Annotated in this window: 48 protein-coding genes (2 of these 48 cut by a window edge); 23 read left to right on the top strand and 25 right to left on the bottom strand. The window is 58.7% G+C overall.

Annotation, left to right across the window (positions count from 1 at the left end):
* On the top strand, positions 1-1,552 hold the 3' portion of the coding sequence (locus tag EDB95_RS11825; RefSeq protein WP_133993832.1) for an outer membrane protein assembly factor BamB family protein. 596 nt of this gene lie to the left of the window's left edge; 1,552 of the gene's 2,148 nt are visible here — the last part of the coding sequence; its start codon lies beyond the left edge, outside the window; it ends in the stop codon at positions 1,550-1,552.
* Positions 1,553-1,626: 74 nt separating this feature from the next.
* Here the strand turns inward: EDB95_RS11825 and ppsA are convergent, their stop codons facing one another.
* The gene (ppsA, locus tag EDB95_RS11820) at positions 1,627-4,056 is read right to left on the bottom strand and encodes a phosphoenolpyruvate synthase (protein WP_211352089.1); all 2,430 of its coding nucleotides are present in this window, start codon (positions 4,054-4,056) and stop codon (positions 1,627-1,629) included.
* Between the two features lie 204 nt (positions 4,057-4,260).
* Here ppsA and EDB95_RS11815 point away from each other — a divergent pair, with 204 nt between their 5' ends.
* Positions 4,261-6,819, top strand: coding sequence for a YfhO family protein (locus EDB95_RS11815; RefSeq protein WP_133993828.1), 2,559 nt, complete (start codon positions 4,261-4,263; stop codon positions 6,817-6,819).
* Here the strand turns inward: EDB95_RS11815 and EDB95_RS11810 are convergent.
* The gene (locus tag EDB95_RS11810) at positions 6,811-7,017 is read right to left on the bottom strand and encodes a hypothetical protein (protein ID WP_133993826.1); all 207 of its coding nucleotides are present in this window, start codon (positions 7,015-7,017) and stop codon (positions 6,811-6,813) included. The genes EDB95_RS11815 and EDB95_RS11810 overlap by 9 nt on opposite strands.
* 82 nt (positions 7,018-7,099) lie before the next feature.
* Here EDB95_RS11810 and EDB95_RS11805 point away from each other — a divergent pair, with 82 nt between their 5' ends.
* From EDB95_RS11805 to EDB95_RS11790, 4 genes are all read left to right on the top strand, one after another.
* Positions 7,100-11,866 (top strand): translocation/assembly module TamB domain-containing protein, encoded by a 4,767-nt coding sequence (locus EDB95_RS11805; protein ID WP_133993824.1) that lies wholly within the window; start codon positions 7,100-7,102, stop codon positions 11,864-11,866.
* A complete protein-coding gene (gene tamL / locus EDB95_RS11800) occupies positions 11,863-14,079 on the top strand; it encodes a translocation and assembly module lipoprotein TamL (RefSeq protein ID WP_133993822.1) in 2,217 nt (738 codons plus the stop codon). The genes EDB95_RS11805 and tamL overlap by 4 nt, the downstream gene beginning before the upstream one ends.
* A gap of 104 nt (positions 14,080-14,183) precedes the next feature.
* On the top strand, positions 14,184-15,419 hold the full coding sequence (locus EDB95_RS11795; RefSeq protein ID WP_133993820.1) for a phenylacetate--CoA ligase family protein: 1,236 nt from the start codon (positions 14,184-14,186) through the stop codon (positions 15,417-15,419).
* Positions 15,416-16,120, top strand: coding sequence for a hypothetical protein (locus tag EDB95_RS11790; RefSeq protein ID WP_133993818.1), 705 nt, complete (start codon positions 15,416-15,418; stop codon positions 16,118-16,120). Before EDB95_RS11795 ends, EDB95_RS11790 begins: the two co-directional genes overlap by 4 nt.
* On the opposite strand, the gene EDB95_RS11785 is transcribed toward EDB95_RS11790, so the two are convergent.
* The 8 genes from EDB95_RS11785 to EDB95_RS11750 all read right to left on the bottom strand — a co-directional run bounded on the left by EDB95_RS11785 (position 16,121) and on the right by EDB95_RS11750 (position 22,330).
* A complete protein-coding gene (locus EDB95_RS11785; RefSeq protein WP_133993816.1) occupies positions 16,121-16,381 on the bottom strand; it encodes a phosphopantetheine-binding protein in 261 nt (86 codons plus the stop codon).
* Positions 16,378-17,631 carry an ABC transporter permease gene (locus EDB95_RS11780; protein WP_133993814.1) on the bottom strand — a complete coding sequence of 418 codons (1,254 nt, stop codon included), beginning with the start codon at positions 17,629-17,631 and terminating at the stop codon, positions 16,378-16,380. Before EDB95_RS11780 ends, EDB95_RS11785 begins: the two co-directional genes overlap by 4 nt.
* Positions 17,624-18,385: an ABC transporter ATP-binding protein gene (locus EDB95_RS11775; protein WP_133993812.1), complete on the bottom strand. Its 762-nt coding sequence runs from the start codon at positions 18,383-18,385 to the stop codon at positions 17,624-17,626. Before EDB95_RS11775 ends, EDB95_RS11780 begins: the two co-directional genes overlap by 8 nt.
* The gene (locus EDB95_RS11770; protein ID WP_133993810.1) at positions 18,382-19,401 is read right to left on the bottom strand and encodes a BtrH N-terminal domain-containing protein; all 1,020 of its coding nucleotides are present in this window, start codon (positions 19,399-19,401) and stop codon (positions 18,382-18,384) included. The genes EDB95_RS11775 and EDB95_RS11770 overlap by 4 nt, the downstream gene beginning before the upstream one ends.
* Positions 19,391-19,798, bottom strand: coding sequence for a hypothetical protein (locus tag EDB95_RS11765; RefSeq protein ID WP_133993808.1), 408 nt, complete (start codon positions 19,796-19,798; stop codon positions 19,391-19,393). Before EDB95_RS11765 ends, EDB95_RS11770 begins: the two co-directional genes overlap by 11 nt.
* Position 19,799: 1 nt before the next feature.
* A complete protein-coding gene (locus EDB95_RS11760; RefSeq protein ID WP_133993806.1) occupies positions 19,800-20,948 on the bottom strand; it encodes a beta-ketoacyl-ACP synthase III in 1,149 nt (382 codons plus the stop codon).
* Positions 20,949-20,955: 7 nt separating this feature from the next.
* Positions 20,956-21,798 (bottom strand): hypothetical protein, encoded by an 843-nt coding sequence (locus EDB95_RS11755; protein WP_133993804.1) that lies wholly within the window; start codon positions 21,796-21,798, stop codon positions 20,956-20,958.
* A 64-nt stretch (positions 21,799-21,862) separates the two neighbouring features.
* Positions 21,863-22,330 carry a hypothetical protein gene (locus EDB95_RS11750; protein ID WP_133993802.1) on the bottom strand — a complete coding sequence of 156 codons (468 nt, stop codon included), beginning with the start codon at positions 22,328-22,330 and terminating at the stop codon, positions 21,863-21,865.
* Positions 22,331-22,440: 110 nt separating this feature from the next.
* Here EDB95_RS11750 and EDB95_RS11745 point away from each other — a divergent pair, with 110 nt between their 5' ends.
* From EDB95_RS11745 to EDB95_RS11725, 5 genes are read left to right on the top strand one after another with little or no spacing between them, the layout of a single operon-like run.
* Complete coding sequence (locus EDB95_RS11745; RefSeq protein ID WP_133993800.1) at positions 22,441-23,244, top strand: SDR family oxidoreductase; 804 nt, start codon at positions 22,441-22,443, stop codon at positions 23,242-23,244.
* 24 nt (positions 23,245-23,268) lie between these two features.
* The gene (locus EDB95_RS11740) at positions 23,269-23,736 is read left to right on the top strand and encodes a 3-hydroxyacyl-ACP dehydratase FabZ family protein (RefSeq protein WP_162852565.1); all 468 of its coding nucleotides are present in this window, start codon (positions 23,269-23,271) and stop codon (positions 23,734-23,736) included.
* Positions 23,733-25,013 (top strand): beta-ketoacyl-[acyl-carrier-protein] synthase family protein, encoded by a 1,281-nt coding sequence (locus tag EDB95_RS11735; RefSeq protein WP_133993798.1) that lies wholly within the window; start codon positions 23,733-23,735, stop codon positions 25,011-25,013. The genes EDB95_RS11740 and EDB95_RS11735 overlap by 4 nt, the downstream gene beginning before the upstream one ends.
* Positions 25,006-25,257, top strand: coding sequence for an acyl carrier protein (locus EDB95_RS11730; RefSeq protein ID WP_133993796.1), 252 nt, complete (start codon positions 25,006-25,008; stop codon positions 25,255-25,257). Before EDB95_RS11735 ends, EDB95_RS11730 begins: the two co-directional genes overlap by 8 nt.
* Positions 25,254-25,829: a 4'-phosphopantetheinyl transferase family protein gene (locus EDB95_RS11725; protein ID WP_133993794.1), complete on the top strand. Its 576-nt coding sequence runs from the start codon at positions 25,254-25,256 to the stop codon at positions 25,827-25,829. Before EDB95_RS11730 ends, EDB95_RS11725 begins: the two co-directional genes overlap by 4 nt.
* Here the strand turns inward: EDB95_RS11725 and EDB95_RS11720 are convergent.
* Both EDB95_RS11720 and EDB95_RS11715 read right to left on the bottom strand, forming a co-directional pair.
* Positions 25,815-26,213 (bottom strand): hypothetical protein, encoded by a 399-nt coding sequence (locus tag EDB95_RS11720; RefSeq protein WP_133993792.1) that lies wholly within the window; start codon positions 26,211-26,213, stop codon positions 25,815-25,817. The genes EDB95_RS11725 and EDB95_RS11720 overlap by 15 nt on opposite strands.
* A gap of 128 nt (positions 26,214-26,341) precedes the next feature.
* Entirely contained in the window at positions 26,342-28,135 is a 1,794-nt protein-coding gene (locus EDB95_RS11715) for an alpha-amylase family glycosyl hydrolase (protein WP_211352088.1), read from the bottom strand.
* A 356-nt stretch (positions 28,136-28,491) separates the two neighbouring features.
* On the opposite strand from EDB95_RS11715, the gene EDB95_RS11710 reads away from it, so the two are divergent.
* Positions 28,492-29,094, top strand: coding sequence for a DUF6515 family protein (locus EDB95_RS11710; protein WP_133993790.1), 603 nt, complete (start codon positions 28,492-28,494; stop codon positions 29,092-29,094).
* A gap of 1 nt (position 29,095) precedes the next feature.
* On the opposite strand, the gene EDB95_RS11705 is transcribed toward EDB95_RS11710, so the two are convergent.
* Positions 29,096-29,755, bottom strand: a complete 660-nt coding sequence (locus tag EDB95_RS11705) for a response regulator (RefSeq protein ID WP_133993788.1) — start codon at positions 29,753-29,755, stop codon at positions 29,096-29,098.
* The gene (locus tag EDB95_RS11700; RefSeq protein WP_162852564.1) at positions 29,752-31,578 is read right to left on the bottom strand and encodes a sensor histidine kinase; all 1,827 of its coding nucleotides are present in this window, start codon (positions 31,576-31,578) and stop codon (positions 29,752-29,754) included. The genes EDB95_RS11705 and EDB95_RS11700 overlap by 4 nt, the downstream gene beginning before the upstream one ends.
* Before the next feature lie 108 nt (positions 31,579-31,686).
* Here EDB95_RS11700 and EDB95_RS11695 point away from each other — a divergent pair, with 108 nt between their 5' ends.
* The 5 genes from EDB95_RS11695 (at position 31,687) to EDB95_RS11675 (ending at position 36,779) form a co-directional block, all read left to right on the top strand.
* Positions 31,687-31,992 (top strand): hypothetical protein, encoded by a 306-nt coding sequence (locus EDB95_RS11695; RefSeq protein ID WP_133993784.1) that lies wholly within the window; start codon positions 31,687-31,689, stop codon positions 31,990-31,992.
* 24 nt (positions 31,993-32,016) lie between these two features.
* Entirely contained in the window at positions 32,017-32,469 is a 453-nt protein-coding gene (locus tag EDB95_RS11690; RefSeq protein WP_133993782.1) for a YhcH/YjgK/YiaL family protein, read from the top strand.
* Positions 32,466-33,614: an alpha/beta hydrolase gene (locus EDB95_RS11685; RefSeq protein ID WP_133993780.1), complete on the top strand. Its 1,149-nt coding sequence runs from the start codon at positions 32,466-32,468 to the stop codon at positions 33,612-33,614. Before EDB95_RS11690 ends, EDB95_RS11685 begins: the two co-directional genes overlap by 4 nt.
* 129 nt (positions 33,615-33,743) lie before the next feature.
* On the top strand, positions 33,744-34,358 hold the full coding sequence (locus EDB95_RS11680; RefSeq protein ID WP_133993778.1) for a GNAT family N-acetyltransferase: 615 nt from the start codon (positions 33,744-33,746) through the stop codon (positions 34,356-34,358).
* A 54-nt stretch (positions 34,359-34,412) separates the two neighbouring features.
* Entirely contained in the window at positions 34,413-36,779 is a 2,367-nt protein-coding gene (locus EDB95_RS11675; protein WP_133993776.1) for an ABC transporter permease, read from the top strand.
* A 16-nt stretch (positions 36,780-36,795) separates the two neighbouring features.
* Here EDB95_RS11675 and EDB95_RS11670 read toward each other — a convergent pair whose 3' ends face one another.
* The 9 genes from EDB95_RS11670 to EDB95_RS27275 all read right to left on the bottom strand — a co-directional run bounded on the left by EDB95_RS11670 (position 36,796) and on the right by EDB95_RS27275 (position 47,674).
* Positions 36,796-37,422: an HAD family hydrolase gene (locus EDB95_RS11670; protein WP_133993774.1), complete on the bottom strand. Its 627-nt coding sequence runs from the start codon at positions 37,420-37,422 to the stop codon at positions 36,796-36,798.
* A 63-nt stretch (positions 37,423-37,485) separates the two neighbouring features.
* Positions 37,486-38,619, bottom strand: a complete 1,134-nt coding sequence (locus EDB95_RS11665) for a glycoside hydrolase family 76 protein (RefSeq protein WP_133993772.1) — start codon at positions 38,617-38,619, stop codon at positions 37,486-37,488.
* A gap of 6 nt (positions 38,620-38,625) precedes the next feature.
* Complete coding sequence (locus EDB95_RS11660) at positions 38,626-39,759, bottom strand: SusE domain-containing protein (protein WP_162852563.1); 1,134 nt, start codon at positions 39,757-39,759, stop codon at positions 38,626-38,628.
* An 11-nt stretch (positions 39,760-39,770) separates the two neighbouring features.
* The gene (locus EDB95_RS11655) at positions 39,771-41,360 is read right to left on the bottom strand and encodes a RagB/SusD family nutrient uptake outer membrane protein (protein ID WP_246073613.1); all 1,590 of its coding nucleotides are present in this window, start codon (positions 41,358-41,360) and stop codon (positions 39,771-39,773) included.
* A 39-nt stretch (positions 41,361-41,399) separates the two neighbouring features.
* Positions 41,400-44,705 (bottom strand): TonB-dependent receptor, encoded by a 3,306-nt coding sequence (locus tag EDB95_RS11650; protein ID WP_211352086.1) that lies wholly within the window; start codon positions 44,703-44,705, stop codon positions 41,400-41,402.
* Positions 44,706-44,896: 191 nt separating this feature from the next.
* On the bottom strand, positions 44,897-46,171 hold the full coding sequence (locus tag EDB95_RS11645; protein ID WP_133993764.1) for a FecR family protein: 1,275 nt from the start codon (positions 46,169-46,171) through the stop codon (positions 44,897-44,899).
* Between the two features lie 113 nt (positions 46,172-46,284).
* Complete coding sequence (locus EDB95_RS11640) at positions 46,285-46,815, bottom strand: RNA polymerase sigma-70 factor (RefSeq protein WP_162852562.1); 531 nt, start codon at positions 46,813-46,815, stop codon at positions 46,285-46,287.
* Between the two features lie 119 nt (positions 46,816-46,934).
* Positions 46,935-47,453 carry a DUF4399 domain-containing protein gene (locus EDB95_RS11635; protein ID WP_211352085.1) on the bottom strand — a complete coding sequence of 173 codons (519 nt, stop codon included), beginning with the start codon at positions 47,451-47,453 and terminating at the stop codon, positions 46,935-46,937.
* 32 nt (positions 47,454-47,485) lie between these two features.
* On the bottom strand, positions 47,486-47,674 hold the full coding sequence (locus EDB95_RS27275; RefSeq protein ID WP_162852561.1) for a hypothetical protein: 189 nt from the start codon (positions 47,672-47,674) through the stop codon (positions 47,486-47,488).
* 85 nt (positions 47,675-47,759) lie between these two features.
* Between EDB95_RS27275 and EDB95_RS11630 the strand changes: the two genes are divergently transcribed.
* The 5 genes from EDB95_RS11630 (at position 47,760) to EDB95_RS11610 (ending at position 53,671) form a co-directional block, all read left to right on the top strand.
* Entirely contained in the window at positions 47,760-48,326 is a 567-nt protein-coding gene (locus EDB95_RS11630) for a TetR/AcrR family transcriptional regulator (RefSeq protein ID WP_133993760.1), read from the top strand.
* Positions 48,323-49,564, top strand: coding sequence for a beta-ketoacyl-ACP synthase II (fabF, locus tag EDB95_RS11625; RefSeq protein ID WP_133993758.1), 1,242 nt, complete (start codon positions 48,323-48,325; stop codon positions 49,562-49,564). The genes EDB95_RS11630 and fabF overlap by 4 nt, the downstream gene beginning before the upstream one ends.
* Before the next feature lie 67 nt (positions 49,565-49,631).
* A complete protein-coding gene (locus EDB95_RS11620) occupies positions 49,632-51,374 on the top strand; it encodes an ABC transporter ATP-binding protein (RefSeq protein WP_133993756.1) in 1,743 nt (580 codons plus the stop codon).
* Positions 51,355-53,124, top strand: coding sequence for an ABC transporter ATP-binding protein (locus EDB95_RS11615; RefSeq protein ID WP_133993754.1), 1,770 nt, complete (start codon positions 51,355-51,357; stop codon positions 53,122-53,124). The genes EDB95_RS11620 and EDB95_RS11615 overlap by 20 nt, the downstream gene beginning before the upstream one ends.
* Before the next feature lie 118 nt (positions 53,125-53,242).
* A complete protein-coding gene (locus tag EDB95_RS11610) occupies positions 53,243-53,671 on the top strand; it encodes a PepSY-like domain-containing protein (RefSeq protein ID WP_162852560.1) in 429 nt (142 codons plus the stop codon).
* A 3-nt stretch (positions 53,672-53,674) separates the two neighbouring features.
* On the opposite strand, the gene EDB95_RS11605 is transcribed toward EDB95_RS11610, so the two are convergent.
* Together EDB95_RS11605 and EDB95_RS11600 are read right to left on the bottom strand one after the other, a co-directional pair.
* Complete coding sequence (locus tag EDB95_RS11605; protein ID WP_133993750.1) at positions 53,675-54,376, bottom strand: LytR/AlgR family response regulator transcription factor; 702 nt, start codon at positions 54,374-54,376, stop codon at positions 53,675-53,677.
* A complete protein-coding gene (locus EDB95_RS11600; RefSeq protein WP_133993748.1) occupies positions 54,351-55,469 on the bottom strand; it encodes a sensor histidine kinase in 1,119 nt (372 codons plus the stop codon). The genes EDB95_RS11605 and EDB95_RS11600 overlap by 26 nt, the downstream gene beginning before the upstream one ends.
* Before the next feature lie 165 nt (positions 55,470-55,634).
* Between EDB95_RS11600 and EDB95_RS11595 the strand changes: the two genes are divergently transcribed.
* Positions 55,635-57,671, top strand: the 5' portion of a protein-coding gene (locus EDB95_RS11595) for an outer membrane beta-barrel family protein (RefSeq protein ID WP_133993746.1). It continues 135 nt past the right edge of the window; the window shows 2,037 of its 2,172 coding nt (coding positions 1-2,037); it begins with the start codon at positions 55,635-55,637; its stop codon lies beyond the right edge, outside the window.

Below are 57,671 nucleotides of genomic sequence, written 5' to 3'. Positions count from 1 at the left end.
GGCGGCGCCGGGATCCATCCGCGCGTACGACGTACATACGGGGGCAAGACGCTGGATCTTTCATACGATCCCCTGGCCGGGCGAGGCAGGATACCATAGCTGGGAGGATTCCACGGCCTGGCGTTACGCTGGCGCCGCCAACACCTGGGCGGGTTTTAGCCTGGACGAAGCCAGGGGTGTCGTCTTCGCTCCCACGGGGTCCGCGAGTTATGACTTTTACGGCGGCAACCGCCGGGGCGAAGACCTTTTTGCCAACTGCGTCCTGGCGCTGGACGCGGCCACGGGGCGGCGCCTGTGGCATTTCCAGACGGTACACCACGACCTGTGGGACCGGGACCTGCCGACGCCCCCTGTGCTGGCCACCCTCCATAAGGATTCCAAACCGGTAGACGCCGTCGTCCAGATCACCAAAAGCGGGTTTATCTTCGTCCTGGACGGAACGACCGGCGCGCCGCTCTACCCGGTCACCGAGACACCGGTGCCCACCCAGAGCGAGTTGGCCGGCGAGCAGCCCTGGCCGACCCAGCCGGTCCCCACCTACGAGCCGCCTTTTACCCGTCAGCAATTGACCATAGACAACCTCAATCCGCTGGTATCCGACACCGCCGACCTCCGGAAGCGCCTCGACAGCTACCACAACGGGCTTTTTCAACCGCCCTCCCGGGAGGGGACGGTGATCTTCCCGGGTTTTGACGGCGGGGGGGAATGGGGCGGGCCCTCTTACGACCCGGCGACCGGAATACTGTATGTCAACGGCAGCGAGATGCCGTGGGTGCTCACAATGGTGCGCGTCGGCAAGGGCCCGGATCCCATATACGGTGAGGCCGCGCGCATGCGCTCCACCAACCTCGAAGCCGGCCAGGCCCTCTACGCCACGCGCTGTATGAGCTGTCATGGACCCGAACGCCAGGGCGGGGGCAACTACCCTTCCCTGCTCCATGCCCCCAAGGACTATACACAGGACCGCTTCTTCCAATTGCTTCGTACGGGCCGCCGGATGATGCCGGCCTTCCCAGACCTGGGTGAGGGCCAGCAAAAAGCCCTGGCCTCCTTTATCTTAGACGACAAAGACCTGCAAACAAGGCCCTATACGGCCCCGCCGGCTCCTCCCCTGTCGGGCTATGATTCCATGCCGTTTACCTCCACCGGTTACAACAAATTCCTTACCCGGGACGGGTATCCGGCGGTGTCTCCGCCCTGGGGTTTTCTCACGGCCATCGACCTGGAACGGGGCCGCGTCCTTTGGAAGGATACGCTGGGGGACGACCCTGCTTTCAAGGCGCGGGGCATCCATACCGGGACCGAGAACTATGGAGGCTCGGTTGTCACCGCCGGGGGGCTGATTTTTATCGCAGCCACCCGGGACGCCAAGTTCAGGGCCTTTAACAAGCGGGACGGCCGGTTGCTTTGGGAAACCGACCTGCCCGCCTGTGGGTTTGCGACCCCCAGCGTGTATTCGATCGACGGCAAGGAGTACGTGGTCATCGCCTGTGGAGGCGGGAAGCTGGGCACCCGGTCGGGGGATGCCTATGTGGCGTACGCACTGCCGTGAGGCGGCGCGGCCCACGAAGGGCGGCGGCGAGCCACGATGCGGCGGCGCGAGCCGCAAAAGGCGGGCGCGGCCCGCTACGCCTCCACCGCCGCCAACTCCATTTCGACGGCCGCAATCGCGTGTATCGTCTTCATCACCGAATCCGGCGTCACCGAAATGCTGTCGATGCCGAGCTCCACGAGGAAGCGCGCAAAGTCGGGGTGGTCGGAGGGACCCTGTCCGCAGATCCCGACCTTTACGCCTTTGCGTTTGGCGGTCTGGATGAGGTGGGTGATGAGGCGTTTGACGGCGGGGTCGCGTTCGTCGTAGATGTCGGCCACGAGGGAGGAATCCCGGTCGAGGCCGAGGGTCAGTTGGGTGAGGTCGTTGGAACCGATGGAAAAGCCGTCGATGTGGTCGGCAAATTCCTCGGCCATCAGTATGTTGGAGGGGATCTCGGCCATGAGGTAGAGCTCCAGCCCCTGGTCCCCTTGCTGTAAGCCGTATTCGGCCATGGTTTCCTTGACCTTCAGGAGTTCGCCGATGGTCCGGCAGAAGGGGATCATCACGATGACGTTGGACAACCCCATTTCTTCCCGGACCTTTTTGATGGCCCGGCATTCCAGGCCGAAGGCCTCTTTATACTCCCCGGAGTAATAACGGGACGCGCCCCTCCAGCCGATCATGGGGTTTTCTTCCTTGGGCTCGAAGTATTTTCCGCCGAGGAGGTTGTAGTACTCATTGCTTTTGAAGTCGGAAAAACGGACGATCACTTTGTAGGGATAAAAGGAGGCCGCTATGCGGGCGATCCCGTAGGCCAGCTTGTTGATAAAAAAGTCGGTCTCGTTGTCAAAGCCCACGATCTTTCCACGGATGATGCGCGACAGTTCGGCGTCCCCGATCTTTTCGTGTTGGAGGAGGGCCAACGGGTGCACCTGTATGTAGTTGTTGATGATAAATTCTTCCCGGGCGAGCCCTACGCCCTTGTGGGGCAGTTGGGCAAACTGGAAGCTCATGCTGGGGGAGGCTACGTTGAGCATGAGGGGGGTGCGGATCGACGGCAGGTCGTCGAGGTCGTATTCTTTGCGCAAGTAGTCGATTTCGCCGGCGTAGACAAACCCGTCCCCGCCTTCGGCACAGCTGATGGTCACGGTCTGCCCGTTGGATAGTACGTCGGTGGCGTTGCCGCAACCGACGATGGCCGGGACGCCCATCTCCCGGGCGACGATGGCGGCGTGACAGGTCCGTCCGCCCTTGTTGGTGACGATGGCGGAGGCGCGTTTCATGACGGGTTCCCAGTCGGGGTCGGTCATGTCGGTCACGAGGACGTCCCCGTCGTGAAACTCGTGCCCTTCGATGACGCGTTTGTCGAGGGAGTAGAGGATGTTTACGTTCCCGGAAGCGATCTTGTCCCCCACCGCAATCCCCTTGGTAAGGATCTTTTCGGTGCGCTGGGGATCGTTGATGCTGTATTCGGTCACCTTACCGGCGTCCTTGCGGGAATGGATCGTTTCGGGTCGCGCCTGTACGATAAAGAGCTCCTTGGTCAGGCCGTCGATCGCCCACTCCACGTCCATCGGCGTCCAGGTATTCCGGAGCCCGGAATAGTATTCTTCTATCTGTACCACCCATTGCGCAAGCAGGAGGGCGGTGCTGTCCTTGAGACAAAAACGCGACTGGAAGCCCTTGTCGGTCGGGATCACCTTGACGCGCTCGTCGGCCGTATCTCCATAGACCATCATCTTGTCCTTGACCCCCATCCGCTTTTCGATGAGCGACGGGAAACCCGCGGCCATGGTCGGTTTGTGGACGATGTATTCGTCCGGGGATATCGCTCCCTGGACCACGAGCTCACCAAGCCCGTAGGAGGCGTTGATCACCACCACGTCCTTGAAACCGGACTCTGTATCGAGGGAAAACGCCACCCCGGAAGCGCCGAGGTCGGACCGTACCATCTTTTGCACCCCAATGGACAAACCCACGGCAAAGTGATCGAACTTAAAGCTGTGGCGGTAGCTGATGGCCCGGTCCGTAAACAGCGACGCGAAACAGTTGCGCACCGCGTCGATGAGGTCTTCGGGTCCCCGCACGTTAAGGTAGGTCTCCTGTTGCCCCGCAAAGCTGGCGTCGGGCAGGTCTTCGGCCGTAGCCGATGACCGGACCGCCACGTCCGTGTTGAGCTGTCCGTAGGTATCGGACAGCGCATAGTAGGCTTCGACGATCTCCTCCCCCAGCTTGACCGGGAAACGTGCATTCCGCATCAGGCTGCGGACCTCCAGGCCCGACCGGCGCAGGGACTCCACGCTTTTGTAGTCGATGGCCCCGATCAATTCACGGATCTTGACCTCCAGCTTGTTCGCCTTGATGAATTCATTGTACGCGTGCACCGTGATCACAAATCCCTTGGGGATCCGGATACCCAGTTTGCTGAGGTTTTGCAGCATTTCACCTAAGGAAGCGTTTTTGCCACCAACGAGATCGATGTCCCCGATCCCGACCTTTTCCAAGAGAATAATGTTTTGCATACGCGGGCGTTTATTTAAGTTCCGAAGATACTTACAAACCATCGTTAGTAGCATAGGAAATTTTGCTTAAACGTTTAGGCCGGGCGTTACAGCGGAATATAACGGGGTAAACGCTTGATATGAAGTTTAAACCATATATTGCACCTGCGGCGTTCCAGGCATTGTTTTTGTTTGCAATCGATTACTGACCCCTTACCGGCTCTTATGCGTGTGATCCCTTTTGATTGGAAGCGTGTGATTCCCCACATCGTTGCCGTAGCCCTTTTTGTATCGATCGCTGTGGTGTATTGCGGGCCCTTGTTTACAGGCAAGGTGCTCAACCAGGCCGACGTCGCCGGTTGGATGGGCAGCGTACACCAGATGCAGCAGTACAAAGCCGCCCACGGCCACTTTCCCCTTTGGAACAACAGTATGTTTGGCGGCATGCCGGGGTACCAGACCGCCCTGGAGTCCCGGAACCTGCTTTCCCTGAGCTGGTTGCATTACTTTTTTACCTTATTTCTGCCGGCACCTGTTTCCTTTTTCTTCCTTCTTTGTATCTCCTTTTATTTCCTCACACAGGTCCTTCGGATCAATCCATGGATCGGAATACTGGCCGCCCTGGCATACGGCTATGCGAGCTTTAGCCCCATCCTCGTGGTGGCGGGCCACGAAACCGAGATCCAGGCGATGGGGTATGCCCCCTTTTTGCTGGGCGCCCTCCTGTTGCTGTACCAGGGACACTACCGATGGGGGACGTTTCTCGTCGCCCTGTTCTCCGGTCTTCTGGTGAGCCGGAACCATCCGCAGATCACCTATTATTTCCTCATTATTGCGGGTGCGCTGACACTGGCATTCGTGGTGCAGACGCTTCGGGCCCGGCGGTACAAACACGTGCTCGTGTGCCTTGCACTGGCGGCTGTGGCGGGCGCACTCGGTGCCCTCACCAACGCCACCAACCTGCTGACGACGTATGAATACAGCCAGGAAACGGCGCGGAGCACGGGGTTGCGGATGGAGGCCAGTCAAGGCGGCAATAGCTTCGACAAAAAAGGCCCCTCCCTCGACTACGCCTTCCAGTGGAGCTACGGCCAGGCTGAAACCATGACCCTGTTGGTGCCCGACGTCTACGGCGGCGCAAGCCAAACCCTGGGCAAGGATTCCCGGCTCGCCCGGGCCCTGGAGCGCGGACACCTGCCGGCCTGGGAATCCGACCAGTTCTTTACCGCCTTTAACGCCTATTGGGGAGACCAGCCGGACACCACGGGCCCGGTCTACCTGGGCGCGATCGTCTGCTTCCTGTTCCTGTTTGCCGCGGTGTATACCCGCAGCCTGCACCGGGTCTGGATCATCCCACTCACGGTGCTGGCTATCCTGATGGCCTGGGGCAAACACTTTGCGCCCTTCAATACGTTTCTTTTCCATCACCTCCCCTTCTACAACAAATTCAGGGCGCCGTCGATGATCCTTTACATCCCGCAACTGACCGTACCGCTCCTGGTCGCCCTGGGGTTGCAGCAGTTGTTTTTTGAAAAGGACCCGTCCCCACGCTCGCAGCGCCGCTTCCACCTGGCCTTGATCCTGACGGGCGCCGTTTTGCTGACGGGTGTCGCCCTTTACCTGGGCCTCGACTATCAAAGCGCCCGGGACATACAGCGCGACCAGTACCTGACCCAGATCAACAAGGTGGACCCGGTCATGGGTAAAAGCTTCCTGCAGGCCGCCACCGAGGACCGCCAGGACCTCTTTGGAAGCGACCTGCTCCGCTCGGCCCTGTTTATCGCGGGGGCGGCGCTTTGCCTGGGGCTGTTTATCCGCCGGCGGGTACGCGCGGACCGCATACGCGAGGGCAGCGAACCCGCGGACCGCGTACGCCCGGGCTTTGCCCTGGCGGGCCTGACCGTGCTGGTCTTTGTGGACCTGCTGCTCGTGGATACCCGCTACCTGGGCTACCACAGTTACCTCGACAAGGAAGAAGCGGCGACCAGCATCAGCCCGACCACCGCCAACCAGGAGATCAGCGCCGACACGGGTTACTACCGGGTACTCAACCTCAGCGAAGGGCTCAACAACGCTTTTCAGGAGTCCGAAACTTCCTATTTCCATAATTCTCTGGGAGGGTATCATCCCGCCAAGCTGGCGCTGATCGAGGACCTGATCACGTACCAATTGTCCAAACAGCCGGTCAACCAGGCTGTCCTGGACATGTTCAATACGAAGTACGTCATTGTGCCGCACCCGCTGTCGCCGGTATCCTTCTCCGAATCGTCCGCACCGGCCCGCGACCCTGTCGTCGTCCGGAATCCCGGTGCGCTGGGGGCCTGCTGGCTGGTACGCCGTCTGCACCCCGTGCCGGGTCCGGCCGAAGCCATGCGTGCGCTGGATCATTTTGATCCCATGGACAGTGCCCTGATCGAAGCCCCGGTCGCCGCACAACCACAGTACACCTCCGGAGACAGCATCCACCTCGTCTCCAACCAAAATGACGATATCTTTTACACCGCATCGGCAAAAGCGCCCGAATTTGCGGTGTTTAGCGAGATCTACTACCCCTTGGGCTGGAAAGCCTATATCGACGGACAGGAAGCCCCCATCCGCAAAGTGGACTATGCCCTCCGCGGGCTGGCCATTCCTCCGGGGCAACACGAGATCCACTTTGCCTTCCGGCCGGTGTCGTTTTATACGGGGGAAAAAATAGCGGCTTTCAGCACCTGGGTGATGCTGCTGCTGTTTGTGGGAACCCTGGCGGGTGAATACAGGCGGCGCAGACGCAACCTACTTTAAAAAAATTTCTTCTCTCGATTGATCCCAGTGGTTCTTGGCCATGTCCTGGTCGCGGGTGCCCCGTTCGAAGTCCCAGAAACGGGCCTCGGGGGAGGAACAGTGATACGTGATTTCGTGATTGTCGTGGTCTGTGGAATAAAGGGGCGCTCCGCAGACTTTACACTTGCTATCTGGGTGTAGCAAATCGATCGAACCCATAAAAAACGGTTTTGCTGCGGCAAAGTTAGGGACGAAATTGCAGGCATTTGTTAAGGGGGTACAAAAGTTGTATCTTCTGCTCATGCCTATGACTTTCAAACACCTGGTGAAGAGGACCTTGCGCGTGATGTTATGGATCCTGTCCGGGGTGCTTACGCTCTTGGTGGTGCTTTTTTTCCTGGTCCAGGTGCCGGCCGTCCAGCAATGGCTCGCCAAAAAGGCCGTCGCTTATCTCCACCGGAAACTGGGCACGGAAGTCCGGCTTGACAGGCTAAGGATTATTTTTCCCAAACAAATCGTACTGGAAGGGCTGTATCTCGGCGATGCGCGCGGAGACACGCTGTTATCGGCCGGGCGCATCCAGGTGGACTTGTCGATGTTGGGTCTTTTGCGCCACCGGATCGACGTCAGCTACCTCGCCCTTGACAGCATCCGGGCCAAGGTCTACCGCTTAAAAGGAGACACTGCCTTCAATTACGATTTTATCCTAAAGGCTTTTGCTTCCACCCCGGGTACGACGCGGACCAGCAGTGGCAAGGGCTTTACCTACACGCTGGGGACCCTGCGGCTGCGCCACATCGACGCCACCTACAACGACGCTTTGGGAGGCCTGGCGACGCACCTCGCGCTGGGCAACCTGGCACTTGCCGCCGGGCGTATCGATCCGGACCAGATGGTCTATGAGGTAAAATACCTCCGGATCGACAGCACGGGTTTTGCTTACGATGACGCACAACCGCGTGCGCAGAAGGGGGTGGACTATCACCACCTGGGGGTTGCGGGGCTGGCGTTGCAGACGGGCGCCGCGGGGTATGGCGCGGGCGCAACCGGGGACGGCGCGGGCACCACCGGGGACGACGCGGGCACCACCGGGGACGGCGCGGGCACCACCGGGGACGGCGCGGGCGCAGCCGGACGCGGCGCAGGCGCAGCACGCGACACGACCGGCATATATGCCGACATCCGGCGACTGGCCTTCAACGAACAGAGTGGGCTGACCCTAAAAAACCTATCGGCGAGGATCACGTACACGACAAAAGAGACGCACATAAAGGACCTGGTGCTCCAAACGGACCGGTCCGTCCTCCGGAACGAAACCGATGCCCGCTATCCGTCGATCGATACCCTCGCCCGTCACCCGGAGCTGCTGTACGTGGATACCCGCATGGATCGGAGCACGATCAGCGCACGCGACCTCTTGTTGTTCGCGCCGGCGCTGGAAGGGGGCGCGCCCGCGGGGGCGGCACCCGCGGGGACGATCCCCGCGGGGACGGCCCCGGCGAAGACGACCCCCGCGGGGACGGCCCCGGCGAGGACGGCCCCCGCGGGGCAGCCCTCCGCGCTGGCCGGTCTGCTCAAAGGCTCCATCTACCTGGACGGACAGATAAGGGGCAGCCTGGACAACCTGGTCACCCCGGGGTTGGAGGTCCGGGGGCTCCGGAAAACAACGGTCCGGCTAAGGGGTACCGTGTCCGGCCTGCCCGATGCCGCCAGGGCGATCTACGACGTCCAGGTCCTTCGACTGGTCACCGATTCGACGGACGTATACACGCTGGTGCCCCGCGGGGCGCTCCACGCCCGCCTCCCGCGGGACGTCTCGGCCACCGGGCGTTTCAAGGGGACGATCCGCGTCTTCCAGGGGCTGGTGGACGCGTCCACTTCCAACGGTGGCGTGAGGGTCGAAGGGACCATGAACCTGAATAACCATGCCTACCAGGCGAAGGTGGCCACCCGTGCGCTGGACGTGGGGTATTTTTTGGGGCAGGAAAAAAACGTGGGCCGGCTGACACTGACCGCCGACGCCCGGGGGCGGGGGTTTTCCTATCCCTCCTTTCAGACGGATGCGCACCTGCGCCTTACGGAGGGCATGATCCGGGGCTATACCTATACCAACCTTGGGCTGGACATTCGTTATGACAACGGCAAGGGCGTCCTTTACTCGGACATCGATGATCCGGCGGTCAAATACGCACTGGATGCGATGGTCGACGGCCCGGCCCTTCACCTTAACGTAAGACTCGACACCATCGATGCCACAGCGCTCCATCTGATAACCGATACCCTCCGGGCCAGCGGGCACCTGCGGGCCGACTTCGCCAGCATTAAACCGGATTCGCTGGAGGGGGCCCTGAACCTTCTGCAGGCGAACGTGTACGATGGCAGCCGCTACCTGCACGCGGACAGCATCGCCCTGGTGGCCCACCACCCGCTGGACCGCCACCCGATGGATAGCCCCCCATTGGACAGCCAGTACCTCCACCTGTATTCCGACGCGGCGGTCCTTGACCTGGACGGGCGGTACCGGCTGACGCAACTACCGGCAGCGCTCGAACAGACCCTCCGTCCGTACTATGCACTCCCGGGGATACGGGACACTACTTTTTCCCCCCAATCCTGGAACCTCGACGTCCTGGTCACGCCGACACCATTATTGCTGACGTTTGTGCCGGACCTTGCCGGGAGCGATACGATAGGATTGCATACGACATTTGACAGCCAAAGACATGACCTGCGGTTGTCGTTGGCAACGCCCGCGTTCCGCTATGGGTCCGATACCGTGAGGCACCTGAAAATAGACGCCGTGACCCGGCCGGAGCATCTGGACTATGAAGTAAATGCCGAACAAGCTATGGTAGGCGGCCAAAGCCTGAAGCTTCCGGTCATCCGCGGACGCGTGGAACACGATGCCCTGTACACCACAGCGCTCTTTCACGATGAAGAGGGCAAGGATTGGTACAGGCTTGCGGCCCGCATGGAAAAGGCCGGAAGCGTGTATTCCCTTTCGCTGAACCCGGACAGCCTCCTCCTCAACCACGAAGTTTGGTCGGTGAGCCCGAACAACCTTATTCGCTATGACTCCACGGGGCTGAACATCCATGACGTTGCGCTGAGCTACAAAGACCAGTCGCTCACGGCCAACAGCCAGGGGCCGGACATACACCTGCGGTTTGACCGCTTCCGCCTGTCCACCCTCACACAATTTACCGGCGGGGATACCGCCCTGGTCAGCGGCATACTGGATGGAGCGGCGGACGTCAACAAACGCGGGGTTTTCACGTCGGACCTTACGGTAAAGGACCTGGCGGTAAAGTCGGATACGCTGGGGAACCTGGGTGTGAACGTCAACAATGAGGTCGCGGCAACTTATGCGGCGGACGTCACGCTTCTGGGACGCGCCACCGACCTGGCGCTGAAGGGGACTTACGATACCGCGGGGAAAATGGACCTCGCCCTGAGCCTAAACGCCTTCGACCTGGCCGCGCTCGAACCCTTTGTCGCCGGTCAGCTGGACGACATCCGCGGGCAGTTGAAGGGAAGGATGCATATCACCGGAACGCCGTCGCGGTTTGTGCCGGACGGGCATCTTCATTTCGATAGCGCGGTGATCACGCCCCACCTGAGCGGGGAACCGCTCCGGCTTTCCCAGGACAACATCGAATTTGACGACACCGGGTTTAACTTCAGTAAGTTTTCGCTGACAGACTCGTCGGGAAACAAGGCCACGCTGGACGGGAACGTGTATACCACGGACTACCGGGCGATGCGGTTTGACCTGACCTGTCACGCGGGGAATTTCCGGCTGCTCAACGCGGCACCGGCAACGGACCGGATGTTTTACGGGAAACTCAACCTGGACGCGGTGGTGAACCTGAAGGGGGATCTGCAGACGCCAAAAATGGACGGGGACATACACATCAACCGGCGGACGGATTTTACCTATATCCTCCCGGAGAATGATCCGGAGGTGGTCAGCAGGGAGGGCGTGGTGCGGTTCGTGAGCCATAACGATACGCTCGTCAAAAAGGAGGAGCTGGCGACCCTGCAGGGCCTCAACATGAGCGCCAACATCGCTACCGACAGCATGGCCCATTTCACCATGATCATCGACCAGCGCAACGGGGATGCGTTAAAGATCAGGGGACGCGCCCACCTGAACTTCGGGCTGGACGAAAGCGGCAAGACCAGCCTTACGGGGGTGTATGAGGTCGATGCAGGGCAGTACAACCTAACGCTGCAACTCCTCAAACGGACCTTTTTGTTACAAAGGGGGAGCACCATCACCTGGACGGGCGACCCAATGTCGGCGCTGATCCACCTGGTGGCCACGTATTCCCTCCGGACCTCGCCCATCGACCTTGTCCAAAATGAAATATCCGGGCGGTCTGCCACGGACATTACCAAGTTCAAACAACGGCTTCCCTTTACCGTGTCGCTTCAGATGACGGGGGAGCTGCTCAAACCGGTCATTACCTTTGACGTGACCTTGCCGTCCAACCTGTCGCTTCAGTGGCCGGATGTGGAGACAAAATTATCGCAGGTCCGGGGGGATCCGTCTGAATTGAACAAACAGGTTTTTGCCTTGCTGCTGCTGGGCCGGTTTGTGGGCGACAATCCGCTGGAAAGCGGCGCGGGGAACACGACCGCGACACAGATGGCCTTCCAGAGCGCGAGCCAGCTCCTGTCGTCCCAGCTCAACCAGCTCGCCGCCAGCCTGGTGAAAGGTGTGGACCTCAACTTCGACCTTAACAACACCCAGGACTATTCCACGGGGCAGGAGCAGAACCAGACGGACCTGGCCGTTACGCTGTCCAAAAGCCTTTTCAACGACCGGGTCAAGGTCAACGTCGGCAGCGACTTCGAGCTGCAGGGGGCCTATCCCAACCAGAACGCCTCCAATATCGCGGGGGATGTGTCGGTCGACTACCAGCTGACCCGGGACGGGCGGTACCGGGTCAGGGCCTATAGGAAGAACCAGTACCAGGTGGTGGTGGAAGGGCAGGTGGTGGAAACGGGGGTGAGCTTTATCCTCACCCTTGACTACAATAAGTTCAGAGAGATCTACAAATGACGAAACAGATTATCCCGGCCGGGCTTCTGCTGCTCCTCGCGTGTGCTTGCAGCAATACCAAAAACCTCTATGAGGGGGGCACCGTCACGATCGAGGGAAAAGCAAACAAATCCCTCAAAACCGACCTGGAAAGCCTGCTCCGCCCCCTCCCCAATGCCAGCTTCCTGGGATGGAAGTACAAGCTTTGGGTCTACAACCTTGCGGGCACCCCCAAAAAGGACAAGGGATTCCGGCACTGGCTCAAATACAAGGTAGGTGAGGCTCCCGTGCTGGCGAGCGCGGCCATTTCCGGGAAGAACCGGGAAATCCTCCAGAACCGGCTCGTCAATAAAGGGTTCTTCTTTGACACGGTGCTCCTGGAAACAAAACCCCACAAAAAAGACCGGTTTATCGCCCGGGTCAGTCAACCCTATACGTACCGGCATATTGTTTACCCACAGGAGGACGACACGCTGGCACGGAGCATCGACCGCCTGGCGAGACGCTCGCTGCTAAAAACGGGAGACACCTACGACCTGGATGTTGTCAAAAACGAACGGACACGGATAGACGACCGGCTCAAACAAAGGGGTTTTTATTACTTCAGCCCCAACTACCTTCAGTTGGACGCGGACACGACGGTGGGCAACCGACAGATCGATGCGACGCTGCGCATCATCCCCTCCACTCCCGCCAAGGCGCGACAGATCTGGCATATCCATGACGTCGTCGTGTTTGCCAATTATGACATCAACACCGACACCAGCGACAAAAAGGACCTGGTGGACTATCACGGCTATAAGATCCTGGACACCGCGCACCTGTTCCGGCCCGTGATGTTTAGCCGGAACCTTGTCTTCAAACCGGGAGACGTGTACAACCGGAACGACCACAATTTGTCGCTGAACCGGCTGATCACGCTGGGGGTCTATAAATTCGTCAAGGCCCGGTTCGTGGAAGCGGATACGGCGGGTCCGGACCAGCTCAATGCTTTTTACTACCTGACGCCCCTCCCCAAAAAATCCCTCCAGTTCCAGGTGACGGGGCTGACGCGTTCGGACAATACCACCGGCGGACAGGTCTCGGTGACCTGGGCGAACAGGAACCTTTTCCGGGGCGCCGAATTGCTGACCGCCACGGTCTCCGCCGGTTTGGACGAACAGTTTTTGGGTGCGGGACAACAGGTCAGCACGCGCACTTTTGGGGCAACCCTGGATCTTTTCGTCCCCCGCTTTATCGCCCCGTTTACCGTAAAGACGAACAGCGCTTTTGTGCCACGGACCAAAATTGGCGTAGGGTACCAGATCTACGACGTGTCCAACGAATACAACCTGGCCTCGGCCCAGGCCAGCTTTGGCTATATCTTCAAAGAAACGCCGGTCAAAGAACACACGCTGAATATTTTTACCGTCAACTTCGTCAATCCCACCCACATCAGCGCTGCCTTCCAGCAGGAGCTGGACACCAACATCACACTGGCACGGAGCATCGAACGCCAGTTTATCATCGGTCCGAACTACAACTTCAATATCAATACCCGGGCCGTTCCCAACCGCCGCCGGAACAATTACTATTTTAACGCCGCGGTGGATGTGTCTGCCAATATCCTCGGACTCGCGACCGGCGCGGATGTCGCAAAGGGCAATGAAATAAAATTGGTGGGCACCCCGTTTTCCCAATACGACCGGTTCGAACTTGACCTGCGTCACTACCTCCGGCTGGGCACGGGCGAGCTGGCTTCCAGGATCACCGGTGGGGTGGGCATTGCCTGGGGCAACAGCACGACCATGCCTTTTATCAAGGAGTTTTTTGCCGGCGGAACCAATGACGTCCGGGCCTTTCATGCGCGGCAGCTGGGGCCGGGTTCGTACCTGGCGCCCGCAAAGACCGGTGTTATCCTGCCCGATCAACCGGGGGACGTCAAGCTGGAGGCCAACGCGGAGTACCGCTTCAAGATTTTTTCCATCCTGAGAGGGGCGCTTTTTGCGGATGCGGGGAATGTATGGACGCTTCGCGCCGACACTGCCCGGCCCGGGTCACAGTTCACCGGGGGATTCGCCCGCCAGATCGCGGTGGGGGTGGGCACGGGATTGCGTTTCGATGTAAAGATCCTCGTGTTGCGGGTGGACCTGGGCGTGCCCGTACGCCAGCCGTGGGATGGGCGGTGGGTCTTCCGCAATGTGGGGGATATTTCGAAGACGGTGTTGAACCTGGCGATCGGGTACCCGTTCTAAGGCGGGCGCCGCGCCGACGGACCAGTGGGCGCCGCCCCCGGCGGACCAAATAAATGCCGTATTTTGCGCACCCCGGCGGCCCGCGGGCCGCCCCATTATCAGCTATGAGCATACCCATCAGCGCGGAACAATCTTCCCAACTCCAGGAACTGTTGGCATACCTGCAGCAGCATTCCCCGTTTTACCGGGAGCTGCTGACAAAGCATGGAACGGACTTCGCCCGCATCCCCGTCACAACAAAGGAAGACCTGCAACAACGGGCGGACGATTTTTTGTGCGTACCCCGGTCAAAGATCATCGAATACACGTCCACCTCGGGCACGCTGGGCAGTCCCGTGATCGTTCCCCTCACGGAAAACGACCTCCTCCGGCTCGCGGACAATGAATACGGATCGTTCCGTTGCGCCGACGGCAGCGCCTCGGACGTCTACCAGTTGATGCTAACCCTGGACCGGCAGTTTATGGCGGGGATGGCGTACTATTCGGGGATCCGGAAACTCGGGGCGGGGATCATCCGGCTGGGTCCGGGTGTGCCCTCCCTGCAATGGGAAACCATCCGGCGGTTGAAGCCCACGGCTATCGTGGCGGTGCCGTCGTTTATCCTGAAGCTCATCCGCTATGCCGAAGAACACCGGATCGACCTGGCCGCCACCAGCGTCCGCAAAGCGATCTGCATAGGCGAGAACATCCGCAACGCCGACTTCACCCTCAACATCATCGGGCGCAAGATCAAGGAAGCCTGGGACATCGACCTATACTCCACCTACGCCTCCACCGAGATGCAAACCGCGTTTACGGAATGCGGTGAGGGACAGGGCGGGCACCTCCAGCCACACCTGCTGATCGCCGAGATCCTGGACGACAACGATCAACCCGTCGGGCCTCGTACACCCGGCGAGCTCACGATCACGACCCTGGGGGTCGAAGCCATGCCCCTGCTCCGCTACAAGACCGGGGATGTGTGTATGTACTTCGAAGAGCCCTGTGCCTGCGGGCGGACCAGCATCCGTCTCAGCCCGATCCTCGGACGACGCAAACAAATGATCAAGTTCAAGGGGACGACCCTTTACCCGCCCGCGCTGTTTGATCTTCTTAACGAGATGGAAGAAGTCGTCGATTTCGTAGTGGAAGTCTATGCGAACGAACTGGGGTTGGACGAGGTCTTGCTCCACGTCCTGCCGGCGGCCGATACGGAGGAGTGCCACGGCAAGATCCGCGCCTATCTCCAGGCGCGTTTGCGCGTCAGCCCGCACGTCCGCTTTGTGGCCGCGCCGGAGTTGCAGAAGATGCAGTTTCCGGAGACGTCGCGGAAAATCGTTAAGTTTATCGATAAACGATGAGATACCTTTTTGTTGCCTTACTTCTGATCTCCTGCGGACGGCGCGAAGGTGTCGTGCGTATCGCGCAATGCCCGTACCGGCCCGGCGATACGGCCGCGGAATGGCCGGCCCATGTACAAAGTGATTATATCTATACGTATTATATAAGCCCGGACAGTATCTTAAGAATGGATGACACCGTCATGGCTACGTACCGAACGGTCGTGACGCAGTCAGTTAAAAACGCCTCGCTGACCACCACCCTTTTTGCAAGGATGCTGCATCCCGCTTATGTAATCGGCAGGACGACCCGGACCGTATATACTTTTCCCATCAGCGACGACACGTTATTGCGCCGGCAATTGCCCCTGGCCGAAGCAACCTTCGAACTCTTTTACAGGGTGACCGACAGCAATGCCCTTGACGTGACTCACCTGGAAAAAACGCCCACGGTAACGATCGCGGGCAAACCCTGCATCAAAGGAGAAGGCATTTCCAAAGACAGCGCCCGGATCACCTTTTTTTTCACAAAGGAAGCGACGGGCATCGAATCCCCGCTGAACCGTTTCGTCAGGGACTTTCCTTACGAGGTCATGAGTATAAAGTTTCCGGTTCCCTGGACCATGCCGGACGGTTCCATGTCGACGGGATCGGTGGTCTTTCAGGTCACGGACATCCGGGACACGACGCTGGATAATGCGCTTTTTACGATAAGAAAGTAGCTATTTCGTCCGGTGCTTCTCGATGTAATCCACCATGGTATTTACATCCACGAGGACCTTGCGCCCCTCTTTGGGGTCGTTGATGGAAATCCCGTATTCCCGGTGCAAGAGCACGATCAGTTCCAGGGAGTCGATGGAATCAAGCCCGAGGCCTTCGCCGAAGAGCGGCTCATCGTCCTTGATGTCCCCGGGTTGGACGGACGTCAGGTTCAAAAAGGATACAATCTGTTCTTTTACGGTTTGTTTCAGCTGATCGCTCATATTAGATTTTTTCGCCGGAGCCCCCACCATGTTATGGCTTGAAGGACGAGGGTTACGGCGGTTAAAGGTATAATATTTACCCAAACATCCCGGAGTTTACCGCCATCCAGGAACAGGCTATAGTAGGCCTCCAGGCACCAATGCAGGGGGGATACGTTCATGAACGCCTTGAGGGCGTCGGGCAAAATAAAACTGGGTACCATCAACCCGCCGATCACCGCCAGGATGATGACGGACACGGCCCCAAAGCCGTTGGATTGTTCCGGGGTGGCGGCAAAAACCCCCACGCAGATGGCGTAGCTGACGGCGCACCAGCCGCACAGCAAAGTGACCACGAAAAGCGCGCCGACGTCTTGCGGCAGGTGCAATGCGGGGAGCGAAAACAAGGGAAACACCCAACGCCCCATCGCAAAAATGAGCGCCGCCTGTACCAGCGTCACCCCCAGGTACGTGAGCTGCTTGGAGAGCAGGGCCACGGCATAGCTGGTCGGCAAGGTCTTGAGGCGGATGAAACTCCCGCTTTCTTTTTCCCTCACCATACTGCCGCCCAGGGACATCACGATAAAGAACATCGCGAACAGCGTCCAGGCGGGCACGTTGTGCTGGGCGGCATTCAAAGGTCCGCGGACGCCGGAGACCACCACCTCTTGCAGCCCCACGGAGCCGTTGAGCAGCGCCCGTTCCAGCGAATCGGGCATGGGCTTGTTGTTGATCGACTGGAAGACCTCCCGGAGGACGAGGCGGCTTTCGAGGGACTGAAGGGCGCCGCTGATGCCGCTGGAGACGGAGCGGCGGATGGCGCCCTGGAGGACGGGGCTTACAAAGATCGAGACGGGAGGGGCTCCCTTGGCGGAAGCGGTGTCGCCTTCCAGGCCGAAAGAGTGCAGGGCCTTGCCCGCGAGGGCATGGGCCGTGGCTTGTAGCGCGTCCGAAAACCGGGCGGGGATCTCGATCCCGACCGTCGCCTCTTTGGCATGCACGTGTCCGGCGACGTCGCCCGCGACAAATTTCGGTTCGAACATTCCTGAGGACGTCAGGGCAGACAAAAACGCGCGGCTCACCGCACCGGTATCCCTATTGCATACGAGCAGCGGCATCTTCCCCGACCCCGTCGCTTCGAAGGCGGCGTTTTGGATGGCAGTGACGATGAGCACGAGCACAAGCGGCATCCCGAACATGAGGAGGATCCCGATCCTGTCCCGGAGCATGATCCGGGCATCTTTTTGTATCGTAGCCCAGAGCCTATACATCGCGATACGCTTTTCCGGTGAGTTCCAGGTAAAGACCCCGGAGGTCTTCTTTTTTATGTTCGGCCAATAAGGTGTGCACCGCCCCTTCGGCGAGAATAGCCCCCTGGTCGATCAGGGCGATGGTCTGGCAAAGCCGTTCCGCCTCGTCGAGCTGGTGGCTCGTATAGACCAGGGTCGTGCCGCGGGTGTTAAGCGTTTCGAGATAGTGCATGATCGCGTACGCCGTTTGTACGTCGACCCCCACGGTGGGTTCGTCGAGGAAAAGAAGGCGTGGTTCGTGGATGACGCCTATGGCGAGGTTCAACCGGCGCTTCATTCCTCCGGAAAATTGACGCGCGGGCTGGTGACGGACGTCTGACAGCCCAAGGACATCCAGTAAATGAGTGGCGCGGCGGCGGGTTTCCCTGGCCGATAACCCGTACCAGGCCCCATAAAATTCGAGGTTTTGCCAGGGGCTGAGTTCCATGTAAAACGAGAAATCCTGGGGCACGAAGCCAAAAAGAGACCGGGTCCCGCGACCGGCCTCCCGGCCGAACAGTTGGATACTGCCTTCTTTATACGAGAGCAGGCCCGTCATCAGGTTCATCAACGTCGTTTTGCCGGCGCCGTTGGGGCCGAAGAGGCCGAAGCGACGGCCCTCGGGGACGCGCAGGGAGAGGCCGGTAAACACCGGGCGTTCCGCGCGAGGATAGCGGAAGTTCAGGCCGCTGATGTCGATGGCGGAGGCGCCAGATGTCACGGAGACGGATGTCATGGGGCCGCCCATTTGATGTTTGCCAACGCCCGAAAAGCCTCTTCCTCTATATCCGCAATCTCCATCAAATAATCCGCCATCTTGTCAAAGTCTTCCTGGCTCCCCAACCGCCCCTTGTAGATCCCCGCCGCCTGGACCGCGGCGGTCCGCCAGAGGTCGCCCGCGCGGGTAAACATGGCCGATATGGACGGGAGCGACGGGTGAGGCGTATACGCCATGGCTTCCTGTAGAAAAGCCGCATACATATAGCGGAAGCCACCGCCGCCGGTACCGATTTCTTCCTGCATCCGGACAAGCTGGGCCAGGTACAGGCCGGCGTCGTGAAGACCGAGCTTGTCCCGCCACTTCCGGATGCGACGCGCCGTATAACGGATGCCGCTTATTCCCGCGATAGGACCGGGGATGTGCAACATCGCAAAAGCATTGTTTTTGATCCCCTTTCGGATCGCCCGTGCGATCTGTTCGTCCGTCACCTGGTGTCCGCCCACGGGATAGTAGAGCTGTCCTTTGGGCGCCAGGGCGCCCTTGGCAAAGCGCACCCTTTCCAATTCATACGCACTCAGGGAGGTCGTCGTTTCCATCACGGGATCGCTGACCAGGTAGCGGTCTTCTTCGCGACCGAACACTACGATATTATGCGCGTTAAAATGGAAGCGATATTCCTTTGGGAAGTAGGTCAGGTAATACACCCCCACCTGGCAACCGACGGGCTGACCGGCGGCAAGCTGCTGATCCAGGGCCCTGGCGGCTTCCTCGCGGCTTCCGAACTTCCGGCGTACCACGGGTATCCCCAGCGCCTTGCACACGCGTTTGAAGATAAGCCCCGGCATGACCCGGAAGGCAATCGCAGGCCCGTTCGAGATCTTGATAAAAGGGATGTAGATATAAAACAAGCCGGCGCCTATGCCCAATGCCAGGGGCTCGGTGATCTTGTCGATGCCGATATGGTGCATCAGCCCCGTCGTCACACCCGTTTCACAGTGCGCCGACTGCAGGTGATGAAATTCAGTCTTCATGAAAGGTCATACTTTTTAGGTCCTCCACGCTGACGGCAAAAGCCTCGGCGTACCGGGTCAGCCGGCGGGGAGACAGACGCGCAAACCCTTTTGCGGTCAGGTCCTTTTTGATGCGCCACTTCCAAAAGCCGGTATACGCAACCAGCGTGGGCATGTCCATGAGGCGCCTTTCCATAAAAAAAAGAAGCGGGCTGGCCTCCCCGGCAAGGACCTTTTCGCGGGCCTTGGCCACGCGTTCTTCGATCTCGTGCCAGGCGGTGTCGAGGGCATCTGTCTTCACCGACCAGCCGGTGCTGAGTTCCGTGACATACTTGCCCTCCTTGTCGGTGGCATAGCATACCTCCCGGGTCATCTTGCCCAGGGCGCCGTTGTCCTGTGGAACGTCTTCCTGTTTCATATTATACGACGGTTAACATCGCGAACATATAAGAGAACCGCGCGCTCTCGGGGACGAGTAACAACAAACGCTCTCCTTTTTTCAATTTGCCTGAGTGCAGCAACTCGTGTACCATGAGGTAAATGGAGGCCGCACCCACGTTCCCCAGCCGGCTCAGGTTCATGAACCATTTCTCGTAGGGAATTCCCCGTCCCAGCACTTCCATCACCTCGAATATTTTAGACTTGAAGAACTCACTGGAGATGTGGGGCAGGAACCAGTCCACGTCGTCCACGGTGAGGCCGCGGCGTTCGAAGATTTCTTTGACCTTGCGGCCGCCCAGGGGTACGATGTTGTCGCTCAGCAAACCGATGTCCTGTTTGACGCTAAACACCGACTCGTGGATCAGTCCTTCCGAATCGTACAGCTTAAAGCCTTTGAAATGGCCTTCCTCGTCCTTTTCGCCCCCCTGGTACATACAGGTATCCATCTCGCCGGCATAAGACACGCCGTCGATCCAATCCAGCCGCAGGCTCAAACCGGTCGCCGCCGGTTTATCTTCCAGCAGGAACGCTCCTGCGCCATCGGACAACATCCAGCGGAGGAACTCTTTCTTAAAAGCGACATACGGGTTTTCGTGAAGATCGATCAAGTGTTGCACCTCTTCCTCGAACACCCCGGAACGCATGACCAGGCTCATCAGTTCCGAACCGGAGCTGACCGCGCGGTGCGCTTCCCCGGAACGGATCGACAGGTAGGCATATTTTAGCGCGTGCATCCCGGCACAGCAATTGCCCGCGGGGGAAATCACCTCGATCGCGCCCAGTTCGGGCAGACAGCCGTGCACCATGACACCATGGGAGGGCATGAGCTGGTCGGGAGAGGACGTACCCGATGTCATGACATCGATCTTGGTCATCCCCGAAGGGTCATCCTTGAACAGGCCCCGGATGGCTTCCGCGGCGAGCTCGGCGTTGGTGTGCGTGGGTTCGCCTCCTTTTTTCAGGGCATAGTAACGGGTCTCGATGCCATTGTTCCGCAAAACGATCTTTCTGGATTTCGACGGCTTGCCGTTGATAAAACCCAGGTAATCCTCCATCTCTTCGCTGGGTACGGGATTATTTGGTAGGAAAATTGACGTGCCGGTAATATATACTGGGCTTAGGGACATGCATTGTTTAGTTTAGATATAGATAATGGTTCTGGGTGGCGGATACTTTCTTATGGAACAAAGGCCTTATGATCAATTGAGTAATTACGTATACCAGCGGCCCCAGCAGGAAAAGGGCGACCATGATGTACCACTTGAACGCGACAAGCCAGGGTTTCCGGTTTTTCCGGCGGACGATGAGGTTGGCCCAGATGCCAAAAATCCGCGCCCCGTTGCGTTCGATAAAAAAGAGGTGCGGTTTTATTTCTACCGCCCCCGCCGCGACCAGGGCGGGTTGCAGCGCTTCCCAGCGATCTTCTTGAAGCGCCGGAACGATCAGGCGCCCATAGTCCTCCATGCGTGCAATATCGGTCTCGGAAACACCCGGAAGCGGAAAAAAGTTCAGGTAGCGTGTTTTCGCCCCACCAAAAAGCCAGTGCATGATGGTGAGCAGGCTCACCAGGTTGGGATGCCGGTCGACAAGCGCGATGTTCCCTACGAGCCGTGCACCTTTTTCTTCCAGCGCCGACCTGAGCCGGATAAATGCGCCTATCCACATGTTCCGGCAACCCGTCACCGTGACGACGGGTGTTCCGTTCAACACGGACTGGAAAGCGGGACTATGCAGTAACGTATTGACCGGTATCGACGGGGAAAGAAACCAGGGCTGGTACCCAAACACAATCAAATCGTAGCGCTCTGCCCCCAAGGAGAACGGCTCCAGGCTGCCAGGCACGCTCAACACGCAGTCCGGCATCAGGCTAAAGAACTGTTGGGAGGTCCAGGGAAAAGGATAATCCGGCCGGGCGCGGAGCACCACCGTGTCCACCGTGACCCCGGCTGCGGAAAGCGGTGCCGTGCACCGAGCCATAATATCACCCAATTGTCCCGTCTGTGAATAATAGATCGCTAAAACTCTTTTTGGCATGGGAAGATTATTGGTTATCCAGCTTCAACACATGGGACTGCTGGCTGTACGCCCTGATCGCGTCTTGTACTACGGAGGTCAATTGCTTGAAATGACGGCTAACATACACATTATCACGGTCCAGGTCCGAATGATAGCCCAGAAAGTGCGGCGCATTTTCCTGGATACAAAGCCTCAAAAAACGAAACTCGACATTGGTGCTGTCCGCCCTGATCGCGGCCTCCAGCTTCTTACCACCGGCTTTGAAGTCGCTCAGCTTGTCTGCTACATTCGAACGTTTCCCTGCCTTGCGCATCAGCAACGCCCCCTCGAAACCCTCTTTCCCCGGAAAGTCGATGCTCCTGATGTTGTCCAACTCCTGGTCGATCTGCTGTAGGTTGCCTTTGGCGAACACTGCGTAATACCCGGCCCGGTCCAGGTCTCCGGAGGTCGTGCCGAGGATAGATAGCAGTATTAGAACTATTCTTAATATCATTCATCAATAGCGCTTGTCGCGGCAGCGGCCTAAATTGTCCGCTTAGGCCGCTGCCGCGACATTTATCGGGCGAATTTACTTAACTTTTCCGTTATTTTGTTGGCCCGAATATGACGTATCAACAACCCTTTACCGATGAGTGGGGCATAATTCTAGGAGGTTCCAGCGGTTTTGGCCTGGCCACGCTGGAGAAGCTGGCGGCATCGGGCATGAACGTGGCCGTTCTTTACAGGGAAACGGCGGCGGCGGACAGGAAGATCAGGGAAAAACTGGATAAACTTTCTACCGAACATCAAGTCGAACTCCTTCCGTATAACACCAACGCCCTTGACGAAGAGAGCAGGCGGGGTTTCATCCGTACTTTTGCCGCCGAAAGAGGCGGCCGTGCGGTCGTAAGGCTGCTGTTGCATTCCATCGCCAGGGGGAATTTAAAACCCCTCGTCACGGGCGATGGGGAAAATGTCCTCTCCCATGAAGACCTGGCGGTGACCACGTACGCCATGTCCACGAGCTTGCTAGACTGGACCAGGGACCTGGTACACGAGGGATTGTTCGTGCCGGAAGGGAGGGTGATCGGTTTGACGAGCGGGGGCGCCCACCGTTACTGGGACGGATACGGCGCGGTGTCGATGGCCAAATCCTCCCTGGAAAGCCTCTCCATCTACATGGCGGTGGAGTTTGCGAAATACGGTTTAAGGACAAACCTCATACAGGCGGGGATTACGGCAACCCCTTCCCTGGAAAGGATACCGGGTAGCGAACAACTGCTCGAACACGCCGCCCGGAGAAATCCGCTGGGACGCATGACCGGCACGGCGGATGTGGCCAACGCTATATACCTGCTCTGTACGAAAGAAGCCGCCTGGATCAACGGCGCGCTTCTGCACGTAGACGGCGGAGAACATTGTCTGTAATTCAACCCATGCCTGTACAACGATATGATGTATAAAGACATCCTGGATCATCTGCCGTATAAATCCACCTTTCGGTTTGTGGACCGGCTGACCTATCTGAGCGAGGACGAAGTGAAGGGCGAATTCACCCTGCGGAAGGACGCCTTTTTTTACGAGGATCATTTCCCGGGGAACCCGGTGACGCCCGGCGTTATCCTGACCGAGATCATGGCCCAGATTGGTTTGGTGACCTTAGGGATATACCTCGTGGTCCGGGGCCAGGGTCCCAGCGGCGCGGACGCCAACCTGTTGTATCCGCTGCTGACCTCCACCGAAGTGTCGTTTCACAAAATGGTCCTGCCCGGCGATACCGTATATGTCCATTCCCAAAAACAATATTTCCGCTTTGGCAAATTGAAATGCATGGTCGTCATGACCGATAGCGAAGGCAGACGCATCGCCGAAGGCATTTTTAGCGGCGTGATCAAGCACGTAAACCAACCCGTCCCATGAAAAAACGACGCGTGGTCGTCACCGGTCTGGGTGTGGTGTCCCCCAACGGGAAGGACGTGCCTTCTTTCCTGGAGGCCATCCGCAGCGGCACCTCCGGTCTCCGGTATATGCCCGAATTCGAACAGCTCAAGTATCTCTGCCAGGTCACCGGCCGGCCTCCCTTCGACTGGGAACACCTCAAGGACTTTATTCCGGAGGTGACCTTTCATGGTCTCCGGGGCATGGGCATCGGGTATGGCCTGCAGGCCGCCGCGGAGGCATGGAACGACGCAGGTCTGATCATGGAGACGGAACAGCCCCGCTGGGACACCGGGATCGTGTTTGGCAACAGCACCGCCGACTCCGCACTGATGGCCAACGTTATGCAAAAGGTCGACGCGCTCGAAGCCAAAAAACTGGGGTCGAGGGTCGTCGAACAAACCATGAACAGCGGCGTGACCGCCTATATCACCGGCCGTCTCGGCCTTGCCAATAAAATCGTGACGAACTCCGCCGCCTGCGCCACGGGTTCGCAGGCCCTCCTCATGGGCTATGAATACATCGCCCATGGCCTGGCCGATCGCATGATCGCCGGGAGCACCGAATACGTGGACACCTATATTTTCGGCGCCTTCGACGCCATGCGCGTCCTGTCGCGGAAGTTCAACCGGGAACCCGAAAAAGCCTCCCGCCCGATGAGCCGGACCGCCGGTGGATTCGTCCCCAGCTCCGGCGCCGGTGCCCTCATCTTAGAGGACATGGACACCGCACTCGCCAGGGGCGCCCGTATCTACGCCGAGTTCAAGGGCGGGGCCACCAATTCAGGGGGACAAAGAGGAGGTGGTTCGATGACCGCCCCCAATGCCGAAGGCGTCGTCCGTTGTATCCGGGAAGCCCTGCGGGCCACCGAAACCGACCCCGCGTCCATCGACCTCATCAGCGGGCACCTTACCGCCACGCTGGGCGACCTCCCCGAGATCCAGAACTGGATTTTGGCGCTTGACAGAAAAGAAACTAATTTTCCGTGGGTGAATTCGCTAAAATCGATGATCGGCCACTGTCTCAGCGCCGCCGGCTCGATCGAATCGGTGGCCACGGTCCTCCAGATCCACCACCAGTTTATTCACCCAACGATCAACCTGGAAGATCCGAACCCCGAGATCGTCAAAAGGATAGACATGGAAAGAATACCGACCACCAGCCTGCCCGCCAGGATCAATACCGTCGCCAAGGCCAACTTTGGTTTTGGAGACGTCAATGCCTGCTTGATATTCACTAAATGGAATGAACATGGATAGACACGCGATCTTAGAAGAATTGAAGAAAGTCCTGGCCCCCTACATCAAAAACAAGGAATTGCTCCAGGATGTCAACGAGAACACCAACCTCATCACCGACCTCAAGATCAATTCGGCGAACCTGGTGGATATCGTCATCGATGCCGAAGCCAAATACAAAATCGAAATAGACGTCGACTCCGCCGAAAAAATGATCACCATCGGCAATTGCATCGACGTCATCCAGGAAAAGATGGCCCAATGAGGAGCATCGGCTATGATATAGTCGACCTTTCCCTCACCGATCCCCACCGCAACGCCCGTCCGCGGTTTTACCAACAGATTCTTGCCCCCGCCGAACGCACCGTTCCGGCTTCCTTGTCCTTTCATCAGTACCTCTGGCTATGCTGGTCGGTCAAGGAAGCGGTGTATAAGTATGCGTGCCGGTGGCAGCCGGGGATGACGTTTTCTCCTACACGGATGGTGCTTTCGTCGCTGGACGCGTCGCTTCATGCGGTTGTGCGTTGGGAGGGGCGTCTTTATCAGACGCGATCTTCCGTTTTTCCGGGGTACATCGTGTCCGTCGCGCACGATGGGGCGCCGGTAAGGTGCGGGTTTGCCCACGTGGGCCCCGCCGAGGATCCCTCTGCGGCCGTTCGCCGGTTGTTACTCTCCGACCTTGGCCCCGGTTGGTCGGTCGAGCGCCGCTACGATGGATGCCCGACGCTCGTAGGGCCGGCGGCCGCCGGAGCAGGGGCTGCGAGCCCCGCTCCGGGGGCGCCCCTCTCCTTCTCCCACCATGGCGCTTACGCCGGCTACGCCCTAGTTGGCAGTTAACGGCCGCCCCCTTCCGTCCGTAAACGGACGATTCCCGTCCGCCGGTACCCCGCTCCAGCTCAGGTCTACCGAAATAACCCCCGGGATCTGTTTCAGGTCCGTTTCCAGGTCCTGCACCTTGTACAACGGCGTCCGGGAGAGCGGGAAAAGCGCATGGATCTCGACCGACTCCATGAGGTCTTTTGTCTCGATGTCCGTCCCAAGGCGGTTCTTGAGCCGGAACACGATGTCTTGTTCCAGGTGGTTGTTCGGGGTGCAAACGATTTTCATCACGATGGCTTTGTTGTCCAGGGAAGCGGAGGCCCTTTCGGTGGGCGTCTCCGTGGTCTTACAACCGCATACGAAGAGGTACGTCAGGAGGCTGACGGCAGCAATCTTGGTCATGGCAATACTTTCTATCTCCGCATCGAAAGCAATGCCAATCTGTTACTCCCACATTGTCAAAGCGTTACGCCTGCCACAATCTACGAAAGTGTTCGTTTTTGATGCAGGTTGTCCGGAAGCGGTCATTGTTACTGCGAAAGAACCAGGACGCTATAGGGCCCGATGGCGAGGCCGCCCGTCACGGCGCCGGCGCCGATGCCCGTCGTTGCGGTCGACCCATGATTCGCAAAATCCGGAGAATAATACGCGGAGTCGCTGTTAAACCGCACCGTCCACTCCCCCGCCCCGGGCAACGGCAGTGTATAGCTGTCATAAGACCGGTTGGCGAAATTGGCGACCACGACCACATCGTCCCCCGGTCCACCGGACGCCCACCGGTGATAAGCAATGAGTTTGTCGGTATTGTTGACGTGAAAGACGTTGACGTACTGTCCCGTCAACCCCGCGGTCCTTGTCCCATGGTTGCGCCGGAGCCGGAAAAGGTCACGGAACGCCGCGTGGATACCCGGAAAACGGTCAAGCTGGCTCCAATCGAGGTCCACGTGCGGATCCCAACTGCCCCAGGACAGGAATTCGTCTCCCTGGAAAATCATTGGGATACCCGGGGTCGTGCAAAGCACAGCGGCCGCGAGCAGGTAGCGTTTGCGAACGACCCAACTGTCGGCATGACCCGCCCAGATCCGGTCGGGTAGCCGGAGCGCGTGGTTGATCGCCGCACATTGATCGTGGTTGTTGATATAGATCAGCCGGTTGCAGGCGTCGGCGCCCAGGGAGTGGGCAAGGGCGGCGCCGACGGCATTCATGTCCCGGTCCCCGTCGGCAACGGCCGTCACGGCGTCGATGATCTTCCAGTAAAAATAGCTGTCCCATTGGCTGTCAAAACCCGCTCCGCCTTCACCTGTTTTTTTTGTGATCCAGGAATTGTCCTGGAGGTCTTCGGCGATGGTGATCTTCCAGGGCATGTGTTGATCGACGTCGCTGTTGATCCAGCTCAGCAAACTCCAGCCATCGGGCAGGTCGTGGGCGGGGTCGTTGTTGTTGCCATAGACGTTCCGGATATTGACGGTGGAATCAAACCGGAGTCCATCCACGTGGTATTCGTTGAGCCACATCCAGGCGCTGTCCCGCAAAAAAGATCTAACCTCGGGACGGCCATAGTCGGGCCGCGGTCCGAAAGCCGTACGTCCCCTCCAGTCGTTGTAAAAATAAACCCCATCCATGCCGTTCTCATACCAACCGTCCGGTCTTCTCATGGAGCAGTCCAGGTCGTCCGGACCAAAGTGGTTGAGGACAATGTCCAGGATGATGGCCATCCCCTTGGCGTGTGCCTGGCGGATAAAATGCTTGAAATCGTCAGGAGTGCCATAGTTGCTTTCAATGTCAAAGGGGAAGGCCGGGTTGTATCCCAGGGAATACGCCCCGAAGAAGCCCTGGACCGGCAGTATTTCGATCGCATTCACACCAAGGTCGCGTAGATAATCCAACCGGGCGATGATCGTACTGAAGTCGCAGGGTGCCGTGTCGGACACGTTAAAGGAAGCCACGTGGAGTTCGTAGATAACCAGCTCGTTCCACGGAGGCATCTGGAACACGTCTGCACCCCAGTCGAACGTATCCGCCACGATCGCCCCATTGGCATCTTCGGTATTGGCCACGCTTTTGCAATAGGGATCGGTTCTCCACACCTCCCCCTGTATCAGGGGCCCTTCGATGACATACTTGTACCGGTCGCCCGGATGCGCAATGGTCACGTCCGCGGACCAATACCCGTTGCCCTCCGAAGCCAGGGGTATCCTCCCCCAGTCGTTAAAAGTACCACTGACGGAAACCTGGGTGGCGAAGGGCAGCCAGATGCGAAAGGTGGTACCGCCGTCAAAAGGGAGGGAGCCCATGCCCGGGCGCGAAGAGGGGGTGGTGTTCATAGGCGGGCAAAATAGCGAAAGTTGTTATGAAATAATATTAACTTTAATATGATAACAGCAACCTAATGAATACGCCAAAAACATTCCTCGTGTTGGTCCTTGCCGGATGCATTCCCCTGGGGATAAACGCGCAAACGCCGCAACAACGACCCGCGACGCCACGCCCGGCACCACCCGCGCCAAGACCGCAGCCGGCAGCCCCGCGGCCGCAACCGCCGGCGCCGCGGCCACAGCCTTCAAACCCACAACCCTCGACACCACGGCCGCAGCCTTCAACGCCACGCCCACAACCTCAGCAGCCGGGTGCGAGACCGCCGGCGCTCTCGCGCCCCCAACCCGGTGCCACCCGCCCCGGTGTGCGCCCGCAACCGGGGAACCCCGGTGCCCGTCCGCCGGTCACGCGCCCACCCAGCCACCGCCCCCCCGGATGGAGACCCGGACGACCGTCCTATACCCGGCCGCCGCACATTTGGAACGGACGTCGCTTTTATGCCTATCACCGGTATTACGATCACCCCTACCGGCCTTATGTATGGGTCGGCCCCTGGCATCCCATGGGCTTTTTCCTGGCCACTATGTACGCCACGGCAACGATCATCGCCTGGGACAACGCCAATTACTATTATAACGCGGGGGTATTTTACCAACCGTACAACGGAGGCTACCAGGTCGTGGCGCCACCCATAGGCGCGATTGTTCCGAGCCTGCCGTCCGGGACGATCACCCTGGATGTCGACGGCACGACCTATTGGTATTTCGGCGGATCCTTTTTCGTGCCGGCTACCGGCGGGTACCAGGTCATAGCAGGTCCCCCGGGCGCCATCGTCTACAACCTGCCCGATGGATGTACGACCGTCAACGCGAACGGGGTTACGTACCTGCAGTTTAACGGGACGTACTTCCAGCCGATCCAGGATGCCGATGGGCAGAACGGGTACGAGGTCGTCGATGTAGAGTAGCTTACAGGTCCTCCAGGTCGATGACACCGTATTGGAGGGCGAATTTAATTACCCCGGCCATGTTCCGCGCGCCTATGCGCCGGGAGATGTTGCTCCGGTACTGTTCGACGGTTCGTTCGGAAAGAAAGACCGCCTGGGCGATTTCCCGGGCGGTCTTTTGTTTACAGATCAGGCGGATGATCTCGATCTCCTTGGCGGAAAACTCGGTATTGGCGACCATGAGACGGGTATGGTCTTCTTCCGGTGAAATGCGGTTGATGATGTGGTTCCGGGCTTCTTTACAGAAATAGTCTTTGCCTTGCAGGAGGTAGGTCACGGCCTTGGTGAACTCCTCGTCGTTCTCGCTTTTAATGACATAGCCGTTGATACCGGCGCCAAACATCTTGAGGATCGAGGCCGCATTGATATTGAACGAGTATCCGAGGATGCGCGCCCCCGGACAGTGATAACGGATTTCCCTGGCCACGGCCTCCCCCGACATGTCGGGGAGCATATAGTCGACGATCACCAGTTGGGGAGACTGCCGGAGGGCGACCTGGATGCCGGTGGCTCCGTCGTTGGCGTGGTGGAACGCCTGGAACCAATCGCCGATCAAAAGTTTGATGCCGTTGACGACCATATTGTGGTCATCGATCACTAACACGGACTGGTAAGAGGTCATAGCAAGGGTATTTTTAGATCGATGGCGTAACCCGCCGGGTGTTCGTTGATCAGCCGGAAACTCCCGTTGAGCAAACCTACTCTTTCCCGGACATTCTGCAAGCCGATCCCCTGGGTATCTTGCCCGGGATCGAACCCCTTCCCGTCGTCGGAGTAGCGGATGAGGAGGTGGCGCCCCTCTGCCTGAAGGGCGACCTGGATCCCCGAACAACCGGAATGCCGTATGGAATTGCTGACGAGCTCGTTCATGATCTTTTTGAGGTGGTTGTGCTGAAAGTGGCTGAGCACGCGACTCCCGTTTTGGTGTTTGATAGAGAAATCGATCGTGGTGGTCTCCTTTATTTTTTCCAACAGTGCCGTTACTTCCCTGGCCAGGGAAACCACCGTGCTCAGGTCGCTGGATTTGAGGTCGTGGGTCATCCCCCGGACGGCCTCCATCACATGAACGAGGTGCCCCCGGAGCTCCTCCAGGCGGGGGGAGGGATGTTGCTCGCCCTCCTTTTTGGCCAGGGTGCCCGCATACATCAGCATGGGTCCGATCTCGTCGTGGAAGTTGCGCGCCAGTCCCAGGCGCAGCCGGAGCATGCGTTGTTTGGCCCGGGACGCGACGATAAAATACCCCAATGTGACCACGAGGATAAGGATGACCAGCATAAAGAAAAGAAGGATGTTGAACTGTTGCATCCGCCTACCCTCCTCGTCTTTGCGGGCAAGCTCGGACCGGGCATTCTCCGCCTCGGCGAGGGCATACAGGTTGTTGTTTTTGTCCGAAGAAATCGAATGCACGGTGCTGTCCTGGACCTCATACGCCTTTTTCAGGTCCCGGTAGGCGGCTGTATAGTCGCCGGACAGGGCTTCCAGCTTGCTGGCGCTGCCGAGTACAAAGGAGGCTTTGTCCCGGGAAGAATCAAAAAGACCCGCGGATCGTGACACGGCAAGGTCCAGGTAATGCCGGGCGCTGTCGCGGTTCCCGGTGGTAATAAAAAAATCAAAGGCATCCTGGTAGAAATCAAACGCATAAGCGGCTTGCACGTTCTTCGAGTAGTCCGGCTTCCGGACGTCCGCCAGGGCCGCCTCCAGCAGCGCCAGCGCGCTGTCGTTTTGTCCCCGGTCCCTGGCCACGGTGAACCGGATGATATGGTCCATACTGCCATAAAAAGTACGGTAAGCCGTATATCCTGCAGGGGACCGGTCAACCGCGGCCAGCAGACTGTCAGACACGCGGACCGCTTCTCCGGCCCTTGCGGTGTCCTTTGCATGGGAAGCGGTGCTTGCCAGTTCGTTTAGGATGCTAAAAGCCACAAACAATTCTTCCCCGCTCACCTTGGGAATGGCCCCGATCAGCCCATGGATCCGCGTCTTCAGTTTGTCGTATTTGGCAAAGGCGGCGGCAAAATTCCAGTTATCGCTGTACACGGCCATCGCAAAAAGATCGCTGTGGGGGATCTCCCCGGCCTTGAAAATGCCAGCCCGGATGGACTCCTCATTGTTCTTTTCCGCATAGTAGATGGCACTGCCCAAACGGTTCTTGTTGTACGCCTGGGCGGCCATATACCGGTAATAACGCACCCGGTATTTGGCGGGTATATTTTTTTTAAAGGCCACCTGCTGATAAAGGGACAGTTCGGCCGGCAGGCTGTCGTCCCCCAACCGCTGAGGAGCCAGGGAGTCGACGGCCTTCAGGTATGCGGTATCCCCCAGCTTATGCGCTTCGTATCGCCGGAACAGATTTTGGAGCGTGGGCGTTTGAGCGGAGGCAATGTTCCAACATACGATACAAAAGAAGAGGTTGACCCTAAGAAAAACCGTAAGTGGAACAGGCATAAGCATTTAGGATAAGAACATTGAACAAGTACAATAAGAACCCTTGGAAATTACGGTATTTTTTTCAGTATCCGCCAGTTCATAATACCTTGTCTCAGCGCCCAGCCTATGTTTTCGTCCTTATACAACTTTATCGCGCGCAGATCCAACTCGGAAAAGCAACTCCTGACCCGCATCCGCAAGGGAAGCGAATCGGCGTATAAGACCTTTTACGACATGAATGTGCGCAGCACCAATTACATGGCGTACGGCTTCACCAACCAGAAGCTGGGGGCTGAAGACCTGGGTTTCGAAACCCTAAAAGAAATCTGGAGGAACCACGCCTCCATCGACGTCGATAAACCCGCCAAGGTGCTCATCGCCGAGACGATGATCACGGTCTACCTTCGAAATATGCGGGCAATGAACAATTAGGCGTTTTTTGCTTTACTTAGCGCCATGATCCTAGACTACCTGGACAGGGCATCCACCTATAAAGGCCTGGACGAACCCTTCCAAAAAGCCTTCGCCTGGCTCCGTCAAACGGACCTGGGTACCCTCCCCAAAGGCCGATACGACATCGAAGGAGACCGGGTTTTTGCCATGGTCAATGAATACGAGACCGTTGACCCGCAGGGGCAAAAGATGGAATCCCACCGGGTCCACATCGACCTCCAATACATGGCCCGGGGCACCGAGCTCGTGGGACACGACTTTTTAAGAGCGCAGCAGCCTTCGAAAGCGTACGATCCCGACACCGATTTTATGCTCTATGACGAAAACCCTTCCTTTTTCTCCCGTTTCGAGGAAGGTATGTTCGCCATCTTCTACCCGGAAGACCTGCACATGCCCAACATACATCCGGGTGAGCCCGGCTGGGTTAAAAAAGTCGTGGTGAAGATCAAGGTATGATCCGGCTGGTCCTTCTTAGCCTCCTCACCCTGACCGCCTTGCTGACCGTTTGCAAGGCGCCGACCTATCATTTGTGGCTCCTCGCCATCGGCGTAACCGAGTTCCCCTGGATCCCTGTGGGGTGTATCGTGTTACTCCTGCTCGCCGGGTACTGGCTCCCCGCCCGGCGGTGGACCGGCACCTGGGTCGGACTCGTCGGTCTCTCCCTCAGCCTCAGCCCCATCATCCGGGCCTATACCGCCGCCGCCACCCTGCAATACACCCTCGGTCAGGACGAGGCGCGGGAGCGCTTGCCGTTCCGCTGGACGCGGATGTTCCGCGGGAGCGCCGCCGTACCGTTTACGACGGTGACGTATAAGGATTCGTTGACGATGGATGTGTACCCTGATGATTTGCCCAACGGCGATATAGTGCACCTGACCCCCCGCCCCTGCATCCTCGTCATCCACGGCGGCTCGTGGAGCGGTGGCAGCAGCCGGCAGTTGCCCGAACTCAACTGGGTACTGGCGCGCCAGGGATATGTCGTGGCGTCCATGAACTACCGCCTGGCGCCCCGGTTCAAGAACCCCGCGCCCATCCGCGACGTCGCGTCGGCCCTGGCCTTTCTCCGGGCGCACGCCGCGCGGTGGCACATCGACACCACGCGTTTTGTACTCCTCGGCCGCTCCGCCGGTGCGCAAATCGCGCTGATGGCCGCCTACACGTTGCCCACGGGTAAGGACACCAGGGGGCGGACCGCGCCCGGGTCCGGCATCCGCGGGGTGATTGACTTTTATGGGCCCACGGACATGGTCTGGGGGTATTCCGCCCCGGCAAGCCGTCTGGTCATGGATTCCCGTAAAGTCATGGAAGACTACCTCGGCGGTTCGTATCAAAAAGTCCCGGAGCACTACGTCGCCAGCTCTCCGTTGGAAGCCGTGGATCCCCACGCCCCGCCTACCCTGCTGATCCATGGACGCAACGACGTGGTGGTAGCCTATGAACACAGCGTCCGTCTGGATGCCAAACTAACCGCGCTCGGCGTTCCGCACTACTTCCTGTCTCTTCCCTGGGCTACGCATGCCTTCGATTATACCCTCAATGGGCCCTCGGGGCAGTTGTCCACCTATGCGGTGGAGGTGTTTCTCGATAAGGTGACGCACTAGCGTGTGAGAGCCGCCGCGCGGTGGCGCAAAGGCGAGCGCCGCCGGCGGGCGGCACTGGGCGCCACTGGACTACCAGCCATCTCGATTCTGGACTATACCAACGGGCCAGCAAGTCCTTACTTTTGCAACATGACTTTCCCCTTCGACAAAGACATTTGCCTGGAAAACAATCGCTCCCTGCTCAGGCCTCTGCAATTAACCGATGCAGAGGGCCTGCTGGAAGCGGCCTGCTCCGACCCGGACCTGATGCGGTACTCGACCGCACCGATCCATAGTCCGCGGATGTTGTGGGACTACCTACAAACGGCGATGGAGGAAAAAGCGCAAAAAATCCGCTACCCCTTCCTCATCGTCGACAAGACCAGCGGGAAATACGCGGGCTGCACCAGTTACGCTTCTATCGTGGACGCGGACGAACGCCTGGAGATTGGCTGGACATGGATGGGCCTGCCCTACCACCGGACGGGGTTGAACCGGAACAACAAATTCCTCATGCTCCGGTATGCCTTTGAAGAACTGGGGGCCGAACGCGTGGAGCTCCGGACAGACGAAAGAAACATGCGCTCACGCACGGCGATCCTAGGCATCGGCGCCACCTACGAAGGCACGCTCCGGCACTATAAGATCGGGTACGACGGGTTTAGAAGAAACACGGTGTATTTCAGTATCCTGAGACACGAATGGTTCGGCAGCGTACGGGAACGCCTGGAATTGTATCAAAACCGGACGGCGCGGGCGCACTAAGGCATTAAAAAACAGCATACTACGCATTGGCATCCTCTTGGAGGCCAAAGACGTATGCTGCGAAACTACCTGAAGGCCGCCCTCCGCAACCTGGTGGCCCACAAAACCCACGCACTTGTCAACATACCCGGGCTGGTCGTCGGGCTGGCCGCCTGTCTGCTGATCTTCCTGGTCCTGCGGTACGAGGACAGCTTTGACAATTTCCACCCGGACAAGGACCGGATCTACCGCGTGGTCCGCGCGGGCAAAAATCCCACCGACCGGGACTACCGGACGGGGGTTCCATTTCCCGTGCCGGAAGGGCTCAGGGCGGATTTTCCCCAACTTCAAAAAGTATGTGTGATCAATGGGGACTGGAACGTACAGGTCACCGCACCGGGCAACCGGAAATTCAAGGAAAAGCACGTGTTTTGCGCAGACCCTTCCTTTTTCGGGATGTTCCGCTTCCCCTTCCTCGCTGGCTCGCTCCCGGACGTATTCGACAACGTGGCCGTCACCCGGGAAGCCGCCACCAAATATTTTGGGGATTGGACAAAGGCGATCGGCCGGACCCTTCATCTTTATGGCGAAGACATGAAGGTCACCGGTATTTTGGAAAACCCACCCGTCAATACCGACTTCCCCCTGAGCGTTGTTGTGTCTTATGCGACATTGAGAAAGGGACTCAACATGGACAATTGGTTTAATATCAACGACAGTTATTGCTGTTTTGTCCTGCTGCGCCCGGGGGAAACGGCTGCGCAGTTCGAGGCCCTTTTGCCGGCGTTTATGCAAAAGCACATCCCGGTAGAAGGCAGAGGTTACTCCTTCCTCCTCCAACCCCTGCGCGAGGTGCACCACGATCCCCGTCTGGGGAACTTCAATGGAGTGACTTTTTCCAGAGACCTCAGCCGCGCCCTGGCATTAATTGGGCTTTTCCTCCTCGTCGTCGCCTCCGTGAATTTTATCAACCTGTCCACCGCGCAGGCCGCCACCCGGGCCAGGGAAGTCGGCGTCCGGAAGGTCCTGGGGGGAACCCGGAGGCAATTGCTGATCCAGTTTTTGGGGGAGACGGCGCTCACCTGTCTGTGCGCCCTCTTGCTGGCCGCAGGGGTGGCCGCCCTGGTCCTGCCTGCGCTCAACGACCTTTTGAAGGTGCCCCTCAGCATGAAGGTACCGGAACTGCTGTGGTTTGGGGTGCTGATCGCCTTTGCCCTCACCCTTATGTCCGGGTTTTACCCGGCCCTGGTCCTGTCTGGCTTCAGACCCGCCCAGGTCCTCAAAGGCGGGGTAGCGCTCCGGTCCGGCAAGGGCATTTCCCTCCGGAAGGTCCTGGTCGTTTTTCAACTGGTGATCGCCCAGGTCCTGGTCATCGGGACCCTGGTGGTGGTTACGCAGATGAACTATGTCAAAAACGCTTACTTAGGATTCGATAAGACGGAAGTGATTACGGCTTCTTTTCCAGGCGATAGCCTAAGCCATAGCAAACTCGACGTCCTGCGCAGCCAGTTGCTCCAGGACCCCGCGATCAAAGCCGTCAGCTTTGGCATCTCCGCGCCTTCGGGCAACGGCGACTGGTATACCGATATGCAATTGGCGTCCAACCACAGCCGGAAGCCCGACGTGATCATCAACTACAAAGCGGAAGACCCTGCTTTTTTCTCCTTATATGACATGCAATTTGCGGCAGGCAGACCCTATTACCCATCCGACACACCCCGGGAATACGTCGTCAACGAGACGTTTATCAAACAGGCGGGGCTGGGTAGTCCGCAGAAAGCCATCGGAACCCCGATCCGGGTAGCCGGTAGGCTCTACCCCATCGTGGGTGTGCTCCGCGATTTCCACTCCAACTCGTTGCGGGATCCCGTCCCCCCTATCGTGATGGCCACCTATAAAGACGTGTATTCGACGGCCAGTATAAAAATCGAGGCGGGGAAAGCACGGCAGGCCATCGCCCATATAGCGGCCGTCTGGGATCACCTGTATCCGGATTACCTGTTCGAGTATACCTTCCTCGACCAGACGATCGCCGACGCCTACCGGCAGGAAGACCAGCTTTCGAAGCTCTACAAGGTTTTTTCCGCGATTGCCCTCTTTATCTCGTGTCTGGGGCTTTACGGCCTGATCTCTTTTATGGCCGTCCGCCGGAACAAGGAAATCGGTATCCGGAAAGTATTGGGCGCAAGGATCGGGCAGATTGTCTACCTGCTGACCGGTGAATTTTCCATCCTGATCCTGGTTGCTTTTGCGATCGCCGGTCCCCTTGGCTGGTACTTTACCCACGGATGGCTGGAACAATACGCCTACCGGATCCACTTAGGCGCGGGCTTTTTCCTGCTGGCCATCGGTGGGTCGGCAGGGGTCACGGGGGCGACCATCGGGTATTCGGCGGTGCGTGCGGCTACGGCCAATCCGGTGAAGACCCTGCGGTCGGAATAGGCGCGGGCGCGCCGCACTAAAGCGCGAGCCCCAGGGCGCCAAGCCTGTCGCGGGTTTCCTCGTATTTCCGATGGGCAATCCCCCGGAGCCCCAGGCTCTCGGCCACCTGTACGAACATGGGCCGGTCGTCGATATACACGACGTGTTCCCGCGGCACCTGGGCAATGTCCAGGGCGACCTTCCAGATGTCCGCGTCCGGTTTCCGGAAGTGTACGAAACAGGAAGAAATAAAGAAATCCACAAACGACCCCAGTTGGAACGTCCGGATGCGGTGTTCGTTGAGCTCGCGACCCTCGTTGTTGACGACCGCGATCTTCAGCCCGTGCTTGGCCTTCAGGTCCCGGATCAGGTTCAACATCTCGGGATAGGGTTGGGACTGGTCAAGCATAAACTGCTTGAACTCCTGGCGGGTAAAGGCGCGGTCCTCAAAAAAGACCGTCCGGGTCAGGTATTCGTCCAGGTCGAGCTTGCCCGACTCGTAGGTATCGAAGGTCATCCGGTGCCGGTCGCCGATCTCGTCGGCGTTCAGCCCGAACTTTTCGGCCGCGGCCTTGCGGGACTTGCGGTCCCAGCCATTGGTCAGGAGGACGCCCCCGATGTCCAGGAAAAGGGCCTTAACAGGTGCTTGGGTGTTTGTTGCCATAATGCGTCTGCAATGAGACGCCAATTTAAAGAAAAACCGCGGGCTGGGCGCCCGCGGTTTTTTTTACAGAAGCTTATTGTTATGCAACAACGCCATCGCCTCGAAGAGCATCACCCCACTCTCCTCCGTCGTCAAATCCGTCTCCCCCGAGGGCGCCACCGACCAGTTGCTCCCGTAGAAGTAGCCCGGACGCGTGGTGGCCTTTAGCCAGAGCGACTGCGCATTGTTTTTCAAAAACAATACGAAGCGGCTTTTGGAATTCTGGTCCAGGGCCGGGCTCAGGGTGAGCTGGGTGAGGTAACGGACCAGCACACCTTTAAAAAGACCACCGTCACCCTGGCCTTCGTCGTGGAAAAGACCGGACGAAACGATGCGGGGATCGGTGATCGCGTTGTTGGCGGTCAGAAGGGCGTCGGACAAATAGGAGGGCTGTCCCGTGGCATTGTACATCTCCAGGGCGGCGCCGATAAACAGTCCCTGGTTGTAGGTAAAGAACCAGGTCGTATTGAGCTTGCCGTCGTTGTTCCCATTGATGCCATCGTAGACAAAACCCGTACCGGGGTCCACCAACGTACTTTTTTCCCAGTTGTAGATATTCTGGGCCCAGGTCAGGTCGGAGGGGTTGCCAAACTGTTCATAGAGACGGGCCGCCAGGATACACGCCGGGCCATTGGCCGGGGTGTTCTTGAAATACGTCTCCTGTTTCTGCCAGGCGATCCCGCCGCCTTCGATATTGTTCCAGCCGCCCTGTATATTGGTCCATACAGTTTGCGCGGCGGTTTTCCAGCGAACGTCCTTGGTCACGTCATACGTCCGGAGCATGGCCAGGGCATTCCAGCCCATGTCGTCGTAGTACTGGCCGATAAAGGTGTTGCCGTTGGCCGACTGGACACCGGTGTACCATTCGGACATGAGGTTGGTGTACGCGCTGCTGTCGGTCCGCATATAGGCATCCACCATGATGTCCAGGCCGTGGGCCTGGGGCCAGTAGCCAAAGGTGGTGCTGCCCTGGTTGTTGGCGTTGAAATAAGACGCGGAAGCGTTCCAGTAGTTGGCGATAAAGGCGGCGGTGCTGGTATCGGCGATCAGGTTCCAGTCATAAGTATACACTGTCGAAGAACCGTTGCCGAAATTGATGTTGTCATAGTTTTTGGCGCAACCCGCCAGCAAGGGGATCAATAATAAGTATCTATACATGGCTCATTATTGGGGGGTGACAGTATGGGTATAAGGCGCATCCGGTTGCAGGAATACCTCGATGTTGTTGAGTTTACCGTTGTCCAAAGGCGTACTGAATTTGTAACAGTTGTTCCATTGATCGCTGGTCACCGGTGTCAGGTAAAAATAAGTGGCCGCCGTGGTGGCTGTCGGCTCGGAATTGTCCCCGGCCGAACTGCCATACCATTCATAGGAATCCTGGGCGCCGCCACCGTCGTTGACTGTAAAGCGGAACTTGTAGCGTTCTTCCGGGCCCCAGGGTTCGGTGGGCTCGTTGATCAGTTGGTTGTTATCGATCCAGGTGCTGTTCCCGTTATAGGTTAGGTGATAGGTCACGTTGTCATAATATCCGTACCAGACGTCCACGCTCCGGATGACGGTGATCGTCGCCACGGCGTTGTTGAAGTCGAGGTTGAAACGCACCTGGGCGGTGGTGTCGGTGTAGGTGTTGGACCCGCCCAGTTTAAGGTTTGGCCCCTGGATAAAATACGTGAGCGGGGTGCCCGTGGTACCGTTGACGAACTGATAGGTCCCGCCGTTTTTGAGCGACGTATACAGTTCGAACACGCCGGCAGCCGTGCTTTTGAAATGAATGGCGCCGGACAAGGTTGTACCGCCCTCGGTGGCGGAACCCGTCAGGTACACATCCGTGGGTATGACGTCGAACCCGGCGGGCCGGACCACGGTCATCATGCGAATCTTGGAAGAAGGAACCACGTTGAGGCCCTTGGTGGAAAAGACCGTCCAATAAAGTTTACCGGTGTCGAGGTTCCCGATGCCGGCCATCTTGGCGATCGAATTGATGGTGGATTGGGAAATCGTGGCCGTGGTACCCTGGCCGGTATTGTCGGCAGCGACGGTAAAGACCGGGTTCTTAAAGGCTTTTGTCGTGTCGAAGGCGACCTCGTATTGCACCAGGCTGCCGTCCTGCGCCTGCGCGGGCGCCCATTCGAATTCCACCACGGAAGACCCCCCGGGGGTAATGGAGAGGAAAAGACTGTCCTGGGGCGCATACAGCGTAGAGACGGCGCTGACCGTCTGGTCCAGACCATAGTTATAGGATTTCTTGCAGGCAGCCGCGAGCAAGAGGAAAGCAGATATATATAGAATGCGTCGCATGATCATTGTTTTTAGTAGTTAGGGTTTTGGGTGAGGTGACTGTTCTGTTGCATCTCGTACAAGGGGATCGGCCAGAGGTAGTCGCGGGCAGGGTTGAAGATGCGCTGACCCACCCGGATATAACCGCCGTCCACGGACGGGTCGCCAAACATGGCGCCATGTACCGTCCCGTTCATAACGACCTCGGACGTCCGCCAGCGGCGGATGTCGAAGACGCGCAGGCCTTCGAGCGCCAGCTCGCACCGGCGTTCGCGGCGGATGATGGCGCGGAGCTGGCCCTGGGTCCAGGCCGCGTTGAACTGGGTAGCGTTCGGGTCGGTAAAACCCGCGCGGGTGCGGAGGGCACCGATCGTTTGGGTCCAGTTGGCGGCCGTGAACTGTCCAAGCTCGTTTTTGGCCTCTGCATCCATCAGGAGTACATCCGCGTACCGGATCAGGATCAGGTCGAGCCCCGAGTTTTCACCCGGCTGGGCGGTCCAGTCGAAGTATTTGCGCCAGTAATACCCCGTGGCGGAACCGAACCCGCCGTTGGGTACATACTCGTCGGCGTGTTTGGTAGCGGTGGTATCGGAGCCCGGTTTGATATAGATGGTGTGGGAAGCGCCCCCGGGTACCGTCCAGTTATACAAATGATAGACGAGCGTGGCCGTCATCCGGGGATCCCGGCTGACATAAGGATTGTTGGGGTCAAAGCCCGAACCCGCCTGGGTAACGGTGTCCCCGTTCATCATCAGGTAGTCGTCCACCAGTGACTGGGTGGGCCCGAGCGCGTTGTCCCGGGCGCCCGCGGAAATGGGGATCAGGTCGAACGTCCAGCCATACATCCGCTGCGTCGGTACGAACTCCTCGTCCAGGATGACTTCGCTGTTGTGCTCGTTGGTGATGCTAAAGATGTTGGCATAGTTGGGCACCAGGGCATAGGTCTGGGAAGCGATGAGGCTGTCACAGATCGAAGCGACGGCGGCCCAGTTGCCCTCGTACAGTTGGACCCTAGCCTTGAGCGCCATACAGGCGCCGCGGGTGATCCGGCCGAGGTCGGCGGCGTCCCAGCTCGCCGGGAGCACCGCCTGGGCCGCGTTGAGCTCGGAAAGCACAAACGCCAGCACCTGGGCCCGGGGCGTTCGGGGGATGGTCTGGGATTCCTCCAGCGTGATGTCATGGTCGAACAGGGGCACGTCCCCAAACCAGGTCATCAACTGCCAGTACTGGAAAGCACGGATAAAACGGGCCTGGGCGATCAGCGAGTCTTTTTGGTCCACCGGATAGTTGGGCACCTTGTCCACGTTGTCCAGAAGGACGTTACAGGACTTGATGCCCGAGTAGTGGCCGGACCATTCGGATTCGAAGCGCCCGTTGTTGGTATTGAAACTGCCGCTGGCAATCGAAAAGGCGCCGTCCTGGTCGCCCCTGCTGCAATAACAGTTGTCGGACAACCCTTCATTGTAGAAAAAGACGTCGCTGCCGTACATCTGCATATACGCGGTGTTCAGCAGGGCGCTGGCGTTGGCCGGCGTCGTCCAGTAGTTCGCGTCGGTATACTTGTCCCCGGGCGACTGGTTGAGCTTTTGGCAACCGGCGCCAGCCAGGGCAAGGAGTATCAAAAGTTTATATCGATGGCTCATACAATACATTTGGGTGTGTTAAAACGTAACGTCCAGACCGCCGCCATAAAATATCGGGGTGGGATAGACGCGCCCGCTCTGGTTATTACCAAAGGCGCCGGGGTTGTTCAGGTTGCTGTTGAACTCGGTGGATTCGGGATCGATAAACTTGACCTTTGATAAGGTGTACAGGTTCTGACCAGTGAAATAGACCCTCAGCTTTTGCACGCGGATCTTATGCGCGATCACGCCCGGCAGGGTATATCCCAACTGTACGTTTTTCAACCGGGCATACGCCCCGTTGTACAGGTAGAGGTCCGAGCCCACGTTGTAGTCGTTGGCCTGGGCCTGGCTGCCGTTGGCGCTCAGGATCGGGAACGCGGCGTTGGGGTTCGTCGGCGTCCAGAAATTCAGCTGGTGCTTGAAGATGTTGTAGGAGTAGTTCCCCTGGAAGGGATCGGTCAGCTCGCCCCGGACAAACAAGGTCCGTTTGCCGACACCCTGGATAAAGATGCTGAGGTCGAAGTTCTTCACGGTGACGTTATACGTGAACCCGAAGGTGAACCGGGGAAAAGGATTACCCAGCACATAGTAGTCGTTCTGGTCGATGACGCCGTCCCCGTTCCGGTCCTTGTATTTGATATCCCCGGGTATGGGCGTGATCCCCACCAGCTTCGGGTATTTGGCCACATCCTCCGGGGTTTGGAAGTATCCGTCCCGTTTATACCCCACGTAGGCGTTGAAAGGCACACCCGCGCGGACGACGGTTTGAATCTCCGCGTCCGTGTTGAGCTGTTGGTAGCCCTGGAAGTAGATGACCTCGTTGTGGTTGTCGGCCAGGTTGAACGCAAAGCTGTGGGTAAAGAGGCGGCCGGGGATGGTATATTTCACCGATGCTTCCCAACCCTGGTCGCGCATCTTGCCCGCGTTGTAATACGGGAGCGTTGTGCCGAAGGTCCCGGGGACCGCGGGGACCACCAGGATGTGCGTGGTCAGTTTGTTGAAATAGTCCAGGGACACCTGCAACCGGTGCGCCAGCAGGTAGGCATCCACACCGCCGTTCAGGGTAGCAGCCCTTTCCCAGGTCAGGTTGGGATTGGAAAACGTAAAGCTCTCACCCGCGACCGGGGTGTTGTTGAAGCCATACCAGGCGGGGTTGGAGGTGTATACGGTTTCGTATTGGTAGTTCCCCACACTCTGGTTACCCAGCACCCCGTAGGATCCCCGCAGCTTCAGGTCGCCGAAGCGTTGCCGTATGTGTTCCATAAAGGCTTCGTCGGTGAGCTTCCAACCCGCGCTGATGGACGGGAAAAAACCCCAGCGCAAACCCTGCCGGAACTTGGAGGAACCATCTGCGCGGAAGTCGAATTCCGCCAGGTAGCGCCCCTTATAGTCGTAGTTCGCCCGGCCAAACACCGAATTCAGACTGGTGTTCGTGGCACCGATGTTCGAGGTGGTGGCATTGGTGGAAATGATCGAACCGGTGGTCGGCACACCCAGCGCACTGTCGGTAAGGGTATAGTAGATCTGGCTGCTTTTGGCGGTCGTGGACTCGTTGGAGGCACCGACCAGGGCACCGATGTGGTGTTCACCAAAGGTGCGGTTGTACTGCGCCAGCAATTGGATGTTGGTAAAAATCGTCTGACCCCAGTAATCGCCCGTCGTCCGATCGTTGCCGTAGACACCCTGGGGATAGAAGTCCACCTGTTTGACCCGGAGAAAGTTGTGGTTCGACAGCACATCGCCCCCGAATACACCTTTAATGCTAAAGCCCCGGAACAGCGTCAACTCTGCGTTCAGGTTGCCAAAGACGTCGTCGTTGTTGATCAGGTTGTACCCACCGGCCTGGAGGATGCCGAGCGGGTTGAACTGGGTCAGTACGGTATTGGTTAGATAGCGGCCCAGGGAATCCTGCATGGAGAAGTTGGTGGGCGTCCGCTCGGCGTCCGCCATCAGGAAACCGTTTCCAAAGGAATTTTGCTTGAGCTCGTCCCGGCTGTAGCTCAGCGTACCCCCCGCCTTGAGGATGCCGTACTGGCTGGTGGCGGCCACGCGGACATTATACCGGGTGTAACCATAGTTCGGCCCGACAAAGTTGCTGCTCTGGTCCACACCCCCGACAGACAACAGGTAGGTCGAGTTGTCGCCCCCACCGGTGAGGGTGACGCTATGGCTTTGCTGGGGCGCCGGGTGCAGGATCTGTTTCAGGAACCATTCGTGGTCGCCCCCGGCCTTGAGGGCCTGTATCTGCTCGGGTGTATACTGGGCGGGAAGGTCGACATTGGTCAGCGATTCATTCTTGTAAATCGCGTTCTCCCACGCGGGCAGCGGCGATATAAGGATCCTGGGCTTCTGAATGCCCCACATCCCGTCGTAGGTCACCGTGGGCTTTTGCCCCTTGTGTCCCTTTTTGGTCGTGATCAACAGGACGCCGTTGGCGGAGCGCGACCCGTAAATCGCCGCCGCACCCGCGTCTTTCAACACCGACATGCTTTCAATATCGGACGGGTTTAGCAGGTTGATGTTGCCGCCCGCGATGCCGTCGATGACGACCAGGGGGGTGTTGTCCCCAAAGGTGCCCACGCCCCGGATGTTAAAGTTCTGAGACGCGCCCGGGGAGGGATCCGGCGTCTGGATGATCAGGTTCGGAGAAACGCCCTGGAGGAGCTGCATGGTGTTTACGGCCGGTTTGCCGTCCAGGTCCTTTGAGGTGATCTGATCCACCGCCCCGGTCACGCTGGTTTTTTGCTGGGTGCCATACCCCACCACGACCACGTCGGTCAGCTCCGCCGTCGACAACCGCAGGGTGACCGCAAGGGTCGAACGCCCTTTGACCGCCACGTCCACGGGCTCGTAGCCGATATAGCTAAAGTGCAGGCTGGCCGTGGCGTCCACCTGTATGGAGAATTCTCCCTTGTCGTCGGTCGCCACGCCCCGGGTTGTCCCCACGACCGTGACCGAGACGCCGATCAGGGGATTCCCCTTGGCGTCCGTCACCCGCCCGCGGACCACCACCTGGTCCACCGGCAACGTGAGCCCCGGCGGTGGCGCGCCTTTCACCACGATGGTGTTGTCCACGATGGCGTACACCAAGGGCTGGTCCCGGAAACAACTGTCCAGGACCTCCTCCAGGGGCGCCCCCCGGAGATGGATCGATACTTTTCTCGAAGGCTGCAGGAGCTCGTCGCTGTAGAAAAAGAGAAACCCCGTCTGCCGGTGGATCTCCTTAAATACCTTCTTGAGCGACACGTCCGTTTCCGAGAGGGTGACTTTCTGTGAGAAGCCTTTCGCACTCACTTGCAAGCAAGCTGTGACCAGTAAAACCGATGTCAGTTTGGTCATCATCAGCAACGTTTTGGTTAGTAAACGGCGCCTGGGTGGCGTCCCTTTACAATGAGCGTCAAATCGCATACTTTTGCAATGTTTGGGTTTATCAGATGTAGGTCCTATACTGAAGAGCGCCCAAATACCGGCGAGGTGCGCTCGAACCGCACTTCGCTTTTTTTACGCACTCTTTTTTCCTTTGTTATCGCCCATCAGGGCGTCTTCACCACTACGGTTCGCCCCTCCAGCGTAAACCGCGCCTTCCCCGCCAGGTCCAGCATCCGCAAGACCTCCGTCAGGGGCGAGCTCCGCGAGATCAGCCCCGAGAAGTGCCGGGGTACCTTCCCTTCATACCGCACGTCCACGTCATACCACCGGCAAACCTGGCGCATCACCGCCTCCAGCGTGGCCCCGTCAAACTGGAACAGCCCGTTCTTCCAGGCCACCGCCTGGTCCGTATCCGCTTCCGCTACGTGGAAGTCCAGTCCATTCCACAACGCCTCCTGCCCGGGTTCCAGCCTTTCGCCCACAGCGCCCTTTTCGGCCTCCTGCGCGCCCTGTTTTTCCACGCGCACCGCGCCCTGGAGCAGGCTCGTCCGTATCCCATCTTCTTCCGGGTATGCCATCACGTCGAAGCGCGTCCCCAACACCGCCACCTGCATATCCCCTACCTTCACCTTAAACGGCTGGCCGGGCTTGCCCGCCACTTCGAAATACGCTTCCCCCGTCAACTCCACCGTCCGGTCCGCTCCCGTGAACGCCGTCGGGAACCGCAGGCTCGACGCGGCGTTTAACCAGACTTTGCTGCCGTCGGGCAGGGCTACCTGGTATTGGCCGCCGCGGGGGGTTTTCACGGTGTTGTACGCCACGTCCGCGGGGCCGGTGCCCACCGCCGCAGGGCCCGCGCCCGCACCGGCGCCCGCCGCCTGCCGGCTTGCATACGCCAGGTGTCCCCCACCGGCCTGGATAACGTCCGTCCTGCCCTGGTGCGCCAGCGTCCCGTGCTGCGCACTGTCCAGGTCGATGGTTGAACCGTCGGCAAGGATGAGTGTGGCTTTGTTCGTACCGGGTACGATGGCTCGCGGGGTAACGCGCGCGACCATTGCGCGGCGCGGACGCTCCCGGTGTGCGAGCCACCAGGCGCTGCCGCCCAGGATGCCCATGACCGCGGCGGCAGCCGCGAGGCGCTGCCAGCGAAGTGTCCGCACGGCGGAGCGGCCGGTGACGGCGGCCGGTGACGCGCCGGCGGCGGCCATCTGCGCCTCCGCCGCCCTCCCCGCGTCCAGCACACCCTTCAGCAAGGCCTCGCTTTGCTCAGGCGTAAAGACCGGCTCCACGGGCGGAGACGCCTGCCAGGCCGCGTCCATCAAGGCATGCAGCTCGGAGGCGTTTTCTTCTTTGTCGGCCAGACGCAGAAACTCGTCGACTTCTTCCGGGGTGGCAGTCTTATCATAATAGCGTTGGAACAAAAGGGCCAGTCTGGTCATACGGGGGTGGTTGTCTGAAGGGAAGACAACGGGACCAGAAAAAAGAGGTAATCGCGGGAAAAAAAATCTGGCGGCGCGCGGCGGCATGGGCGCGCGCCTTGGCGGGCGCCGCCCTACCCCGTCAACCGCCCCACCGTCAAAAAGGTCCTGATCGATCTGAGGGCCAGCGACATGTGTTTTTTGACGGTCTCCACGGAGAGGTGCAACTGTTCGGCGATCTCCGCATGGCTGAGCCCCTGGTGACGGTGAAGGAGGTAGACGTTTTGTTGCTGGCGGGGCAATTGGGAGATGGCCTTTTCCAGGAGTGCAAAGCGCTCATCCGGCTCCGCTTCCGCCGGTAGGGACAGGGAGGCTTCGAGCGCCCTTTCACGCGCCGCCTTGCGGATATAATTATAGGCGTGGTTCCGCGCCGCGGTGAACAGATAGGCCTCGAACGAAGTGACTTCAGGGAGTGTCTCGCGCTTTAACCAGATGCGCACAAAGACATCTTGTACGATTTCCTGGGTGGCGGGGAAAGACTCCGTCAACCGGTAGATAAAAGCACCCAGGCGTTGGTGATACGCGTGGAAAATCTGGCCGAAGGCGGCCTCGTCTCCCTTCGCAGTACGGCACAGCAGTTCCTTTTCCTCGTATGGTGAAAGCACAAGCATCGTATATGACCTACGGTCGGGCCCCTTCGGGCAGGGCGCCTGTGGCGCCCCGGGATAAAGGTAAAAAAAAAGCCCGCAAGTTGACGCTTGCGGGCTTTATAAGAAAGTTCAACTTATTTTTTCACATCCACCGTGACCACGGCACTCAGCTTGCTGCCATAAGAACGATGGATCCCATCGGCGTACTGGAGCGCCAGTGTGTGTTTGCCGGGCGTCAGCGTGATGGTGGCTTCCGTTTGCGCTTTGCCGAAGTGCAGGTGCGTCGAATCCTTGGGCACCACGACACCGGCGGGAATGGAATCCCCGGCGTCGATCAGGAGGTGGTGGTGACCCGAACCCGGTTTCAGGGTACCGGCGGTATCGAGGGCGATACCTTCTACACCAAATTCCACTTTAAGGGGGGAAGTCACCTTGGCCCCGTCTTTAAGGTTTTTGAAAAACACCTTGGCTCCATCAGGGATGGCGGGGAGCGCCGCAACGGCTGCGGTGTCCATTTTCATACCGGCCATGGTGTCTTTTTTGGCATTGGCGGAAACGGTGTCCGTCGTATTGGAGCTGCTGCCCCCGCTGTTACAGGCGGCGAGGCCCAACAACAGGGCTGCGCCAGAAAGCAATTTGAACGTATTGCGCATATGGTGTTATTTGGTCCACAAGGTATGGATATTTATATTGCACCCATTAAAAAAGCAACATTATGAAAATGACCGCTCTCTTTAGTTTGGCGCTGTTGTTTGCCACCTTGACAACCCAGGCTCAGACACACCATCCGGTACACCACAAAAAACCCGTGCATCACCACAAACCCGTGCATCACCCGGTTCATCACCCGGCCCCGCACCACGACGACCATCATTAAAATGATTTAAAGGCCCCCTCGAATCGAGGGGCCTTTTTTTTGCCTCCATTACTTACTTACTGATAAGTAAGTATATTTGCGGATGATGGAGCCGCGCCCGACCCGCGAAAAAATCCTTGACCTGGCCGACGAATTCATCCGGCTGCGAGGCTATAATGCCTTTAGTTACAAGGACATATCGGATGTACTGGGGGTAAAACCCGCGGCCATCCACTACCATTTTCCCACCAAAGAAGCCCTCGGGGCAGCCACGCTGGCGAGGGAGATCACCGATTTCAGGACCCACAGCACGGGCTGGGAGGCGCTGCCGTACGAGGAACAACTCCGGAACCTGGTCGCGCTTTTTGCGGGATACCGGGAACGGGGATTAATCTGTATTGTGGGCTCCATGTGCCCGGACTTTGATACCTTGCCGCCGGCAGTGCAGGAACAGTTGAAGATGCTGAGCGTGGAGATCCTGGATTGGGTGACGACCGTTTTGGAAGAAGGACGCTGCCAAAAAGCATTGCGTTTTGACGGCGCGGCCGCCGACCGGGCGCTGTTGCTTATATCAATGTTGATGTCCGCCCTTTTGCTGTCAAGGGTACACGGGGAGGAACTGTTTTATAGAATGACCACTCAATTACAAAAAGACCTGATCGCATCATGAAGAGAGTCGTGATTACCGGCCTGGGCGCGCTGACGCCCCTTGGCAATACCGTGGATACCTTTTGGAAAAGCCTCGTCGAAGGGAAAAGCGGCGCCGCACCCATCACGCGTTTTGACGCCTCCCTTTTCCGGACGCGTTTTGGGTGCGAAGTCAAGGACTTCGATCCGAATAAAGTGCTGGACAAGGCCGAGGTCCGCAAGACGGACCGGTTTACCCAATATGCGCTGACTGCCGCCGCGGAAGCCATCAAAGACGCGGGTCTCGATTTTTCCACCATGGATCCCTTTGATACGGGGGTGATCTGGGGGACCGGCCAGGGCGGGATGGAAACCTTTGAGGAACAGGTAAAAGAATACGCGCTGGGCGGCATGGTGCCTCGTTTTAGTCCCTTCCTCGTGCCCAAAATGATCGCCAATATGGCGCCGGCGATGATCTCGATCCGTTACGGCCTGATGGGCATCAACTATACGGCGGTCTCGGCTTGTGCGACAGGGAACAACGCGCTGATGGATGCTTTTACCTACATCCGTCTGGGCAAAGCCAAAGTCATTATCAGCGGAGGTTCCGAAGCGGGCATCACCGAGGCCTCGGTGGGCGGATTTTGCGCCATGAAGGCAATGTCGGTCCGTAACGACGACCCGGCCACAGCCAGCCGCCCCTTTGACACCGACCGGGATGGCTTTGTGATCGGGGAAGGCGCCGGGGCCCTCGTCCTGGAGGAATACGAACACGCCCGGGCCAGGGGCGCCCACATCTACGCGGAACTGGTGGGGGCCGCCATGACGGCGGACGCCTACCACATGACGGCCACGCACCCCGAGGGCCTGGGCGCTTTCAAAGCCATGCAACTGGCGCTGGAAGAAGCGCAGGTGGCGCCGGAAGACCTGGACTACCTCAATGCCCACGCGACGTCGACGCCCGTGGGAGATCTAAGCGAGCTAAAGGCGATAGGCCGTCTTTTTGGAGGGAAAAAGAAGGCCCCGCTGATCAGCGCGACCAAATCGATGACCGGTCACCTTTTGGGGGCCGCCGGCGCGATCGAGGCCATCGCTTGCATATTGAGTATCAATAACGGAATCGTTCCTCCGACGATCAATACTTTGGTCCCGGACCCGGGTATCCCCGCGGGTTTGCCGATCGTTTTCGGGGAGGCCCGGACAACGACGGTGCGGACCGCCATGAGCAATACCTTTGGTTTTGGCGGTCACAACGGGATTGTCGTATTCCGTAGTATTTAGCCGCAACATAGACGAGGTTTGCAGCAAGATATCCGGGACGGGCCGGGGTTTATCGTAACTTGGCGGAATGAAATCCGCCAAAACCCCTGCCGCCCCCAAGCCGCCGGGCTTAATGAGCCTCCTGGGTCCCTACCGGGGGCTGATGCTTCTCCTCCTCGTTCTTGCCCTGGGTAGCAACAGCGTCAACCTGCTTTTGCCAAAGATCACCGCGGGCGCGATCGACGCGATGACGGCGCACCGCCTGCAAACAGACCGCGTACTCTGGCAATTTCTGATCGCAGTGGGGGTCATCTTCGTCCTCACCTTTATACAGGGGCTGATCCAGACGTATGCTTCGGAAAAGGTGGCGAGGGACCTGCGGACCCGTTTGTCGGACAAGATCTCGCGGCAAAGCCACGCCTACATAGAACAATCCAACCCCGCCCGCCTGCTGACCAACCTTACCTCTGACGTGGACTCGGTCAAGATGTTCGTGTCCATGGCGGTCGTGTCCATCACCTCGTCGATTGTGATCATCGTTGGAGCGAGCATCCTGCTCATCCTCATCAACTGGCGGCTGGCGTGCGTGGTCCTGACGATCATTCCGCTCATTGCGGGGAGCTTTTTTTATATCCTCAGCAAGGTCCGGGCGCAGTTCAAAAAAAGCCGCGAAGTCATCGACTGGCTCAACAAGGTCATCAACGAAAGCATCCTCGGATCGGCGGTGATCCGGGTGGTGAATTCCCAGATGCTGGAGTACAACAAATTCCTGGACGCCAATTCGAAGGCCCAAGAGATCGGGCTGAAGATCGTCCGTCTTTTTGCCACGCTGATCCCGGCCATCACTTTTTTTTCAAACATGGCGATGTTCACCGTGCTTGTCATGGGGGGACACTTCGCGATCAAAGGGTCGATTTCCATCGGGAACTTCGCGGCCTTCAACAGTTACATCTCCCTGCTCATTTACCCGATCATCGTGATCGGTTTTATGAGCAACATCATCGCCCAGGCGACGGCCTCCTATAACCGGATCGGCGCGGTGCTCCAGACCCCGGATACCAAGGACCCAGGGACGAGAACGGAAGCGCTCCGGGGAGACATCGGTTTGCAAAACGTCTTCCTGACATACGGGCAAAAACCCGCGCTAAAAGACGTGTCCTTCGAGGTCCCGGCAGGCTCCAGGACCGCGGTCATCGGGCCGACGGCCGCGGGCAAAACCCAGCTCCTGTACCTGCTCACGTCCCTGGTCAAACCTACTTCCGGATCGATCACTTTCGACGGCCACCCCATCGACGAATACCAAAAGGAAAACTTTCACCACCAGGTAGGCTTCGTTTTCCAGGACAGCATCATGTTCAACCTGAGCATCCGGGAAAACATCGCCTTTAGCAATTCTGTGACGGATGCTTCCCTGGAGCGCGCGCTGGCCACAGCCGAGCTCAAGGACTTCGTCGAAGGACTCCCCGACGGTCTGGACACCGTCGTCTCCGAAAGGGGCACCACGCTTTCGGGGGGACAAAAACAACGCATCATGCTGGCCCGTGCGCTGGCGCTGAATCCAAAGGTGTTGCTCCTGGACGACTTTACCGCCCGTGTCGATACACGGACCGAAAAAAAGATTTTGGATAACGTTCAACGGAACTATCCCGGTCTCACGCTCCTGTCGGTCACCCAAAAGATCGAGTCTGTGGAACACTATGAACAGATCATCCTCCTCATGGAAGGAGAGGTCATCGCCACGGGTACCCACTCAGCGCTCCTGGCCACCTGCCCGGAATACGTGCAGATCTTTAACTCCCAACGCAGTACCCATGCAATACAATCTGAATAAACAGCCCGCATCCCCCAGGAAAAACGCCACCTGGGGTCCCGTGGGGAAGCTCCTGACGCTGATGACCCACGAAAGGCCCCGGCTGATCGCGGCCTTTGTCATGATGATGGTGAACTCGGGGCTAAACCTGCTCGGCCCGCTCCTGTCCGCCCACGTCATCGACAAATACATCATCAGCCAGCATCCCGACTTTAACTCGGTGTTGCGGTACGGGATCATTTTCCTGGCGATGTACTTTACCGCCCTGTTTACCGGGTATGCCCAGACCCGCCTGATGGCCGGTTTTGGACAGCGGCTGTTGTTCACTTTACGGAACTCGATCTTTGGTAAACTCCAGGAGCTTCCTGTTGCTTTTTTCAACCAAAACAAAGCCGGCGACCTGATCTCCCGGGTCAACAACGATACCGACAAGATCAACCAGTTTTTTTCCCAGTCGCTGATGCAGTTCCTGTCCAGCATCTTTATCATGACCGGGGCCGCCATCTTTATGATCTGTCTCAACTGGCGCCTGGGCCTGGCCACCCTCGCCCCCGGGGCATTTCTTTATCTTTTTACAAAAGTGACCTCCGCCTGGGTCAAAACCCAGAACGCCCGCAGCATGAAAAGCACGGGTGGTCTGAGCGCCGAGATCCAGGAAAGCCTCCAGAATTTCAAGGTTATCATCGCCTTCAACCGCCGCGACTATTTCCGGGAGAAGTTCCAGGAAGCCAACGCGGAAAACTACGAAAACGCCGTCCGGGCGGGTATCGCCAACAACATCTATACCCCGGTTTACGGCATGTGCGCGGGCCTGGGGCAACTGGTCGTTCTTTTGTACGGGATCCACATGATCCAGACAGGGGTCTTCCAGATCGGACAGCTCGTTGCCTTTCTCGCCTACGCGACGTACTTCTACAACCCCCTCCGGCAACTGGCCGCCCTTTGGGCCGCCTTCCAGGTAGCCCTCGCGGGTTGGGACCGGATCTCCGCGATTCTCCATTTGGAAAACAACCTTCTTGTGGAGCCGGCATCCGGCAAAAACCACGCCCCGACCGCGTTGATGTCCTTCCGGAATGTCTACTTCCACTATCCCGACGGCAAGGAGGTCTTACACGACATCAACTTCGACCTTGAGCGGGGTAAAACATACGCGTTTATCGGACCCACCGGCGGCGGTAAAACCACGACCGCCAGCCTCGTCGCGCGTTTATACGACCCCACCCGCGGCTCCGTCTGGCTCGACGGCCGCGACATCAAGACCTACGACGCGGCGGACCGCACCGGTAAGATCGGCTTCATCCTCCAGGAGCCTATCCTTTTTAGCGGCACGGTTCGGGAAAATATCCTGTATGGCAACCCCGCCTATTCGATGCTCTCCCCCGAACAACTCCAGGAGGCGCTTCGCGAAGAAGGGCTCTCCGACCTCCTCGACCGTTTTGACACCGGGCTCGACACCCCCGTGTCCACCGGAGGGGAGACCATGAGCCTGGGTCAGCGCCAGCTCATCGCCTTTATGCGCGCCGTCCTCCGGCACCCCGACCTGCTCATCCTAGACGAGGCCACCGCCAACATCGACACCGTCACCGAACAGCTCCTCGAAGGAATACTACGCAAACTGCCGGAGACGACTACCCGCGTCATCATTGCCCACCGCCTCAACACCATCGAAAGCGCGGATGAAATCTTCTTTGTCAACTCAGGGGAGGTCACCCGCGCGGGGTCGTTCGGGGATGCGGTGGAAATGCTCATGAGTGGGAAGCGCGTCAGTTGATCCGCGGCAGCGCCGCGGAACGCCGCCCCACGGCGTTCCGCGGCGCCCTGCAGGGTGTGTACAGGATCTCTCCAGATTGACTTTCTAGCTTCGTATCCTCACTACTTTAATGATACGTATGCTCAAGAAAGTTTTATCCATCGCCTGCCTGGCGTGCGCGCTGGGCGCGGCCGCACAGGACATCAAAACAAAGGACGTCCCCGCCGCGGTCAAAGCCGCCTTGCTTAAGCAATTCCCTTCCGCTACGAAAGTCTCCTGGGAGAAAGAAAAAGGCAATTTCGAAGCCAACTGGGGTGGCAAATCGGGAGAGGATCATTCCGTACAGTTCACACCGGCCGGCGATTTTGCCGAGTCCGTGGATGCCATTCCTGTGTCCGCGCTCCCCGTGTCCGTGGCTCCCTATGTAAAAGAACACTACAAAACGGCTATCCGCGAGGCGGGTAAGCGCGTGGACGCCGCCGGCAGCCATACCTACGAGGTGGAGATTAAAGGAAAGGATCTCTTGTTTACCACCGACGGCGCTTTCCTGCAGGAAGAAAAAGACTAAGCGCTACCGCCGGGGCATCGTTTTTTCCACGTAAGCCTTGTAGCTGTCGCCGACGGGCAGCCGGTGGACGCCGAGCTCCAATTCGCTGGCGGTAAACGCCGTGACGTGCGCCATGTTGATGACGTACGACCGGTGGATCCGCAGGAACCCCTTGTCCTGTAGCTCCCGCTCCAGGTCGCCCAGCTTGTATTTGGAGACGATCGTCCTTTCGGTGGTCACGACCCGGATGTAGTCCTTCATGCTCTCCACGTAAAGGATGTGCCGGAGGTCCAGCTTGAAGTACTTATACCCCGACTTCAGGTAGATCACCTGTGGCTCCGAGGAGGTCAGGACATTCGACAGGGGCTGTTGACTCCTTCTCAGGAAGCGCTCCACCGACTGGAAAAAGCGATCGAACGTCACGGGTTTGAGCAGGTAATCCACCACGTCCAGGTCAAATCCGTCCAGCGCATACTCGCGGTGGGCCGTCGTCAGGATGGTGGGCGGTGCGCGCCTCAGGCTTTTGAGCAACTCCAAACCCGACAACTGCGGCATCCGGATGTCCAGGAACAACAGGTCGATGGGCTGGTGGTTAAGCACCTCCAGCGCCTCCACGGCGTTGGCGCAACTACCCGCCACCTCGAAAAAAGGCAATTGGCCGATGTGCTGCCGCAGCAACTGCACCGCCAGCGGTTCGTCGTCAACGAGCAGGCACCGGGTGGCCATTGGTCGCGGATTTTAGGTTGAGGAAAAGGCGGGTGCGAAAGACGTTGCCTTCGAGGCCCGCTACAAAAGTGTGTTGCCCCGGGAAAAGATAGTCGAGTTGCCGCCGGACATTCGCGAGGCCGATGCTGCCGGGCGCGGGCCGCGAGGCACTGCCGCCGCGGGGCGCGACCACCGTATTGGCGACGCTATACACCAACCCCTCCGCATCCACGCGGAGCGAAATCTCGATGCACGGCCGGCCCATATCCTGGCTGGCGCCGTGTTTGAAGGCGTTTTCGGCGAGCGATAACAGGAGCAGCGGCGGCACCTGCGCGGGCGCGGTGACGGTGCGTTCGAAGCGGAGCTGCAGGCGGTCGTCGTAGCGCAGCCGTTCGAGCGCAAGGTAGTCCTCAAGGACGCCGACCTCGCCGTCCAATGGGACCAGGCTACCGTCGCAGCGATAGAGGATGTAGTCGAGGATCTCCGAGAGCTTCGCGATGGAAGAGGCCGTGGCCGGGGAATTCGCCAGGGACAAGGCGTAGATATTGTTCAGGGTATTGAACAGGAAGTGGGGGTTGAGCTGCGCCTTGAGCAGCTTTAGCTCCGTGGCGATCTTTTCCTTTTCGAGGGTCAGCGTGCGTTTTTGGGTATCGAGTTGCTGGAGAAGCAGCCGGATAAAAAGGAAAAACGTGGCGATGTCGAAGATCTGGAAAAAATACCTGTAGATCAGCTTGGGAATATTCGTCAGGAGCTCGCGATTGGTCTCGAAGGCCTCGGGTGGTATACCGGCCAGGGGTTCGCACACACGGACGATGATAAACCGGCCGAGGACGCAGATCGCATACGCGCCAGCCAGGAAACCCACCGACGCCAGGACGTACCGCTTCTTCGTTACAAATTGCGGGACCACCCAATAGGTCAGGAAATAGGCTGCGAGCATTTCCGGGACCTGGTAAAGGCCGTCAGTGATCAGCTCAAACCGATATGAAAAATGCCGGCCGTCGTAGTACTTGCTGGCACTGATGGCGACCTGCAGGAACAGTGCCCAGAAGAGCAGATGACTGGCCAGGCGGTACTTCCGCTGGTAATGCCGGATCGTCTCCACGAGGTTCATGACCCAATGTTACTCCATTTGACCCACATACCGGCGCGTCGTCGACGAATCGGCCAAACCGCCCCCTGAAACCGGTCCGGCGGGCGGTTTGGCTGATTGGACGATCGGTACGGCCTCCCGGGCGGCGACGCCTTTTTCGCATCGATTCGCGGGCGAATATTGGGGATGCGCAAACTACTCGTTCTGCTGATCCTGTTCGCGTTGCGCGCCGGCGCGCAGACGCCGGACACTGCCCGACGCGATACCAGGGGGCACGCCGCCGCGCAGCGGCCCGATACGGCAAAGCCGGCCCCCGAGGGTGCCGACACGATGGTGCGCGCTGCCCCAGGCGCGGACACGGCAAGGCGTATCCAGTTGGGGGACATCCGCATTGCCGCGCCGCCGATCGAACGGCGGTTAGACAAGACCGTCATCAATCTGGACCAGCGCATCACAACGGCAGGCGCCACGGTACTGGAGGCCCTGCAGCACCTGCCGGGAGTGCATGTGTCGGCGGACGGGGCGATCACGATGACGGGCGGGCGGGGAGCCACCGTGTTTATTGACGGGAAGCCGACCTATCTTTCTTCGGCGGACCTGGCGGGTTTGCTGAACGGGATGTCGGCATCGGGCGTCCAGCGGATCGAGATCATCACGAATCCGCCATCAAAATATGATGCTTCGGGTACAGGCGCGATCATCAACATCGTCCGTAAGCGGAACCGCAAACAGGGGTTTAGCGGGAGCGTGAACGGGAGCCTGGTGTCGGAGCACTATGGTCAATACCATGGAGGGGTGATGGCGGTCTATAAGAACGATCATGTAAACCTATACGTGAGCGATGCTTATACCTATGGCAAACAGTTGGGTGACCGGTATCTCACCAGCGACATCGAGGACGCGCACGGTGCGCTGCTGGCGGAAGAAGTATCCAACAACCGGACGGTGAATGGGTGGAGGAGCGACAACCCGGCTGTGGGGATCGACTGGTATGCGTCCGCCCGGACGACGCTTAGCCTGTCGGCCATGGGGGCGGTGGGTACCACCAGCTTCGACACCCATTCCAGCCTGGAAACGACCGATGGGCACCGGGTGCCCGTTCAGTATGAGGACTTCTCGGCCCTGAACGTCGACCATCCGTATCATTACTTCACGACCCTTCAGTGGTCGCAGGCGCTGGATACGGCGGGCCGGAACCTGACGGTGGACGCGGACTACGCCCGTTTTGACTATCACCCCGTGCAAACCACCCACGGCCTTTTTTACGATACAAGCGGGCAGTATACCGGCGCATCGGATACCTTATTGCCGGAGCACCGGCGGATGCGGATCTATTCTGCCCAGGCGGACTATACGCATCCTTTCAAAAACGGCCGTTGGGAAGCGGGGGTCAAGACAAGCGAATCCTTCATCACCGACAGCACGCAAAGTACGGAATGGATCGAGGCGGCTTATGCCACGATGGATCGCTCTTACAAAAAGTGGGAGGTACAGGCGGGGCTCCGCGTGGAGAAAGACGCCCTGAGGGACACCGTAAGCCGGTGGCGCTACTTGCAACTTTTTCCTACCCTTTTTCTTCGTTTTGAAAAAGCTTTTTTCCTGCGCCTGGGGCGACGGACGGACCGCCCGGACTATCATGAAATGAATCCTTTCCGGCGACCGCTTACCCCCACCCTGTATTTCCAGGGCAATCCTTACCTCCGGCCGGACCTGACCTGGCATGGGGAGCTGGGCTGGACGTGGCGCAATATTTTTACCATCACTTTTATGATGGACAGGGACCATGACTATATGCGGACGCTGCCCTACGTGGACCCGGGCGACAGTACGATCACCCGGCGGCCGACCAATGTCGAGGGGCATTCCTGGAACCTGGACCTGACCTTTACAAAAGCGCTGACGCGCTGGTGGACCACGGACAACGCACTGTCGTTTTTTCAAAACGCCTTTGCCGGGGACCCGGACAGCCTGTGGCGCGCGGATCGCGGGATCCTGGCCGTGTACCTGAGTTTTGACAACACCTTTACCCTCAGCCGGCGGCTGTCTGCGGAGGTAGACGGGGAATACGATTCGGAACACCAACTGGTCTCGTCCTGGTTCGGTCCTTACTATATGGTCAACGCGGCACTTAAATGGACTTTTAAAAAGGGCAGCCTTTCTTTGAACGCCAACAACATTTTTCAAAGCGAGGGCAACCACGGCTCCGACCACTACACGGGCTTG

The organism is Dinghuibacter silviterrae (assembly GCF_004366355.1).
Taxonomy (GTDB): domain Bacteria; phylum Bacteroidota; class Bacteroidia; order Chitinophagales; family Chitinophagaceae; genus Dinghuibacter; species Dinghuibacter silviterrae.
Note: the sequence above shows the minus strand (reverse complement) of the source record. Positions and strands in the feature narration are given on the sequence as shown.

Bases quoted from the DNA above. Each gene is read 5' to 3' on its own strand.
- tamL (WP_133993822.1), top strand. From the start codon at position 11,863: ATGACGAAACAGATTATCCCGGCCGGGCTTCTGCTGCTCCTCGCGTGT.
- EDB95_RS11795 (WP_133993820.1), top strand. From the start codon at position 14,184: ATGAGCATACCCATCAGCGCGGAACAATCTTCCCAACTCCAGGAACTG.
- EDB95_RS11700 (WP_162852564.1), bottom strand. From the start codon at position 31,578: ATGCCTGTTCCACTTACGGTTTTTCTTAGGGTCAACCTCTTCTTTTGT.
- EDB95_RS11735 (WP_133993798.1), top strand. From the start codon at position 23,733: ATGAAAAAACGACGCGTGGTCGTCACCGGTCTGGGTGTGGTGTCCCCC.
- ppsA (WP_211352089.1), bottom strand. From the start codon at position 4,056: ATGCAAAACATTATTCTCTTGGAAAAGGTCGGGATCGGGGACATCGAT.
- EDB95_RS11670 (WP_133993774.1), bottom strand. From the start codon at position 37,422: ATGGCAACAAACACCCAAGCACCTGTTAAGGCCCTTTTCCTGGACATC.
- EDB95_RS11620 (WP_133993756.1), top strand. From the start codon at position 49,632: ATGAAATCCGCCAAAACCCCTGCCGCCCCCAAGCCGCCGGGCTTAATG.
- EDB95_RS11690 (WP_133993782.1), top strand. From the start codon at position 32,017: ATGATCCTAGACTACCTGGACAGGGCATCCACCTATAAAGGCCTGGAC.
- EDB95_RS11610 (WP_162852560.1), top strand. From the start codon at position 53,243: ATGCTCAAGAAAGTTTTATCCATCGCCTGCCTGGCGTGCGCGCTGGGC.
- EDB95_RS11780 (WP_133993814.1), bottom strand. From the start codon at position 17,631: ATGTATAGGCTCTGGGCTACGATACAAAAAGATGCCCGGATCATGCTC.
- EDB95_RS11790 (WP_133993818.1), top strand. From the start codon at position 15,416: ATGAGATACCTTTTTGTTGCCTTACTTCTGATCTCCTGCGGACGGCGC.
- EDB95_RS11815 (WP_133993828.1), top strand. From the start codon at position 4,261: ATGCGTGTGATCCCTTTTGATTGGAAGCGTGTGATTCCCCACATCGTT.
- EDB95_RS11675 (WP_133993776.1), top strand. From the start codon at position 34,413: ATGCTGCGAAACTACCTGAAGGCCGCCCTCCGCAACCTGGTGGCCCAC.
- EDB95_RS11665 (WP_133993772.1), bottom strand. From the start codon at position 38,619: ATGTATAGATACTTATTATTGATCCCCTTGCTGGCGGGTTGCGCCAAA.
- EDB95_RS11680 (WP_133993778.1), top strand. From the start codon at position 33,744: ATGACTTTCCCCTTCGACAAAGACATTTGCCTGGAAAACAATCGCTCC.
- EDB95_RS11650 (WP_211352086.1), bottom strand. From the start codon at position 44,705: ATGATGACCAAACTGACATCGGTTTTACTGGTCACAGCTTGCTTGCAA.
- EDB95_RS11660 (WP_162852563.1), bottom strand. From the start codon at position 39,759: ATGCGACGCATTCTATATATATCTGCTTTCCTCTTGCTCGCGGCTGCC.
- EDB95_RS11685 (WP_133993780.1), top strand. From the start codon at position 32,466: ATGATCCGGCTGGTCCTTCTTAGCCTCCTCACCCTGACCGCCTTGCTG.
- EDB95_RS11605 (WP_133993750.1), bottom strand. From the start codon at position 54,376: ATGGCCACCCGGTGCCTGCTCGTTGACGACGAACCGCTGGCGGTGCAG.
- EDB95_RS11645 (WP_133993764.1), bottom strand. From the start codon at position 46,171: ATGACCAGACTGGCCCTTTTGTTCCAACGCTATTATGATAAGACTGCC.
- EDB95_RS11695 (WP_133993784.1), top strand. From the start codon at position 31,687: ATGTTTTCGTCCTTATACAACTTTATCGCGCGCAGATCCAACTCGGAA.
- EDB95_RS11705 (WP_133993788.1), bottom strand. From the start codon at position 29,755: ATGACCTCTTACCAGTCCGTGTTAGTGATCGATGACCACAATATGGTC.
- EDB95_RS27275 (WP_162852561.1), bottom strand. From the start codon at position 47,674: ATGATGGTCGTCGTGGTGCGGGGCCGGGTGATGAACCGGGTGATGCAC.
- EDB95_RS11725 (WP_133993794.1), top strand. From the start codon at position 25,254: ATGAGGAGCATCGGCTATGATATAGTCGACCTTTCCCTCACCGATCCC.
- EDB95_RS11730 (WP_133993796.1), top strand. From the start codon at position 25,006: ATGGATAGACACGCGATCTTAGAAGAATTGAAGAAAGTCCTGGCCCCC.
- EDB95_RS11740 (WP_162852565.1), top strand. From the start codon at position 23,269: ATGATGTATAAAGACATCCTGGATCATCTGCCGTATAAATCCACCTTT.
- EDB95_RS11775 (WP_133993812.1), bottom strand. From the start codon at position 18,385: ATGACATCCGTCTCCGTGACATCTGGCGCCTCCGCCATCGACATCAGC.
- EDB95_RS11805 (WP_133993824.1), top strand. From the start codon at position 7,100: ATGCCTATGACTTTCAAACACCTGGTGAAGAGGACCTTGCGCGTGATG.
- EDB95_RS11715 (WP_211352088.1), bottom strand. From the start codon at position 28,135: ATGAACACCACCCCCTCTTCGCGCCCGGGCATGGGCTCCCTCCCTTTT.
- EDB95_RS11760 (WP_133993806.1), bottom strand. From the start codon at position 20,948: ATGTCCCTAAGCCCAGTATATATTACCGGCACGTCAATTTTCCTACCA.
- fabF (WP_133993758.1), top strand. From the start codon at position 48,323: ATGAAGAGAGTCGTGATTACCGGCCTGGGCGCGCTGACGCCCCTTGGC.
- EDB95_RS11755 (WP_133993804.1), bottom strand. From the start codon at position 21,798: ATGGCTCGGTGCACGGCACCGCTTTCCGCAGCCGGGGTCACGGTGGAC.
- EDB95_RS11810 (WP_133993826.1), bottom strand. From the start codon at position 7,017: ATGGGTTCGATCGATTTGCTACACCCAGATAGCAAGTGTAAAGTCTGC.
- EDB95_RS11630 (WP_133993760.1), top strand. From the start codon at position 47,760: ATGATGGAGCCGCGCCCGACCCGCGAAAAAATCCTTGACCTGGCCGAC.
- EDB95_RS11745 (WP_133993800.1), top strand. From the start codon at position 22,441: ATGACGTATCAACAACCCTTTACCGATGAGTGGGGCATAATTCTAGGA.
- EDB95_RS11750 (WP_133993802.1), bottom strand. From the start codon at position 22,330: ATGATATTAAGAATAGTTCTAATACTGCTATCTATCCTCGGCACGACC.
- EDB95_RS11770 (WP_133993810.1), bottom strand. From the start codon at position 19,401: ATGAAGACTGAATTTCATCACCTGCAGTCGGCGCACTGTGAAACGGGT.
- EDB95_RS11600 (WP_133993748.1), bottom strand. From the start codon at position 55,469: ATGAACCTCGTGGAGACGATCCGGCATTACCAGCGGAAGTACCGCCTG.
- EDB95_RS11615 (WP_133993754.1), top strand. From the start codon at position 51,355: ATGCAATACAATCTGAATAAACAGCCCGCATCCCCCAGGAAAAACGCC.
- EDB95_RS11785 (WP_133993816.1), bottom strand. From the start codon at position 16,381: ATGAGCGATCAGCTGAAACAAACCGTAAAAGAACAGATTGTATCCTTT.
- EDB95_RS11635 (WP_211352085.1), bottom strand. From the start codon at position 47,453: ATGCGCAATACGTTCAAATTGCTTTCTGGCGCAGCCCTGTTGTTGGGC.
- EDB95_RS11720 (WP_133993792.1), bottom strand. From the start codon at position 26,213: ATGACCAAGATTGCTGCCGTCAGCCTCCTGACGTACCTCTTCGTATGC.
- EDB95_RS11765 (WP_133993808.1), bottom strand. From the start codon at position 19,798: ATGAAACAGGAAGACGTTCCACAGGACAACGGCGCCCTGGGCAAGATG.